Annotated in this window: 49 protein-coding genes and 2 pseudogenes (2 of these 51 only partly in view); 29 read left to right on the top strand and 22 right to left on the bottom strand. The window is 66.2% G+C overall.

Annotation, left to right across the window (positions count from 1 at the left end; translation table 11 throughout):
- From ilvC to ACYZGB_RS07770, 3 genes are all read right to left on the bottom strand, one after another.
- Window positions 1–505, bottom strand: the 5' end (the start) of a protein-coding gene (gene ilvC, locus ACYZGB_RS07780) for a ketol-acid reductoisomerase (RefSeq protein WP_056638514.1). It extends 512 nt beyond the left edge of the window; 505 of the gene's 1,017 nt are visible here — the first part of the coding sequence; the start codon lies at window positions 503–505; its stop codon lies off the left edge, out of view.
- A 61-nt stretch (window positions 506–566) separates the two neighbouring features.
- Window positions 567–1,058, bottom strand: coding sequence for an acetolactate synthase small subunit (gene ilvN / locus ACYZGB_RS07775; protein WP_015013659.1), 492 nt, complete (start codon window positions 1,056–1,058; stop codon window positions 567–569).
- A gap of 145 nt (window positions 1,059–1,203) precedes the next feature.
- A complete protein-coding gene (locus tag ACYZGB_RS07770) occupies window positions 1,204–2,997 on the bottom strand; it encodes an acetolactate synthase 3 catalytic subunit (protein ID WP_462387673.1) in 1,794 nt (597 codons plus the stop codon).
- A 291-nt stretch (window positions 2,998–3,288) separates the two neighbouring features.
- Here ACYZGB_RS07770 and ACYZGB_RS07765 point away from each other — a divergent pair, with 291 nt between their 5' ends.
- Genes ACYZGB_RS07765 through ACYZGB_RS07740 form a run of 6 tightly spaced genes read left to right on the top strand, consistent with a single transcriptional unit; the run spans window position 3,289 to window position 6,820 of the window.
- Window positions 3,289–3,858, top strand: a complete 570-nt coding sequence (locus ACYZGB_RS07765) for an RNA polymerase sigma factor (RefSeq protein ID WP_063459591.1) — start codon at window positions 3,289–3,291, stop codon at window positions 3,856–3,858.
- Window positions 3,855–4,310: a DUF3619 family protein gene (locus tag ACYZGB_RS07760; protein WP_462387672.1), complete on the top strand. Its 456-nt coding sequence runs from the start codon at window positions 3,855–3,857 to the stop codon at window positions 4,308–4,310. Before ACYZGB_RS07765 ends, ACYZGB_RS07760 begins: the two co-directional genes overlap by 4 nt.
- A 20-nt stretch (window positions 4,311–4,330) precedes the next feature.
- Window positions 4,331–5,230, top strand: a complete 900-nt coding sequence (locus ACYZGB_RS07755) for a DUF3106 domain-containing protein (RefSeq protein WP_462387671.1) — start codon at window positions 4,331–4,333, stop codon at window positions 5,228–5,230.
- A gap of 40 nt (window positions 5,231–5,270) precedes the next feature.
- Window positions 5,271–5,819, top strand: coding sequence for an RDD family protein (locus ACYZGB_RS07750; protein ID WP_462387670.1), 549 nt, complete (start codon window positions 5,271–5,273; stop codon window positions 5,817–5,819).
- Between the two features lie 4 nt (window positions 5,820–5,823).
- Window positions 5,824–6,234: a diacylglycerol kinase gene (locus ACYZGB_RS07745; protein ID WP_462387669.1), complete on the top strand. Its 411-nt coding sequence runs from the start codon at window positions 5,824–5,826 to the stop codon at window positions 6,232–6,234.
- Window positions 6,227–6,820: an LOG family protein gene (locus ACYZGB_RS07740; RefSeq protein ID WP_462387668.1), complete on the top strand. Its 594-nt coding sequence runs from the start codon at window positions 6,227–6,229 to the stop codon at window positions 6,818–6,820. The genes ACYZGB_RS07745 and ACYZGB_RS07740 overlap by 8 nt, the downstream gene beginning before the upstream one ends.
- A gap of 115 nt (window positions 6,821–6,935) precedes the next feature.
- On the opposite strand, the gene ACYZGB_RS07735 is transcribed toward ACYZGB_RS07740, so the two are convergent.
- Both ACYZGB_RS07735 and ACYZGB_RS07730 read right to left on the bottom strand, forming a co-directional pair.
- Window positions 6,936–7,274 (bottom strand): P-II family nitrogen regulator, encoded by a 339-nt coding sequence (locus tag ACYZGB_RS07735; RefSeq protein ID WP_007857855.1) that lies wholly within the window; start codon window positions 7,272–7,274, stop codon window positions 6,936–6,938.
- 74 nt (window positions 7,275–7,348) lie between these two features.
- Window positions 7,349–9,007, bottom strand: coding sequence for an NAD+ synthase (locus ACYZGB_RS07730; RefSeq protein WP_462387667.1), 1,659 nt, complete (start codon window positions 9,005–9,007; stop codon window positions 7,349–7,351).
- An 80-nt stretch (window positions 9,008–9,087) separates the two neighbouring features.
- On the opposite strand from ACYZGB_RS07730, the gene ACYZGB_RS07725 reads away from it, so the two are divergent.
- Window positions 9,088–10,389 carry a GNAT family N-acetyltransferase gene (locus tag ACYZGB_RS07725; protein ID WP_462387710.1) on the top strand — a complete coding sequence of 434 codons (1,302 nt, stop codon included), beginning with the start codon at window positions 9,088–9,090 and terminating at the stop codon, window positions 10,387–10,389.
- Between the two features lie 123 nt (window positions 10,390–10,512).
- Here ACYZGB_RS07725 and ACYZGB_RS07720 read toward each other — a convergent pair whose 3' ends face one another.
- The 3 genes from ACYZGB_RS07720 to ACYZGB_RS07710 all read right to left on the bottom strand — a co-directional run bounded on the left by ACYZGB_RS07720 (window position 10,513) and on the right by ACYZGB_RS07710 (window position 14,887).
- Window positions 10,513–12,066: a methyl-accepting chemotaxis protein gene (locus ACYZGB_RS07720; RefSeq protein WP_462387665.1), complete on the bottom strand. Its 1,554-nt coding sequence runs from the start codon at window positions 12,064–12,066 to the stop codon at window positions 10,513–10,515.
- A 370-nt stretch (window positions 12,067–12,436) separates the two neighbouring features.
- The gene (locus ACYZGB_RS07715; protein WP_462387664.1) at window positions 12,437–14,257 is read right to left on the bottom strand and encodes a methyl-accepting chemotaxis protein; all 1,821 of its coding nucleotides are present in this window, start codon (window positions 14,255–14,257) and stop codon (window positions 12,437–12,439) included.
- A gap of 69 nt (window positions 14,258–14,326) precedes the next feature.
- On the bottom strand, window positions 14,327–14,887 hold the full coding sequence (locus ACYZGB_RS07710; protein WP_462387663.1) for a chemotaxis protein CheW: 561 nt from the start codon (window positions 14,885–14,887) through the stop codon (window positions 14,327–14,329).
- Window positions 14,888–15,200: 313 nt separating this feature from the next.
- Between ACYZGB_RS07710 and ACYZGB_RS07705 the strand changes: the two genes are divergently transcribed.
- On the top strand, window positions 15,201–16,007 hold the full coding sequence (locus ACYZGB_RS07705; RefSeq protein ID WP_462387662.1) for an esterase/lipase family protein: 807 nt from the start codon (window positions 15,201–15,203) through the stop codon (window positions 16,005–16,007).
- Between the two features lie 203 nt (window positions 16,008–16,210).
- Here the strand turns inward: ACYZGB_RS07705 and ACYZGB_RS07700 are convergent, their stop codons facing one another.
- Both ACYZGB_RS07700 and ppa read right to left on the bottom strand, forming a co-directional pair.
- Entirely contained in the window at window positions 16,211–18,067 is a 1,857-nt protein-coding gene (locus tag ACYZGB_RS07700) for a methyl-accepting chemotaxis protein (RefSeq protein WP_462387661.1), read from the bottom strand.
- Between the two features lie 315 nt (window positions 18,068–18,382).
- Window positions 18,383–18,919 carry an inorganic diphosphatase gene (gene ppa / locus ACYZGB_RS07695; RefSeq protein ID WP_462387660.1) on the bottom strand — a complete coding sequence of 179 codons (537 nt, stop codon included), beginning with the start codon at window positions 18,917–18,919 and terminating at the stop codon, window positions 18,383–18,385.
- A 274-nt stretch (window positions 18,920–19,193) separates the two neighbouring features.
- On the opposite strand from ppa, the gene ACYZGB_RS07690 reads away from it, so the two are divergent.
- On the top strand, window positions 19,194–21,275 hold the full coding sequence (locus ACYZGB_RS07690; protein WP_462387659.1) for a sodium-translocating pyrophosphatase: 2,082 nt from the start codon (window positions 19,194–19,196) through the stop codon (window positions 21,273–21,275).
- A 99-nt stretch (window positions 21,276–21,374) separates the two neighbouring features.
- Window positions 21,375–23,762 carry a DUF1631 family protein gene (locus ACYZGB_RS07685; RefSeq protein WP_462387658.1) on the top strand — a complete coding sequence of 796 codons (2,388 nt, stop codon included), beginning with the start codon at window positions 21,375–21,377 and terminating at the stop codon, window positions 23,760–23,762.
- A gap of 117 nt (window positions 23,763–23,879) precedes the next feature.
- On the opposite strand, the gene ACYZGB_RS07680 is transcribed toward ACYZGB_RS07685, so the two are convergent.
- Genes ACYZGB_RS07680 through ACYZGB_RS07670 form a run of 3 tightly spaced genes read right to left on the bottom strand, consistent with a single transcriptional unit; the run spans window position 23,880 to window position 26,380 of the window.
- Window positions 23,880–25,319, bottom strand: a complete 1,440-nt coding sequence (locus tag ACYZGB_RS07680) for a sensor histidine kinase (protein ID WP_462387657.1) — start codon at window positions 25,317–25,319, stop codon at window positions 23,880–23,882.
- Window positions 25,316–25,975 carry a response regulator transcription factor gene (locus ACYZGB_RS07675; RefSeq protein WP_462387656.1) on the bottom strand — a complete coding sequence of 220 codons (660 nt, stop codon included), beginning with the start codon at window positions 25,973–25,975 and terminating at the stop codon, window positions 25,316–25,318. Before ACYZGB_RS07675 ends, ACYZGB_RS07680 begins: the two co-directional genes overlap by 4 nt.
- 33 nt (window positions 25,976–26,008) lie before the next feature.
- A complete protein-coding gene (locus tag ACYZGB_RS07670; protein ID WP_462387655.1) occupies window positions 26,009–26,380 on the bottom strand; it encodes a PepSY domain-containing protein in 372 nt (123 codons plus the stop codon).
- Between the two features lie 113 nt (window positions 26,381–26,493).
- Here ACYZGB_RS07670 and ACYZGB_RS07665 point away from each other — a divergent pair, with 113 nt between their 5' ends.
- The 5 genes and pseudogenes from ACYZGB_RS07665 to ACYZGB_RS07645 all read left to right on the top strand — a co-directional run bounded on the left by ACYZGB_RS07665 (window position 26,494) and on the right by ACYZGB_RS07645 (window position 31,266).
- Window positions 26,494–26,898, top strand: coding sequence for a DUF1924 domain-containing protein (locus ACYZGB_RS07665; protein WP_462387653.1), 405 nt, complete (start codon window positions 26,494–26,496; stop codon window positions 26,896–26,898).
- Window positions 26,899–26,911: 13 nt separating this feature from the next.
- Window positions 26,912–27,436, top strand: coding sequence for a diheme cytochrome c (locus ACYZGB_RS07660; protein ID WP_462387652.1), 525 nt, complete (start codon window positions 26,912–26,914; stop codon window positions 27,434–27,436).
- A 45-nt stretch (window positions 27,437–27,481) separates the two neighbouring features.
- On the top strand, window positions 27,482–28,249 hold the full coding sequence (locus tag ACYZGB_RS07655) for a cytochrome b/b6 domain-containing protein (RefSeq protein WP_462387651.1): 768 nt from the start codon (window positions 27,482–27,484) through the stop codon (window positions 28,247–28,249).
- A gap of 47 nt (window positions 28,250–28,296) precedes the next feature.
- A pseudogene (locus ACYZGB_RS07650) lies at window positions 28,297–28,446 on the top strand (rubredoxin); the annotation flags it as partial.
- A gap of 291 nt (window positions 28,447–28,737) precedes the next feature.
- A complete protein-coding gene (locus ACYZGB_RS07645; protein WP_462387650.1) occupies window positions 28,738–31,266 on the top strand; it encodes a cation-translocating P-type ATPase in 2,529 nt (842 codons plus the stop codon).
- Between the two features lie 18 nt (window positions 31,267–31,284).
- Here ACYZGB_RS07645 and ACYZGB_RS07640 read toward each other — a convergent pair whose 3' ends face one another.
- Window positions 31,285–31,890: a TetR/AcrR family transcriptional regulator gene (locus tag ACYZGB_RS07640; protein ID WP_462387649.1), complete on the bottom strand. Its 606-nt coding sequence runs from the start codon at window positions 31,888–31,890 to the stop codon at window positions 31,285–31,287.
- A gap of 124 nt (window positions 31,891–32,014) precedes the next feature.
- Here ACYZGB_RS07640 and ACYZGB_RS07635 point away from each other — a divergent pair, with 124 nt between their 5' ends.
- From ACYZGB_RS07635 to ACYZGB_RS07615, 5 genes are read left to right on the top strand one after another with little or no spacing between them, the layout of a single operon-like run.
- The gene (locus tag ACYZGB_RS07635) at window positions 32,015–32,836 is read left to right on the top strand and encodes a metal-dependent hydrolase (protein ID WP_462387648.1); all 822 of its coding nucleotides are present in this window, start codon (window positions 32,015–32,017) and stop codon (window positions 32,834–32,836) included.
- Window positions 32,837–32,853: 17 nt separating this feature from the next.
- Window positions 32,854–34,296, top strand: coding sequence for a TolC family protein (locus tag ACYZGB_RS07630; protein WP_462387647.1), 1,443 nt, complete (start codon window positions 32,854–32,856; stop codon window positions 34,294–34,296).
- A gap of 5 nt (window positions 34,297–34,301) precedes the next feature.
- Entirely contained in the window at window positions 34,302–35,288 is a 987-nt protein-coding gene (locus ACYZGB_RS07625; RefSeq protein ID WP_462387645.1) for an HlyD family secretion protein, read from the top strand.
- A 51-nt stretch (window positions 35,289–35,339) separates the two neighbouring features.
- Entirely contained in the window at window positions 35,340–36,524 is a 1,185-nt protein-coding gene (locus ACYZGB_RS07620) for an ABC transporter permease (RefSeq protein WP_462387644.1), read from the top strand.
- A gap of 1 nt (window position 36,525) precedes the next feature.
- Window positions 36,526–37,683 (top strand): ABC transporter permease, encoded by a 1,158-nt coding sequence (locus tag ACYZGB_RS07615; protein ID WP_462387643.1) that lies wholly within the window; start codon window positions 36,526–36,528, stop codon window positions 37,681–37,683.
- Between the two features lie 24 nt (window positions 37,684–37,707).
- On the opposite strand, the gene ACYZGB_RS07610 is transcribed toward ACYZGB_RS07615, so the two are convergent.
- The 3 genes from ACYZGB_RS07610 to ACYZGB_RS07600 form a co-directional block, all read right to left on the bottom strand.
- Complete coding sequence (locus ACYZGB_RS07610; protein ID WP_462387642.1) at window positions 37,708–38,727, bottom strand: MBL fold metallo-hydrolase; 1,020 nt, start codon at window positions 38,725–38,727, stop codon at window positions 37,708–37,710.
- The gene (locus ACYZGB_RS07605; protein ID WP_462387641.1) at window positions 38,727–39,605 is read right to left on the bottom strand and encodes a bile acid:sodium symporter family protein; all 879 of its coding nucleotides are present in this window, start codon (window positions 39,603–39,605) and stop codon (window positions 38,727–38,729) included. Before ACYZGB_RS07605 ends, ACYZGB_RS07610 begins: the two co-directional genes overlap by 1 nt.
- Before the next feature lie 164 nt (window positions 39,606–39,769).
- On the bottom strand, window positions 39,770–40,294 hold the full coding sequence (locus tag ACYZGB_RS07600; protein WP_462387640.1) for an Mpo1 family 2-hydroxy fatty acid dioxygenase: 525 nt from the start codon (window positions 40,292–40,294) through the stop codon (window positions 39,770–39,772).
- 155 nt (window positions 40,295–40,449) lie between these two features.
- Between ACYZGB_RS07600 and ACYZGB_RS07595 the strand changes: the two genes are divergently transcribed.
- The 4 genes from ACYZGB_RS07595 (at window position 40,450) to ACYZGB_RS07580 (ending at window position 44,274) form a co-directional block, all read left to right on the top strand.
- The gene (locus tag ACYZGB_RS07595) at window positions 40,450–41,154 is read left to right on the top strand and encodes a Crp/Fnr family transcriptional regulator (protein ID WP_462387639.1); all 705 of its coding nucleotides are present in this window, start codon (window positions 40,450–40,452) and stop codon (window positions 41,152–41,154) included.
- 105 nt (window positions 41,155–41,259) lie between these two features.
- Entirely contained in the window at window positions 41,260–42,693 is a 1,434-nt protein-coding gene (locus ACYZGB_RS07590) for an aldehyde dehydrogenase family protein (protein WP_094291929.1), read from the top strand.
- A 155-nt stretch (window positions 42,694–42,848) separates the two neighbouring features.
- Window positions 42,849–43,460: a DUF2889 domain-containing protein gene (locus ACYZGB_RS07585; RefSeq protein WP_462387638.1), complete on the top strand. Its 612-nt coding sequence runs from the start codon at window positions 42,849–42,851 to the stop codon at window positions 43,458–43,460.
- A 52-nt stretch (window positions 43,461–43,512) separates the two neighbouring features.
- On the top strand, window positions 43,513–44,274 hold the full coding sequence (locus tag ACYZGB_RS07580; RefSeq protein WP_462387637.1) for an SDR family oxidoreductase: 762 nt from the start codon (window positions 43,513–43,515) through the stop codon (window positions 44,272–44,274).
- A gap of 5 nt (window positions 44,275–44,279) precedes the next feature.
- Here the strand turns inward: ACYZGB_RS07580 and ACYZGB_RS07575 are convergent, their stop codons facing one another.
- Window positions 44,280–45,131, bottom strand: a complete 852-nt coding sequence (locus tag ACYZGB_RS07575) for a type IV pili methyl-accepting chemotaxis transducer N-terminal domain-containing protein (protein WP_462387636.1) — start codon at window positions 45,129–45,131, stop codon at window positions 44,280–44,282.
- 171 nt (window positions 45,132–45,302) lie between these two features.
- Between ACYZGB_RS07575 and moaA the strand changes: the two genes are divergently transcribed.
- From moaA to ACYZGB_RS07550, 5 genes and pseudogenes are all read left to right on the top strand, one after another.
- Window positions 45,303–46,439, top strand: coding sequence for a GTP 3',8-cyclase MoaA (gene moaA, locus ACYZGB_RS07570; RefSeq protein ID WP_462387635.1), 1,137 nt, complete (start codon window positions 45,303–45,305; stop codon window positions 46,437–46,439).
- A gap of 11 nt (window positions 46,440–46,450) precedes the next feature.
- On the top strand, window positions 46,451–47,089 hold the full coding sequence (gene mobA, locus ACYZGB_RS07565) for a molybdenum cofactor guanylyltransferase MobA (RefSeq protein ID WP_462387634.1): 639 nt from the start codon (window positions 46,451–46,453) through the stop codon (window positions 47,087–47,089).
- Window positions 47,090–47,119: 30 nt separating this feature from the next.
- A complete protein-coding gene (locus ACYZGB_RS07560) occupies window positions 47,120–47,719 on the top strand; it encodes a GNAT family N-acetyltransferase (protein WP_462387633.1) in 600 nt (199 codons plus the stop codon).
- Between the two features lie 42 nt (window positions 47,720–47,761).
- Window positions 47,762–49,120 (top strand): molybdopterin molybdotransferase MoeA, encoded by a 1,359-nt coding sequence (moeA, locus tag ACYZGB_RS07555; protein ID WP_462387632.1) that lies wholly within the window; start codon window positions 47,762–47,764, stop codon window positions 49,118–49,120.
- A gap of 164 nt (window positions 49,121–49,284) precedes the next feature.
- A pseudogene (locus ACYZGB_RS07550) lies at window positions 49,285–49,619 on the top strand (thioredoxin family protein).
- 76 nt (window positions 49,620–49,695) lie between these two features.
- Here ACYZGB_RS07550 and ACYZGB_RS07545 read toward each other — a convergent pair.
- The 4 genes from ACYZGB_RS07545 to ACYZGB_RS07530 all read right to left on the bottom strand — a co-directional run.
- Entirely contained in the window at window positions 49,696–52,860 is a 3,165-nt protein-coding gene (locus tag ACYZGB_RS07545; protein WP_462387630.1) for an efflux RND transporter permease subunit, read from the bottom strand.
- Window positions 52,861–52,910: 50 nt separating this feature from the next.
- On the bottom strand, window positions 52,911–54,341 hold the full coding sequence (locus ACYZGB_RS07540) for an efflux RND transporter periplasmic adaptor subunit (RefSeq protein ID WP_462387629.1): 1,431 nt from the start codon (window positions 54,339–54,341) through the stop codon (window positions 52,911–52,913).
- Between the two features lie 214 nt (window positions 54,342–54,555).
- Window positions 54,556–55,005 carry a ribonuclease HI gene (gene rnhA / locus ACYZGB_RS07535; protein WP_063459555.1) on the bottom strand — a complete coding sequence of 150 codons (450 nt, stop codon included), beginning with the start codon at window positions 55,003–55,005 and terminating at the stop codon, window positions 54,556–54,558.
- 83 nt (window positions 55,006–55,088) lie between these two features.
- Window positions 55,089–55,891 carry the 3' portion of a class I SAM-dependent methyltransferase gene (locus ACYZGB_RS07530; RefSeq protein WP_462387628.1) on the bottom strand. Its footprint extends 55 nt past the window's final position, so 803 of the gene's 858 nt are visible here — the last part of the coding sequence; the start codon falls outside the window, past its right edge; its stop codon occupies window positions 55,089–55,091.

The following is a 55,891-nucleotide window of genomic DNA, read 5'->3' as shown; positions in this document are numbered from 1 at the left end:
CTGCGTAGCTCAGGGCCAGGTCACGGGCCTTGCCAGACTTGTCCTGGTGCACGGCTACCAGGTGGGGCACGCCGCCGCCCTGGGTGTAGGTGTTGCGCACGGTGTGGCCTGGGGCCTTGGGGGCCACCATCCACACGTCCAGGTCAGCACGGGGCACGACCTGGTTGTAGTGCACGTTGAAACCATGGGCGAAGGCCAGCGATGCGCCTTGCTTGATGTTGGGTTCGACGTTGTTCTTGTACACGGCTGCGATGTCTTCGTCGGGCAGCAGGATCATGACCACGTCAGCGGCCTTCACGGCGTCGTTGACTTCCAGCACGTTCAGGCCAGCCTTGCCGACCTTGTCCCACGATGCACCGCCCTTGCGCAGGCCGACCACCACCTTCACGCCGCTGTCGTTCAGGTTTTGTGCGTGGGCATGGCCCTGCGAGCCGTAGCCAATGATGGCCACGGTCTTGCCCTTGATCAGGCTCAGGTCGGTATCTTTGTCGTAGAAAACTTTCATGGGTCGCTCCGGTTGAAATGCGTTGTTGGGGGTTGAAATGGGAAAAACGGGGTGAATTGTCTTACACGCGCAAAATGCGCTCGCCCCGGCCGATGCCGCTGGCGCCCGTGCGCACGGTTTCCAGGATGGCCGTGCGGTCGATGGCTTGCAGGAAGGCGTCGTTCTTGGACTGATCGCCCGTCAGCTCGATGGTGTAGCTCTTTTCGGTCACGTCGATGATGCGGCCACGGAAGATGTCGGCCATGCGCTTCATCTCCTCACGTTCCTTGCCGACGGCGCGCACCTTCACCATCATCAGCTCGCGCTCGGTGTAGGCACCTTCGGTGAGGTCCACCACCTTCACAACTTCAATGAGGCGGTTCAGGTGCTTGGTGATCTGCTCGATCACGTCGTCGGAGCCCGTGGTCTGGATGGTCATGCGCGAGAGCGATGCATCCTCGGTGGGCGCCACGGTGAGCGATTCGATGTTGTAACCACGGGCCGAAAACAGGCCCACGACGCGGGAAAGAGCACCGGGCTCGTTTTCCAGCAAGACAGCAATGATGTGTTTCATAAGATGAGATTCCTCTTTTCGCTGCCCTCCCCCGCGCACGGTAATGCGCAGACTCGGCAGGCAATAGATTCGTCAAAAAACAATAGCTATTAAATTAATAGCTATCAGCGCTTGATGGACAGGCGCAGAAGGCCGATTTCGCTTCTTAAAGGTCTTCCGACCCCAGCAGCATCTCGGTAATGCCCTTGCCAGCCTGCACCATCGGGAACACGTTCTCGGTGGGGTCGGTCCGGAAGTCCAGGAACACGGTGCGGTCCTTGAGCTTGCGGGCTTCGCGCAGGGCGGGCTCGACATCCTTGGGGTGCTCGATCAACAGGCCCACGTGGCCATAGGCCTCGGCCAGCTTCACGAAGTTGGGCAGCGCATCCATGTAGCTGTGGCTGTAGCGGCCGGAGTATTCGATCTCTTGCCACTGGCGCACCATGCCCAGGTAGCGGTTGTTCAGCGAGCAAATCTTGATCGGCGTGTTGTACTGCAGGCAGGTGGACAGCTCCTGGATGTTCATCTGCACCGAGCCTTCGCCAGTGATGCAGAACACCTCGGATTGCGGCTTGGCCAGCTTGATGCCCATGGCGTAGGGGATGCCCACGCCCATGGTGCCCAGGCCGCCGGAATTGATCCAGCGGCGCGGCTCGTCAAAGCGATAGTACTGCGCGGCCCACATCTGGTGCTGCCCCACGTCGGACGTGATGTAGGTGTCAGCGTCCTTGGTCATGTTCCACAGCGTCTCGACCACGTACTGGGGCTTGATGACATCGGGGCCACCCATGTCGTACTTGAGGCAATCGCGCTTGCGCCAGCCTTCGATGGTGTCCCACCAGGCGGCCAGCGCGCCCGTGTCGGGACGGGTGCTGCTCTCGCGGATCATGGAGATCAACTCGGTGAGCACATCCTTCACGTCGCCGACGATCGGGATATCGACCTTCACACGCTTCGAGATACTCGACGGGTCGATATCGACGTGGATGATCTTGCGGTCGTTCTGTGCAAAGTGCTTGGGGTTGCCGATCACGCGGTCATCAAAGCGCGCGCCCACGGCCAGCAGCACGTCGCAGTTCTGCATCGCGTTGTTGGCTTCGATGGTGCCATGCATGCCCAGCATGCCCAGGAACTTGCGGTCCGACGCGGGGTAGGCACCCAGGCCCATCAGCGTGTTGGTGACCGGGTAGCCCAGCATGTCCACCAGCGTGCGCAGCTCGTTGGTGGCGTTGCCCAGCAGCACGCCGCCGCCGGTGTAGATGTAGGGGCGCTTGGCCGCCAGCAGCAGTTGCAGCGCCTTGCGGATCTGGCCGCCGTGGCCCTTGCGCACGGGGTTGTAAGAGCGCATCTCCACACTTGTGGGATAGCCGCTGTAGGGCACCTTCTTGAAGGAGACGTCCTTGGGCACGTCCACCACCACGGGGCCAGGGCGGCCGGTGCGGGCGATGTGGAAGGCCTTCTTCATCGTGGCGGCCAGATCGCGGGCGTCCTTGACGAGGAAGTTGTGCTTGACGATGGGGCGCGTGATGCCGACGGTGTCGCACTCCTGGAAGGCATCCAGCCCGATGGCGGGCGTCGGCACCTGGCCGGAGATGATCACCATGGGGATCGAATCCATGTACGCCGTGGCGATGCCAGTCACCGCGTTGGTAAGGCCCGGGCCGGACGTGACCAGCGCCACACCCACTTCACCCGTGGCGCGGGCATAGCCGTCGGCGGCATGCACGGCAGCCTGCTCGTGGCGCACCAGCACGTGCTGGATGGTGTCTTGCTTGTAGAGCGCGTCGTAGATGTAAAGGACTGCACCACCGGGGTAGCCCCAGATGTACTGGACGTTCTCGGCCTGAAGCGACTTGATGAGGATCTCGGACCCCATGAGGTCCTGTGAGCCGGAAGCGGGGGAGGTGTTGCCCTGCGAAGCAGCGGCAGCTGAAGAGATTTCAGCCTTGGAGATTTCCATGATCGATCAACCTTTGTGAATTTCTCTGACGAAAAACCTTGGGTGCTCCTCGCACGCGCTCTTGTGAAGCCAGCTTAGAACTTGAGGCCAAGGACATGAGCGGGATGATTGCCCGCCGGACCGTGACCCGTTTGCCTTTTGAATTGCAACACGAATTATCGCACTGCAACACACTCAAAACCTACCCCGGCCGAAAAAAACCCCTGCGGATGCGATAATCACAGGCTTTACGGTGCCTGACAGCCACAATTCGCAGCGTTTTGTGCACCGCCCACCCCGGACCGCCCCGTCTTGGCCACCGAACAAGAACTCTCCGATTTCCTCAAAAGTGTAGAAAAGCGCGCATTCAAGCGCTCGCTCTACCACGTTCGCAATGAGGAAGCGGCGCTGGACATCGTGCAGGACAGCATGCTCAAGCTGGCCGAACACTACGGGGACAAGCCTGCAGCAGAGCTGCCCATGCTGTACCAGCGCATACTGTCCAACTGCACGCTGGACTGGTTCCGGCGCCAAAAGACACGCAATGCACTGTTTTCGAGCATGAGCGACTTCGAAGGCCCCGGCGAAGATGGCATGGATTTTGATCTGCTGGAAGCCTACTCCGGCCCGGACGATGGCGACAAGGCCGAAAGTGCGGAAGACCTCACCCGCAGGGCCCAGATCTTTCGCGGCATCGAAGCCGAAATCGCCGAACTGCCACCACGTCAACGGGAAGCCTTCCTCATGCGTTACTGGGAAGAAATGGATGTAGCAGAGACGGCAGCCGCCATGGGCTGCTCGGAAGGCAGCGTCAAAACACACTGCTTTCGCGCCATACAAACCCTCAGCAAGGCACTGAAGGCCAAAGGAATCGAGCCATGAAGAACACTACACAGCACCCAACGACCTCCGCCGAAGCGGCTGCCGAGCGTTTTGCGCTGCGCGTGACGGCCCGCCTGTCCAGCGGCACGGCTGAACTGCCTTATGACATTTCCGAACGCCTGCGCGCCTCGCGCATGCAGGCACTGGCCAAACGCAAGGTGACCGCCCCTGTACGGCGCACGGCGCCAGCCACTGTGGTGGTAGGTGTTGGCTCTGCGGCCACCCTGGGCCGGGGCAGCGAGGGCGGCGGCTGGTGGAATGCCTTGGTGTCGGCTGTTCCGCTGCTGGCCTTGGTGGTGGGCCTGGTGGTTATCAATGCCGCCCAGGACGAGCACAGCGCCAGCGATGTGGCCGAGGTGGATGCGGCCTTGTTGACCGACGACCTGCCACCGGCGGCCTACGCCGATCCAGGCTTCGTACAATTCCTCAAGACCTCTGCGCAGGCCAACTGAACTGCCTGAACCAGGACTGCATGCCCCCACGCCCCCCCGACGCTCCCACCCCCTTGCCAGCCTTTGTGCTGGCTTTGGCGCTTCTGGGCGCGTTCGTGGCCATCGGTGGCCAGGTGTGGATGCAGATGCGCATGGCCCCCGGGACGCTGTTGCCCGCCGGTGCAGAAGCCGCCGTGGCAAGCCCCAACAATGCGCGCACGCCAGTCACTTCGGGCACGGCCCTGCAGCCCCAGGCTGAATCGGGCCCGGGCTGGGAAACCCTGAACACGCCCCAAAAGCTGGCCTTGTACCCGCTGGCCGAACGTTGGGCCCTCATCAGCGAAGCACAAAAACGCCGCTGGCTGACCCTGGCATCCAACTACTCCACCCTGTCGGAAGACGAGCAAAAGAAGTTTCACGACCGCATCACCGACTGGGCCAGCCTGAGCGCCCAGCAGCGCAACCAGGCGCGGCTCAACTACGCCGTCACCAACCGGCTGGCACGGGATGACAAGCGCGCGCAGTGGGAGGCTTACCTAGCTCTGTCCGAGGAAGAGCGCCATGCGCTGGCAGCCCGGGCCGTGCCCAAGCCTGCGGGTGCAGCCACGGCCTTGCGCCCCGTCTCGCCCAAGAAGCTGGCGCAGGTGCCTGCAGCGACCGAAGCCAACCCCAGCCGCCCGAACGCGCCCAAGATTCCCCCTGTGACCGATCACAGCCCCCGGGTGGCCGCCCCCGTAATACCCATGCCTTCTTCGGCGGGCACCCCACCTCTGCCCGCCAGCACTGCATCCACCGCCACCGGCGTGGAAACCGCGCCCGTGGCCGTTCCGGTGGCCGTGCCTGCCCCGCTGCCGCCCCTGGGCACGGGCCCGGCCGAGTCACCCGCCCACGCGGCACCGCAACCCGTCACGCCCGACACCTCAGGCCTGTATCCTCAGTAGGTTTGCAACCTGCCCGGCCCCGATAGGCCTGACAACTGGAATGCCCGCATCGCCCTCCCCCCACTCCCCGCAGGCTGACGCCCGCACTGCACTAGCCCCCCTGCCAGAAGCCACCGTGCCCAACCTGTGGCGGCGCATGGCCTGCTGGCTGTATGAAGGCATGCTGATGTTCGGCGTGGTGTTCATAGCGGGCTACCTGTTTGGCACGCTCAGCCAGACCCGCAATGCCATGGACAACCGCCATGCGCTGCAGGCGTTTCTGTTTGTGGTGTTCGGTATCTACTTCACCTGGTTCTGGGCCAAGGGCCAGACCCTGGCCCAGAAAACCTGGCACATCCGGGTAGTAGGCCTCGACGGCCGACCCATCACCCAGGCGCGTGCGCTGTTGCGCTACGTACTGAGCTGGCTGTGGTTCCTGCCCCCCCTGGCCGCCTACCTGTTTGGCGTGCCCGCACTGGAAGTGCTGGTGCTGCTGGGCGGCTGGGTCGCCATCTGGGCCATCCTGAGCCGCTTTCACCCCACCCGGCAGTTCTGGCACGACGCACTGGCGGGCACCCGGCTGATGCACTACGAAATCCCGAAAAAATAAGCCCATGCCCGCATCCCCCTCTCCGTCGGCAGCTCCTGCCAACCCCCAGAAGACCCGCACAGGCCTGAACCGCATCTGGCACGCCGCAGGCTATTCCATCGAAGGGCTGCGCGCCGGCTGGAACGAAAAAGCCTTCCGCCAGGAGGCCATCGCCGCCATGGTGCTGCTGCCGCTGTCGCTCTGGCTGGGACGCAGCTGGGTCGAGGTGGCGCTGCTCGCCGGTTCGGTCGTGATCGTGATGATTGTGGAACTGCTCAACACCGGCATCGAGACCGCCATCGACCGCATCGGCCCCGAGTGGCACGACCTCTCCAAGCGCGCCAAGGACATGGGCAGCGCGGCCGTGCTGCTGGCGCTGCTGCTGTGTATCGGCATCTGGGCTGCAGCTCTTTTCCAGAGGTTTTTCCATGGCTGAACCGGCTTTTTCCGTCTGTGTGTACTGCGGCTCGCGCCCCGGCGAGAACCCTGCTTTTGCCGATGCTGCGAAGGCCGTTGGCACCTGGATCGGCCGCCATGGCGGCCAGCTGGTCTATGGCGGAGGCCGCAGCGGGCTCATGGGCACCGTGGCCGAGGCCACGCGCCAGGCCGGTGGCCGTGTGGTGGGCGTGATCCCCCAGGCGCTGGTGGACAAGGAACTGGCCAACCGGGCATGCGACGAGCTGCACATCGTGCAGACCATGCACGAACGCAAGGCCATGATGGCCGAACGCAGCGACGCCTTCATCGCCCTGCCCGGAGGCATCGGCACCTTTGAAGAACTGTTTGAAGTGTGGACCTGGCGCCAGCTGGGCTACCACGACAAGCCCCTGGGCCTACTCAATGTGGCGGGCTACTACGACGCCCTGATGGGCTTCCTGAACCACAGCGTGGCCAGCGGGTTCATGGGCGAGTGGCAGATGGGCCTGCTGCACGCGTCTGCCGATGCCGAGGCGCTGCTGCGCACCCTGGTGCAGTCAGCCGGGCCCGACCACGCCCCCGTGCCACTGCGCGATGTGATCTGACCCCAGCAAGGCGGCCACCCATAAAAAAGGGCGGATGAGGAATCCGCCCTTTTTTTGCTTTCTCGATGGGTCTACGGCCATGGCCTCATCAGGCCAAAGCCGGAACCCATCAGCGTCAGACCGCCGCGTCGTCCAGATCCCCAGTGCGGATGCGCACCACACGCTCCACGGCGGTCACAAAAATCTTGCCATCGCCGATCTTGCCCGTGCGCGCCACGTTCACGATGGCGTCCACGCAGCGGTCCACATCTTCAGTCTTCACCACGACCTCGACCTTTACCTTGGGCAGGAAGTCCACCACGTACTCGGCGCCACGGTACAGCTCGGTGTGGCCCTTCTGGCGGCCAAAACCCTTCACCTCGGTCACGGTGAGGCCGGTCACGCCACATTCGGCCAGGGCTTCGCGGACTTCTTCGAGCTTGAAGGGCTTGATGACGGCGGTGATCATTTTCATGGCGGGTCTCCTGAAGGATGTGAAAGATAGAGGAAAGCAGGGGGCGCGGCGGCGGAGCGGTCAAAAAACCACCGTCAGGCGCGGAATTTATTGGTGATAGGGTAACGCCAGTCCTTGCCGAAGCTGCGGCGTGTCACTCTAATCCCTACGGGCGCCTGGCGGCGCTTGTACTCGTTGAGCTTGATGAGCCGTGTGACCCGCTCCACATCGGCGTGCGCAAAGCCGCTGGCAATGATGGATTCGATGGGCTCATCGTTCTCCATGTAGCGCGCCACGATGGCGTCCAGCACCTCATAGGGCGGCAGGCTGTCCTGGTCCTTCTGGTCGGGCCGCAACTCGGCGCTGGGCGGGCGGGTGATGATGCGCTCGGGGATCGGGTTGGCGCCCGTGCCATACGGGTCGTTGGCATTGCGCCAGCGCGCCAGATCAAACACCCGCGTCTTGGCCACGTCCTTGATCACCGCAAAGCCACCCGCCATGTCGCCGTACAGCGTGCAGTAGCCGGTGGACATTTCGCTCTTGTTGCCCGTGGTGAGCACGATGGCGCCAAACTTGTTGGACAGCGCCATGAGCAGCGTTCCGCGGATGCGCGCCTGCAGGTTCTCTTCGGTCGTGTCTTCAGCCAGCCCCGCAAAATCGCTGGCCAGCGCGGCCTTGAAGGCCTCGAACTGGGGCTTGATGGAGATCTCGTCATAACGCACGCCCAGGCGCTCTGCCATGTCGCGTGCATCGATCCAGCTGATGTCGGCCGTGTAAGGCGACGGCATCATCACCGTGCGCACCTTGTCGGCCCCCAGCGCATCCACGGCAATCGCCAGCACCAGGGCCGAGTCGATGCCGCCCGACAGGCCCAGCAGCGCACCGGGGAAGCCGTTTTTGCCCACGTAGTCGCGCACGCCCAGTACCAGCGCGTCCCACAGGTCGGCCTCCAGGCTTTTCTCGGGCGCAATGTTCGCTTCAATTTTGATAGCTGCTTGCGCTTGATGGACGCTCGCAAACACCAGTTTTTCTTCAAAACCTGGCGCCCGCCCCGCCACCGAGCCATCGGCGTTCAGCGCAAACGAACGGCCTTCGAACACCACCTCGTCCTGCCCACCCACCAGATGGGCGTAGACCAGCGGCAAGCCCGTCTCGACCACACGCTCGCGCATGGTGGCCTCGCGCTCGGCGCTTTTGCCCAGATGGAAAGGCGAGGCGTTGATGACCGCCAGCAGCTGCGCGCCCGCCGCCGCCGCGCTGCGCGCAGGTTCGGCAAACCACGCGTCTTCGCAAATCAGCACGCCCACGCGCACGCCCTCCACCTCAAACACGCAGGGCTCTGTGCCCGCCACGAAATAGCGGCGCTCGTCAAACACTTGGTAATTGGGCAGCTCGCGCTTGGCGTAGGTCTGCTCGATGTGGCCGTCACGCAGCACGCTGGCCGCGTTGTGGCAAGCGCTGAACGCGGGCGCATCCGGCGCCAGGGCCTGCGGATGGCCCAGCACGATGGCCAGGCCCTTCAACCCCGCAGTCTCGCGGGCCACGGTTTTCACGGCATCATCACAGGCCGCAATGAAGGCGGGCCGCAGGAACAGGTCTTCGGCCGCATAACCGCAAATGGCCAGCTCGGGGGTCAGCAACAGCCGAGCGCCCTGGGCGTGGGCCTCGCGGGCGGCGGCAATGATCTTCTGCGCATTTCCGGGCATGTCGCCCACGACAAAGTTGAGCTGCGCAGTGCAAATGGAGAGCGTCATGGAACTGGAGTCGGCACTTTTGGCCGGGTTGGATACCGCCCATGCAGCCCCGGGCTGCGGTGGGCAACACGGGGGAACGCATGGCTGAGGAAGCTGCCATTATCGCCCGCGTACTCGCGTCCCCGCTGGACGTGGATGCTGCGGCCTGGAACGCCCTGCTGGCACAACAAAGCCACCCCACGCCCTTCCTGCGGCACGAGTACCTGGCCGCCCTGCACGAGAGCGGCAGCGCCACGCCCCGCACGGGCTGGGTGCCGCGCTTCATGACCCTGTGGGAGGGCGACACCCTGGTGGCGGCCTGCCCTCTGTACCTCAAAAACCACTCGTACGGCGAATACGTTTTCGACTGGGCCTGGGCCAGCGCCTACGAGCAGCACGGCGTGCCCTACTACCCCAAGGCCGTGGTCGCCGTGCCCTTCACGCCCGTACCCGGCGCACGACTGCTGGCGCGCGACGGGGCCACGCAGGCGCTGCTGCTGCAGGCGGTGCGCCAGTGGTGCAAGCAGGAAGGCGTCTCGTCGGTGCACATGCTGTTTGCGAGTGGCGAGGATGTGCAGACCAGCGCTGAGCAGGGCCTGATGCTGCGGCACACCGTGCAATTTCACTGGAAAAATGTGGCCCCAACGCTCGGCACTGGCGTCTCCTCGCTGCCCCAGGCTGGGGAAGGGCCCCCGGCTTCGCCGGGTCGTGGGGCGCTCGCCGCCTTGGGGCGGCCCGGCGGCAGCTCGAACCACTTCACCGACTTCGACCACTTCCTCGCCAGCCTGTCCCAGGACAAGCGCAAGAAGATCCGCCAGGAGCGCCGCCGCGTGGCAGAGGCCGGGGTCCGCTTCCGCTGGTCGCGGGGTGCCGACATCAGCGCGGCCGACTGGGATTTTTTTTATCGCTGTTACGAGCGCACCTACCTCGAACACGGCAACCCGCCCTACCTCACACGGGACTTCTTTGCCCGCATGGCGGCCCACATGCCCGAGGCCTGGCTGCTGTTTGTGGCCGAGCGTGATGGGCGCCCTATTGCTACCAGTTTGATAGCTATTGGGGCAAGCCCATCAGGCGGTAACGGCCAAAAAGACCAAAACCTGGTGGCCTATGGCCGCTACTGGGGCGCTTTGGAACGTGTGGACTGCCTGCACTTCGAGGCCTGCTACTACCAGCCGCTGCAGTGGTGCATAGACCACGGCGTACAGCGGTTTGAAGGTGGCGCCCAGGGCGAACACAAGATGGCCCGCGCCCTGCTGCCCGTGCAGGCCACCAGCGCACACTGGCTGGCCCACCCGGCTTTTGCCGATGCGGTGGAGCGTTTCCTGGAGCGCGAGGGCGCGGGGGTTGAAGGCTATCTGCAGGAGCTGCAGGCGCGCAGTCCGTTTAAAGCGATGGCCTGAGAACCTGTTTAAAACAAAAACTTTTCTGGGATCGCGTTCGAGGCCGTGCGGCCCCCCGCCCCAGGCGCCGCGCTGGCGGGTGCCGCAGCGGGGGGCAGGATGTGCAGCCTAGGTAGCACCCTGCTAGGCCCGCGCTTGATCCGCCGACAGTTTGAACACCGCCACAGCCCCCACCAAGGCCTGGGCCTGGTGGCTCAGGCCGCTGGCAGCCGCTGCCATTTCTTCCACCAGGGCCGCGTTTTGCTGGGTGGCCTGGTCCATCTGTGTGACGGCTTCGCCCACCTGGCCCACGCCTGCGCTTTGTTCGCTGCTGGCGGCGCTGATCTCGCCCATGATGTCGGTCACGCGCCGGATGGAGGCGACCACTTCGGTCATGGTGGCGCCTGCCTTATCGACCAGCGCTGTGCCTTGTTCCACGCGTTCAACGCTGGCGGTGATGAGACTCTTGATTTCCTTGGCGGCTTCTGCGCTGCGCCCTGCCAGGCTGCGTACTTCTCCGGCCACCACCGCAAAGCCCCGGCCTTGTTCTCCGGCCCGGGCGGCTTCCACGGCAGCGTTCAGCGCCAGGATGTTGGTCTGGAACGCAATGCCGTCGATGACGCTGATGATGTCGGCTATCTTGTTGCTGCTGGCGTTGATGCCTTTCATCGTCTCGACCACTTCGGCCACCACGTCTCCGCCTTGCACGGCCACGGTGCTGGCGCTCATCGCCAGTTGGTTGGCCTGGCGCGCGTTGTCTGCGTTCTGGCGCACGGTGGAGCCCAGTTCTTCCATCGAGGCGGCTGTTTCCTCCAGCGCCGATGCCTGCTGTTCGGTGCGCGCGCTCAGGTCGTTGTTGCCTGAGGCGATCTGCGAGCTCGCTGACGCAACGCCTTCGGCGTTGCTGCGAACCCCGGTGACCACATGCGCCAGGTTGTCGCGCATGGTGGCTAGGCCTCCCAACAGCTGAGCGATCTCATCACTGCCCCGCCCGTGAATAGGCACTGTAAGGTCGCCTTGCGCCACCGAATCGGTGATCTGCACCGCGTTGTTCAGGGAGCGCGATATCCGCCGGATTGTCGCCCCACCCACCAGCACCGCCAAAAAGGTGCCCAGCACAATGCCCGAAAGCACCATCGTCCGGATGGTCCGAAAACTCGAATCGGCGCCGTCATACTCGGTCTTGGCGTAGTCCAGCTGCACCTGCATCAGCTGGCTCAGCACGTCCTGCAGCGGGTCGATGGCAGGGTACATCTCCTTGGCCGCGTAGCTGGTCAGCGCAGGCACGTCGCCTGACTTGAAGAACCCGAGCAGGGTGTCGGTGGCAGCGTCTGCCTTGGCCTGCAGCGGCTTGAAGCGCGCGACCAGCTGGGTTTCCTCAGGTACCAGGTGGGTGGCCAAATACGCGTTCCAGTTGGTGTCAATGGCCTTGCGCGCTTCGACCACCGACTGCACACCCTGTGCCGGGGTCATGGCGCCGTCGCGCACCTTGTGGGCCGTATCCACCACGTTGACGGCATACATGTCCGCCACTACCTTGATCTGCTTGAGCGGCACCACCCGGTCGTCATACACCGTCTTGAGCCCGGCGTTGGACTGCCCCATACCAAACAGTCCGGCTCCACCGACCAGCAGCACCAACAGGCTCAGGGCAGCGAGCAATCCAGCAAGGCGGGTCGAGATCTTGAACTGGCTCATGGCAATTCTCCTGGTAAGGATGCCGGTCTACCCTGCCAACCCATCGATGGAGTTGCGGGCCCAGCATAGCGCATTGAGTTACGCCTGGATACAACCCGAAAAACCTGGTAACAAAACGAACGACGCTGTGCAACGCAGCGGCAGGCAAGCACCATCCCGAGACCGAACGGGGCTATTGCTTGATATGCACACAAAAAAAGCACCCTGAGGAGCCTCCTGTGCGTGCTTTTGGGATGTTGTGTTGCTTTGCCCCGCCTTGCCTTGGTTTTGCTCTATTTTTGATAGCTAATGAGGCAATCCAGCCGCGCGGTAACGGCCATTTTGGTTGAGATTCTCATCTCCTCCATGGCCCCCTCCACCGCCCCTCCGCTCAGAAGCTCTCCCAGTCGTCGTCACCGACCCCCGCATTCTTGGCGGGTGCCGGGGCCGGGCTGTGGGCCTTGGCTGCCGGTGCCGCTGCGGTGCTGCTGGCTGCGGCCGCCTTGGGCACTGCCAGGCTGGCAGCGGGCTTGGCGGTGGGTTTGCGTGCGCCCAGGCTGGCTGTCTTGGCCGGGGTGCTGCGCGGGGCGCTGTAGCTGGGCGCCGGGATGGGGGGCCGGGCTGTTGTCGCTGTGCTGTGGCTGCTGCTCCGTTGGGCGGCGCTGGTGGCGTGGGTGTCCAGCTTGAACACGGCCACGGCGTTGACGAGTTCGCCTGCCTGGGCGTTCAAGGCACTGGCGGCGGCGGCCATTTCTTCCACCAGGGCCGCGTTTTGCTGGGTGGCCTGATCCATCTGCGTGACGGCTTCGCCCACCTGGCCCACGCCTGCGCTTTGTTCGCTGCTGGCGGCGCTGATCTCGCCCATGATGTCGGTCACGCGCCGGATGGAGGCGACCACTTCGGTCATGGTGGCGCCTGCCTTATCGACCAGCGCTGTGCCTTGTTCCACCCGTTCGACGCTGGCGGTGATGAGGCTCTTGATTTCCTTGGCGGCTTCTGCGCTGCGCCCTGCCAGGCTGCGCACTTCTCCGGCCACCACCGCAAAGCCCCGGCCTTGTTCTCCGGCCCGGGCCGCTTCCACTGCTGCATTGAGCGCCAGGATGTTGGTCTGGAACGCAATGCCGTCGATGACGCTGATGATGTCGGCTATCTTGTTGCTGCTGGCGTTGATGCCTTTCATCGTCTCGACCACTTCGGCCACCACGTCTCCGCCTTGCACGGCCACGGTGCTGGCGCTCATCGCCAGTTGGTTGGCCTGGCGCGCGTTGTCTGCGTTCTGGCGCACGGTGGAGCCCAGCTCTTCCATCGAGGCGGCTGTTTCCTCCAGCGCCGATGCCTGCTGTTCGGTGCGCGCACTCAGGTCGTTGTTGCCCGACGCTATCTGCGAGCTCGCCGACGCAACGCCTTCGGCGTTGCTGCGAACCAAGGCCACCGTGTTGACCAGGCTTTGTTGCATGCGCTGCAGGGCGGCCAGCAGCTGGCCGGTTTCATCCTTGGACTGCACCACGATCTGGCCACTGAGGTCCCCAGCGGCCACGCGGTCGGCAGTCTCCACAGCCTGGGCCAGCGGCGCAGTGATCGACCGAATCAGCCAAATGGAAGCACCCAGGGCCAAAACCAGGGTCAACGCTGCAAACGCGATCAAAAAAATCCGCGCTGTTGAATATGTATCCGAAGCGAACTTAGAAGCGGCAGCACCGCCATCGACGTTCAACTTGACTAGCTTTTCCAGAATTTCCTTGATGGCAAGGTACTGGGGCAGCGACAAACTACTCAATAAATCGGCGGCTGCAACGTTGTCACTGTTGCGGGACAACTCCAAGACACGGTTGTTGGTCTCTACATACTTGGCCCATGCAGCGCTGAACTCATCGTAGAGTTTCTTCTCCTCAGGGCTGGTGATCAACGGATGGTACTGATTGCGAATTTCTGCGAGCTTGAGGCGCTCCTTCTCAATGACCTTGTCCAATGACGCCTTGACCGATGGATCCATAGTGAGCAGATGCGCCATGATCGTTAACCGCAGGGTGGCCACCTCGCCATCCAAAGCGCCCACTGCCCGCACGCTAGGAAGCCAACTGTCAGAAATATCAGCTGCAGCGCCGCGCATGTCTTTGAGTTGCAACAGCGCAATGCCCGCCATCGCCATCACCAATGCGATCAACAAGCCAAAAGCGCTACTCAAGCGGGTTGAGATTTTCATCTGATTCATGATTGATCTCCTGAATGTCTGAATCGAGAGCCTAGCGCACGCGCGCACAGTGAAGCCACCGCGTTAACGCTAGCTGACAGAGCTCACCAACCCTGTTTCGTCCGCGCTGAGCAGGGCCTCAATGTCCATCACGATCAGCATGCGTTCGCCCAGGCTGGCGATGCCGGTGACAAAGGCCGGGTCCACGTGGCCCTGGCGCTCGAACTGCGGCGTGGGCTTGATGGCATCGGGCGTGAGGGTGACCACGTCGGCCACCGCATCGACCACGGCACCAATCACCGTGGCGCCGATGTCCAGGATAATGACCACCGTGACGTCGGTGTAGCTCGCCTCAGGGCATTGCAGCTTCACGCGCAAGTCCAGAATGGGCACGATGCGGCCGCGCAGGTTGATCACGCCCCGAATGAAATCGGGCGAGTGCGCCAGGCGCGTGGGCGGCTCGTACGAGCGGATTTCCTGCACACGCAAGATGTCGATGCCGTATTCCTCGGCCCCCAGGCGGAAGGTCAGGTATTCGCGGCCTGCTGCTGCTGCTGCTGCTGCTGCTGCTGCTGCTGCTGCTGCTGCAACGACCTCAGTGCGTTGGGGGGCGGATGCAGGGGAGGACGCTGGAGCGGATACGACGGTCATGGACGCGGTCTTTCTGGGTGGAGGAGTTGCTCGGCAAGGCACGCGGTCTACCAAAAACCTCAGCCCGCGCAGGCTTGAAGAAAGCATAGCAGCGAACGAACAGTTGCAATATAAAAATCCGCCCAAACGCCCTCTTTGCCAGCCATTCTTCAGGTGCGCTTTGCTGGCCTTACCGCCCCGTTTTCAACGCCCCGCCCCAGGCAGGAATTGGAGAGCTAGCTCCATTTCCACCCCCGGACATCTGCCGAAAAAATGCTACCGTCGCCGCAAGCCACACGCCCTGTGTGCCGCCCCGCTTTGAAACGATGAATTGATGGCCCTGTTCAACAAGAAAGAATCCGACCCCACCGACCTGCCGCCCCCCGGTCTGCCCCTGCTGGCGCTGGAGCTGCGCGCCCCCTGGGAGTTTGGTGCCGTGCTGCCTGCCTGGCCCGTGCTGCAACGCGCCCCGCTGGGCGACGGGCACACCGTGATCGTGTTTCCCGGGCTCACGGCGGGCGATGCCACCACCATGCCGCTGCGCCGTTATCTCGAATCGCGCAACTACGACACCCTGGGCTGGGGCCAGGGCCTGAACCTGGGCCCGCGCGATGGCGTGCTGGAAACCGCCAAGCGCCAGCTGCAGGCAGCAGCCGATGCCAGCGGCAACAAGGTCAGCCTGGTGGGCTGGAGCCTGGGCGGCATCTACGCCCGCGAGCTGGCCAAGGAGATGCCCGACCTGGTGCGCTGCGTGATCACGCTGGGCACACCCTTTGCCGGGCACCACCGCTCCACCAACGCCTGGCGCATCTACCAGTTTGCGAGCGGCCGCAGCATCGAGCGCGAAACCGAGAGCTACAACCTGCCCGAAGCACCGCCCGTGCCCACCACCAGCATTTTTTCGCGCACCGACGGTGTGGTGGCCTGGCGTGGCAGCATCCAGGCGCCAGCCGACCACAACCCGCACACCGAGAACATCGAGGTGGTGGCCAGCCACTTCGGCATTGGCCTGAACCCCAGCGCCTGGTGGGCCGTGGCCGACCGGCTGGGCCAGCCCCAGGGGCCGGGCGTGGTGTGGCAACCCTTCCAGCGCCCCCAGCTGCCAGGGCTGCAGCTGCTGTACCCCGACCCACACCGCTGACACCGGGGGGATGTACCCCAGATACAAAAAAGCACGCAGAAGGAACATCCCTCTGCGTGCTCTTTTGTTGTGCTGTGCTGCGCGCGTTGTGCTGCCCCGCCTTGCCTTGGTTTCGCTCTATTTTTGATAGCAAATGAGGCAATCCAGCCGCACGGTAACGGCCATTTTTGTTGAGATCCCCCGCTCCTCCACGGCCCCTCCGCTCAGAAGCTCTCCCAATCGTCGTCACCGCCCCCCGCATTCTTGGCGGGTGCCGGGGCCGGGCTGTGGGTCTTGGCTGCCGGTGCTGCTGCGGTGCTGCTGGCTGCGGCCGCCTTGGGCGCTGCCAGGCTGGCAGCGGGCTTGGCGGTGGGTTTGCGTGCGCCCAGGCTGGCTGTCTTGGCCGGGGTGCTGCGCGGGGCGCTGTAGCTGGGCGCCGGGATGGGGGGCCGGGCTGTTGTCGCTGTGCTGTGGTTGCTGCTCCGTTGTGCAGCGCTGCTGGCGTGGGTGTCCAGCTTGAACACGGCCACGGCGTTGACGAGTTCGCCTGCCTGCGCGTTCAAGGCACTGGCGGCCGCTGCCATTTCTTCCACCAGGGCCGCGTTTTGCTGGGTGGCCTGGTCCATCTGCGTGACGGCTTCGCCCACCTGGCCCACGCCTGCGCTTTGTTCGCTGCTGGCGGCGCTGATCTCGCCCATGATGTCGGTCACGCGCCGGATGGAGGCGACCACTTCGGTCATGGTGGCGCCTGCCTTATCGACCAGCGCTGTGCCTTGTTCCACCCGTTCAACGCTGGCGGTGATGAGACTCTTGATTTCCTTGGCGGCTTCTGCGCTGCGCCCTGCCAGGCTGCGCACTTCTCCGGCCACCACCGCAAAGCCCCGGCCTTGTTCTCCGGCTCGGGCGGCTTCCACGGCAGCGTTCAGCGCCAGGATGTTGGTCTGGAACGCAATGCCGTCGATGACGCTGATGATGTCGGCTATCTTGTTGCTGCTGGCGTTGATGCCTTTCATCGTCTCGACCACTTCGGCCACCACGTCTCCGCCTTGCACGGCCACGGTGCTGGCGCTCATCGCCAGTTGGTTGGCCTGGCGCGCGTTGTCTGCGTTCTGGCGCACGGTGGAGCCCAGTTCTTCCATCGAGGCGGCTGTTTCCTCCAGCGCCGATGCCTGCTGTTCGGTGCGCGCACTCAGGTCGTTGTTGCCTGAGGCGATCTGCGAGCTCGCCGACGCAACGCCTTCGGCGTTGCTGCGCACGCCCGTGACCACGCGGGCCAGGTTGTCGCGCATGTCGGCCAGGGCGGTGAGCAGCTGGCCCATTTCGTCCTTGCCGCCAGCGGGTACTTCGATGGTAAGGTCCCCTTCGGCAATCGCGCGGGCTGCGCGCACCGCATGGTGCGCGGGGACGGTAACGGCACGGGTGATGCCCACCCCCAGCAGCGCAGCCAGCACCACGCACACTGCCAGCGTCATCAACAGCGAGATGCGGGCCACGCTGAACACCTGCAGAGCCTCTTCGCTGGCCTGGGTGGCGTTGTCGGCGTTGAGCTTTTGCAGCTGGCCCAGCGTTTCGGCCACGGCCACAAATGCGCCTTCGGACTCACCGGCATAGACCATGGCCAAGGCGTCGCTGGTCAGCTCCAGCGTCTCAGCGGTGGTGAAGTCCATTCCGTTGGCAATCTCCACCAGCTTGGCCTGCGTCGCTGAGTACTCCGCCTTGCGCTTTTTGTAGGCATCAAAAATCTCGCGCTCTTTGGGGCTGTTGATCAAGGGATCGTAAGTTTTCTCGACCCGTTCGATGTCTTTGGCGCGCAGGCCCACCTGCTCAGAAAACGCCTTGACTTCCACCAGGCTACGCGCGGTGACCATGCCCGCCTCAGAGCGGCGCATGCGGTTGTAGAGCACCCGCATTTCTCCGGTCTGCGCGACGCTGGGCAGCAGGTTGTTGGCGATCTCCTCGGCATTGCCATGGATGCGCGACATCTGCACCAGCGCAATCAGGCCCAGCACTGTGGTCAGCAGCACCACCGCCAGAAACCCCGCACCCAGTTTAACGCCGATGCGCAAATCGGAAACTTTCATATATCACCCCTCCAAAAAACCCGGAGTCACAGCACCGCAGCCCTAAGACGCACGGCCCAGGCCTGCGTTCCAGCACCGGGCGATTTGTAACAAGTTGAAGGATCAGTCTAGCAGCGCAGCGGGCCTCTGCGCCTCAGGCGGGACCCGGATGCGCCCCCTGCTCTGCAGGGCCGCAGCCAGAAAAAAAGCATGCAGGCCGCCGGGCTTGCATGCTTCATTTTTGATAGCTATCTGCGCTTGATGGACGCGCGCAGAAGGCTTTTTTTGCATCCAACCCGGACTCCACACCCGGGCAACACTCCTGGGTAGAGTGCCTCAGGCCTGCGACTTCTTGTAGCTCTCGATGCCGTCCACGACCTCCTTCTTGGCGGACTCGATGCCTTCCCAGCCCAGCACCTTGACCCACTTGCCCTTTTCCAGGTCCTTGTAGTGCTCGAAGAAGTGGGCGATGGCGTTGCGGCGCATGGCATTCACGTCCTCGATGTCCTTCCAGTGGTCGTACATGGGCAGGATCTTGGAGGTGGGCACGGCGATGACCTTGCCGTCCACCCCCGCTTCGTCTTCCATCATCAGGATGCCCAGGGGGCGGCAGGGCACCACCACGCCGGGGTGCAGCGGGTAGGGAGTGATCACCAGCACGTCCACCGGGTCGCCGTCGCCCGACAGGGTCTGCGGCACATAGCCGTAGTTGGTGGGGTAGTGCATGGCCGTGGTCATGAAACGGTCCACGAAGATCGCGCCCGATTCCTTGTCCACTTCGTACTTGATCGGGTCCGCGTTCATCGGGATCTCGATGACCACGTTGAAGGCTTCGGGAATGTTCTTGCCAGGGGTGACGTTGTTGAGGGACATGTCTTTGAATAGTGGTTTGGAAACGGCAACCCGCGATGCACAGAGCGCTGATGCAGCACAAAGAAGCGTCGGGATTAACCCTGATTTTAGGCGCAGGTCCCTTTCTACCCGCTTGCAAACCATGGTTTGGCTGTAAATTGGGCCCGTTGGCCAATCGACTCCCAGCCCTTTTCAAGCGGTGCAGGAGCACGAGGAAGCAACGCAGCGGAAGCACCACCGACCTGCGTTGTGATGTTTCCTTCCGTGCAACTGCAAAGATTGAAAGGAGTGACGAATGGCTGGAACTACAGCGCTGACTGCCCCCCTGATACTGGCTCTGGTTTGCGGATTGATTGCGGTGGCCTACGGGATCTGGGCGCGGGGATGGATCCTCGCCAAAGACCCGGGCAATGCCCGCATGCAGGAAATCGCCGCGGCCATTCAGGCCGGTGCCGCTGCCTACCTCGCCCGCCAATACAAGACCATCGCCCTCGTCGGCATGGTGCTGGCGGTCCTCATCGGTATTTTTCTGGACGGCACCACGGCGGTGGGCTTTGTGGTGGGCGCGGTGCTCTCGGGCGCCTGTGGCTTCATCGGCATGAACGTGTCGGTGCGCGCCAATGTGCGCACGGCCCAGGCCGCCACACAGGGCATTGGCCCGGCGCTGGATGTGGCGTTCCGGGGCGGTGCCATCACCGGCATGCTGGTGGTGGGCCTGGGGCTTTTGGGCGTCACGGGCTTTTACTGGTTCCTGGCGGGCAACGGCAACCTCACGCCCAACGCCAATCTGGCCACGCTGCTCAACCCGCTGATCGGGTTTGCGTTTGGCTCGTCGCTGATCTCCATCTTTGCGCGCCTGGGCGGCGGCATCTTCACCAAGGGCGCCGACGTGGGCGCCGACCTGGTGGGCAAGGTCGAGGCGGGCATCCCTGAGGACGACCCGCGCAACCCCGCCGTGATCGCTGACAACGTGGGCGACAACGTGGGCGACTGCGCGGGCATGGCGGCCGACCTGTTCGAGACCTACGCCGTGACGCTGATCGCCACCATGGTGCTGGGCGCGCTGCTGGTGGCCACCGCCCCGGTCAACGCCGTGGTCTACCCGCTGGCACTGGGGGCCGTGTCCATCATTGCATCCATCATTGGCTGCTTCTTCGTGAAGGCCTCGCCCGGCATGAAGAACGTGATGCCCGCGCTGTACAAGGGCCTGGCCATTGCGGGTGTGCTCTCGCTCATCGCGTTCTACTTCGTCACCGTCTGGATCATGCCGGACAACGCCATCACCGCCACCGGCAGCCAGATAAAGCTGTTCGGTGCATGCGCCACCGGGCTGGTGCTGACGGCCGCGCTGGTGTGGATCACCGAGTTCTACACCGGCACGCAGTACTCGCCCGTGCAGCACATCGCCCAGGCATCAACCACAGGTCATGGCACCAACATCATCGCGGGCCTGGGGGTGTCGATGCGGTCCACCGCCTGGCCGGTGATTTTTGTGTGCCTGGCCATCCTGGCGGCCTACCAGCTGGCGGGGCTGTATGGCATTGCCGTAGCGGCCATGTCCATGCTGAGCATGGCGGGCATCGTGGTGGCGCTGGATGCGTATGGTCCCATCACCGACAACGCCGGCGGCATTGCCGAGATGGCTGAGCTGCCCAGCAGCGTGCGCGACATCACCGACCCACTGGACGCCGTGGGCAACACCACCAAGGCCGTGACCAAGGGCTATGCCATTGGCTCGGCGGGCCTGGCCGCGCTGGTGCTGTTTGCCGACTACACACACAAGCTGGAGAGCTACGGCAAGGCCATCACGTTTGATCTTTCTGACCCGCTGGTCATCATCGGCCTGTTCATCGGCGGGCTGATCCCCTACCTGTTCGGCGCCATGGCGATGGAGGCTGTGGGCCGCGCGGCCGGGGCCGTGGTGGTGGAGGTGCGCCGCCAGTTCAGCACCATCCCCGGCATCATGGACGGCACCGGCAAGCCGGAATACGGCAAGGCCGTGGACATGCTGACCACCGCCGCCATCAAGGAGATGGTGATCCCGAGCCTGCTGCCTGTGGTGGTGCCCATCGTGGTGGGCCTGCTGCTGGGGCCCAAGGCGCTGGGCGGTTTGCTCATGGGCACCATCGTCACCGGGCTGTTTGTGGCCATCAGCATGTGCACCGGCGGCGGCGCCTGGGACAACGCCAAGAAGTACATCGAGGACGGCCACCACGGCGGCAAAGGCAGCGAGGCGCACAAGGCCGCCGTGACCGGCGACACCGTGGGCGACCCCTACAAGGACACAGCGGGCCCCGCCATCAACCCGCTGATCAAGATCATCAACATCGTGGCGTTGCTCATCGTGCCGTTGGTGGTGAAGTTCCACGGCGGGTAAACCCTTGGAACGTGTTTACGTGCTTACCACCGTCAAAAAGGGGCTTCGGCCCCTTTTTTGCGGCTTACCATCCGGGACAACGGTTTTTCTCCAGAGAAGATGGCCTTGAATCACACCACACCGTCTGCCGCCCCCGCACCCTCCGGGCCCCACAGCCCGCTGTACCAGCGCATCGTCGAGGACGTGGTCGCCGGGGCCCGCCCGCTGATGGAGCGCATTGCCGAGGCCACGCGCATGTCCCTGCAGCAGCGCCTGGACCAGGCCCGCACCCCGGGGGAGCACCACGCCATGCTCGAAGCGCGCCAGCAGCTCATGCGGCTGAACGGGGTGATGAGCGAGCGCTACCCCGAGGCGCTGCGCAAGGCCCTGGACCAGCAGTCCGGACACAAGGAAGAAAAGGCCACACGCTCGCTGTTCAGCGTGCATTTCGACGAGCTGGAGCTGATGGACGAAACCCAGATCAGCGACAGCGTGGAACGCGCCCGCGCCCGCCAGGTGCTGGCCTCGGCCGTCGAGGGGCCGCTGGCCGACCTCGACGCCCTGGTATGCGCGGCACTGGGGCAGCCGCAGGTGCGGCCCGAACACAATCCGCTGCGCCCCGACGCTTTTCTGCAGGCACTGCAGGCCGTGGTGTCACAGATGCAGGTCACAGAGCAGGTCCGGCACGACTGGATGGGGCAGATGGCGCAGGCGCTGGGCAAGGAGCTGCGTGCGCTGTATGTCGCGCAGACCGAGCGGCTCAAGCAAAGCGGTGTGCAGCCTGTGGGCTACGCCATGCGCCAGGCCAACGGCCAGTATGTGTATGTGGCGCCCACCGAGGGCGGCGCATCGCCCGGCTTTGGCTTTGAGTCAGGCCCCGCCCACGATGTGGGCCCCATCGACCCTATCGACCGCATAGACCACCCCGCGCCCGCCACCGCCGACCCGCTGCTCACGCTGGGCCGCCTGCGCCGCCTGCTGCTGGGCGAGCTGGACGAGCCCGCCGCCCCCGAGCCAGCCCCGGCGGCCCCCGAGACCTTTGCCGAACGTTTCTCCCGCGAATTCGAGCACCCGGCCCCACTCCCTCACATTGACCCGCCCGCCACCGACTTCGCCATGACCGTGCCCGCCGCGTTTGAGGCGCTGCAGGAGATGAACCAGGTCGGCCAGATGATGGAGCGCCTGGGCAGCCATCGCGCACAGGCCGCAGGCAATGCCAACAACACCGAAGGCGCCCCCGCCACACCGCCGCGCCAGCACACCGGCGGGCTGGCCCAGGCCCTGAGCACCGAGGTGGTGGCGCTGATGGTGGACAACATCGCGCGCGACAACCGGCTGCTGTGGCCCGTGCAGCAGTTCATCCGCGCCCTGGAGCCTGCCCTGATGCAGCTGGCGCTGACCGACACCCGCTTCTTCAGCCACAAGGAACACGCGGCGCGCCGCCTGCTGCAGGACATCACCGACCGCAGCCTGGCCTTTGACAGCACCGAGGCGCCAGGCTTCCAGAGCTTCATGCGCTCGCTCATGAACATCGCCGGGCCGCTGTCCACCGCCACCGTCGAGGGGCCGGAGGATTTCGAGCAGGTGCTGCAGCAGCTGCACGCCAAGTGGGCGCAAAAGGAGCAGGCACGCAAGCAGGAGCGCCAGCGCGCCATCGAGGCACTCGAACATGCCGAGCGGCGCCACCTGCTGGCCGCGCAGATCTCGCGCGAGATCTGGCTGCTGCCCGACATCGGCAAGGTGCCCGACGCCGTTTCGCGCTTTTTGCTCGGCCCCTGGGCCCAGGTCATGGCCGAGGCACGCCTGGCCGACACCAGCCACAGCACCGACCCCAGCCGCTACCACGAGCTGGTGGAGGCCCTGATCTGGAGCACCCAGCCCGAGCTGACCCGCAAGAACACCGGCCAGCTCGCGCGCCTGCTGCCCAAGCTGCTGACCAAGCTGCGCGAGGGCCTGGCCTCTATCGACTACCCTGCAGAGCGGACCGAAGCCATCTTCGAGTTGCTGATGCAGCTGCACCAGCAGGCCTTCAAGCCCGGCCCGCGCGCGCCCACCCGCGCCCCCGCACCCCGCGCCGAGCCCCCGGCCCGCGCCCTGCCCCAGCCCGCGCCGCTGGACGACGACGACCCCTGGGTCGCGCCCTCCGAGGCCAAGGAGTCCGGGTTCATGGAGTCCTCCCAGGCCCCCGAATCCGAGAGCCCCGAGCCCGCGTCCACCCCCACCAGCGGCGCCACACCGGCCCTGCCGCCGCTGGCCGTTGGCAGCTGGGTCAACCTGCTGGTGGCGGGCCGGTGGGAGCGCACCCAGCTGTCCTGGGTCGGCTCGCACGGCAATTTCTTCCTGTTCACCAGCGCATCGGGCCATACGCAGTCGATGACACTGCGGCTGGTGGACCGACTCATCCAGCAAGGCGCCATGCATGTGATTACCCAGCAGACCGTGGTGGACGGCGCCCTGGACGCTGTGGCAGAGGCCGCCATGCGCAACAGCGTGGACAGCCGGATGTAAATTGCTATTTTATTTATAGCAAACAATCAAATACAGTCGCGCGCAGACGGCCAATTTTTTGCTTCATATGCCTGCCCGCATGCGGAATCTGCACCGCAAGGCAGGCAGGTCTCACCGTCATTGCGGCGAGGCTTGCCGGGCGGCAGGCAAGGTAAGCGCAGCCCGCAACCCACCCAGTTCGGAAGACTGGAGATCCAGGCGCCCTGCGTACAGGGCCGCCAGGTCCTGCACGATGGCCAAGCCCAGCCCTGTGCCTGGTACCGTTTCGTCCAGCCGCACGCCGCGCTCCAGAGCCAGCGCACGTTGCGTGGCGCCAATGCCAGGGCCGTCGTCCTCGACGCTGACCACGATCTGCAGCGGCTGCTGCCCACCATCGGTGAACGCTTGCACCCGCACGCTGGACCGCGCCCATTTGCAGGCGTTGTCCAGCAGGTTGCCCAGCATTTCCTGCAGATCCTGCGCCTCGCCCGCAAAGAACAGGGGGGCTTCGGGCAGCCCAAGGGTGATGTCCACGCCCCGCCCGGCATGCACCTTGTTCATGACCCGCACCAGCCCTGCCACCACCGGCTCCAGTGCTGTGCGCTGGCCCGGCAGGTGCACCGATGCGGCCACGCGCGAGCGCGCCAGGTGCCAGTCGATGTGGCGCTGCGCCACCTGCACCTGCTCATGCACCAGCGCAGCCATCGCGGTGCCATCCGTGGCTGCAGGCGCGCGGGCCGCGTTCTCCAGCACCGAAAGCGGTGTTTTCAATGCGTGCGCCAGATTGCCCGCCTGGGTGCGCGCACGCTCCACCACCTCGGCATTGCGGGCCAGCACGGCGTTGAAGTCATTCACCAGCGGTTGCACCTCCGCAGGGAATGCTCCCTGCAACTGGGTGGTGCGAGCCTGCTGCACATCCTGCAAGCCCCGCTGCAGCGCCTGCAAGGGTTTCAGCCCCACCGCCACCTGGGCCCAGGCGGCCGCTGCCAGCAGCGCCAGCAGCACCAGCAGCGACAAACCCAGCACGCGCGTGAACTGCGCAGTGGCCGCCTGTGTGGCCTGCAGATCGGCCGCCACGATCAGACGCCAGCGCGCAGCATCCACGCCCCCGGCACGCACCGTGCGCTCCAGCACCAGCAAGGGCGCGCCCTGCGGGCCAACCACTTCATGCACATGCACGGCCCCATCGGTCAATGCATCCGCCTGCAAAGCCAGGCTGGTATCCCATAAGGAGCGCGAGCGCAACACCCCGACCCGGCTGCGCCCGTCGGGCGCCATGGCATCCACCTGCCAGTACAGGCCCGAGTACGGCTTGAGCCAGCGCGGGTCCGACAGCGCCTGGGCTGCCACCACCGGCTGGCCCTGAACATCGAACTCCAGCCGCGCCGTGACCTGGTCCAGCTGCTGCAAGAGGGTAGCCTCGAACTGCCGCTGCACATGCTCGCGAAACAGCCCGCTGAGTACCAGCCCCGCCAGCAACACAGCCACAGCCACACCCACCACCGTGACCGCCAGCAGACGGAACCGCAGCGACCGCGACCAGTGCCAGGCCGCAGCAGGAAACCCGCCCCAGCTCATGGCGGCACCAACCGGTAGCCCATGCCGCGCACCGTTTCGATACAGGTGCCGGGCAACTTCTTGCGCAGCCGCCCCACAAACACTTCGATGGTGTTGGAGTCGCGGTCAAAGTCCTGCGCATAGATGTGTTCCACCAGCTCTGCGCGCGGCACCAGCACACCGGGGCGGTGCATGAAATAGTTCAGCACTTTGTATTCGTGCGCCGTGAGCACCACAGGCTGGCCAGCATGGGTCACGCGGCCGCTGCGGGTGTCCAGCTGCAAGTCGCCGCACTCCAGAACGGCAGACGCCTGCCCGCTGGCGCGGCGGATCAGGGCCCGCAGGCGCGCCAGCAGTTCTTCCATGTGAAAGGGCTTGGTCAGGTAGTCGTCGGCCCCCGCATCAATGCCTGCGACCTTCTCGTGCCAGTTGTCGCGCGCCGTGAGGATCAGCACCGGCATGTTGCGCCCCTGGGCACGCCAGCGCTTGAGCACCGAGATCCCATCCACGACCGGCAGGCCCAGGTCCAGCACCACGGCGTCCACCGCTTCGGTCTCGCCCAGAAACTGCGCGTCGCGCCCGTTGTCGGCCTCGTCCACGGTGTAGCCCGCATCGTGCAGCGCGGTGCGCAGCTGGGCGCGTAGCAAGGTGTCGTCTTCTACCAGGAGGATGCGCATGGGCAGTGAACCACGGGGTCGGTGCTGGCCGTGTTATCGGCCGTTGCGCTGATCGTCGCGCGATTTGACGCGCAGCACCTCGGCCGTGCGTGCATCGAGCTTGACCTTGGTCAACTGCCCCACAGGTGTGAGCAGCTTGATCTCGTAAATCCAGCGCTCGCTCTCCTGCTCCAGCTCCACTTCGAGCACCTGGCCGGGCACCTCGCGCTGCAGGCGTTCCAGCACCGTGGGCAGCGGCAGCACCTGGCCCGCCTGCACGGCCTGCCGAGCGCGGTCGTGGTCGTCCTTACCGCTGGCCCCAGCGGGTGGCGCGGCCAGCGCAGAAGCGAACAGCACGCAGGCCGCCAGGCGCCAGCGCTTGCCGTGGTGGCCCGCAGCAACAGGGAGGAAGGAGAAAAGAAACATGGGCGCATTGTCCCGCGCGGTATCTGAACGGCCGATGAACAGCCCTTTCACGCGCCGTTAAGCCAGGGATTTCAACAATGGCCACACACGATGAAACCCACAAGGACCACGGCATGAAATCCCTTCGCACACTGACTCTGGCAGCGCTCTGCACACTTGCCGCCAGCAGCATCAGCCACGCCGCAGACACCACAGCCACCCAGCAGCTCGCCCACTGGAGCGCCCAGGCCGGCAGCCCGGGCAATGCCGACAAGGGCAAGGTGTTCTTCGACACACGCCATGGCGGCGAGTGGTCTTGCGCATCCTGCCACGGCACACCGCCCACCGCACAGGGCAAACATGCCAGCACCGGCAAGCCGATTGCGCCCCTGGCCCCGGCCTTCAACCCCAAAGCCTTTACCGACACCACCAAGGTGGACAAGTGGTTGCGCCGCAACTGCAACGACGTGCTGAGCCGTGAATGCACAGCCATCGAGAAGGCGGATGTACTGGCCTACCTCAACGCCCTCAAGCCTTGAAAGCCATCACGCCATGAAAAAACTTGCCCCCATTCGCCCTTCCGCCAAAGCCGCAGCCCTGTGCATGCTGGCCCTACAGACATTCTCCAGCGCCCATGCCGATAGCGGGCGCGCCATGCCCCGCAACGTGCCCAGCGCCTACACGCAGGAATGCGCCGCCTGCCACACCGCCTACCCGCCCGGCCTGCTGCCCGCAGCGTCGTGGAACCGCGTGATGACGGGCCTGGACAAGCACTACGGCACCGACGCATCGCTGGACGCCCCCACCGTGCGGCAGCTCAACCAGTGGCTGCAGGCCCACGCAGGCACCTACAAGCGCGTGAACGAGGAGCCGCCCGCAGACCGCATCACCCGTTCGGCCTGGTTTGAACGCAAGCACCGAAAGATCGAACCCGCCACCTGGAAGCTCGCCAGCGTGAAAAGCGCCGCCAACTGCGCGGCCTGCCACACGGGCGCGGACCAGGGGCAGTTTGACGACCACGACCTGCGCATGCCCGCAGGGCTGGATGCCCGTTCGCGCCGCGCCTGGAACGACTGACCGCCACGCACGGCCCTCCTCCGGAGCCCCTACAAAAAGAACACGATGAACAACACACCCACCCTCCATCCCGCCGACGCAACGGCGCAACCCGCTCCGGCCAAAGCGCCCAGCCGCCGGGTCATCGACGCACCCACACGCATGTTCCACTGGCTGTTTGCACTGTGCTTTGCGGGGGCCTACGCCACGGCCGACGGCGAGCACTGGCGGCTGCTGCACGTGACGCTGGGCTACACCATGGCGGGGCTGCTGGGCTTTCGCCTGCTGTACGGCATCTTCGGGCCGCGCGCCTCGGGCCTGGGCCTGCTGTGGCGCAAGCTGGCGGGGGCGCCCGCATGGCTGCGCGCTCTGCCCCAGGCCCCATCGGTCACGCAGATCAACTGGCGCCAGGGCCAGAACCTGCTGATGGCGCTGGCCATCGTGTTGCTGCTGGCGCTGGTGCTGCCCCTCACGCTCAGTGGCTACGCCACGTACAACGACTGGGGCGCCGCGCTGGGTGGCCACTGGATGGGAGAAGCGATGGAAGAAGTGCATGAGTTCTTCGGCAACGCCCTTCTTTTTGTGGTGTTGGCCCACATCGCGCTGATTGCAGGCTTGAGCGTGCTGCGCCGCAAGAACCATGCACTGCCGATGCTCACCGGCCGGGTGGAGGGCAAAGGGCCTGACCTGGTCCCGAAGAACCGCACCTGGCTCGCCGCCCTGCTGCTGATCGCGACACTGGCCTTCGGTGCCTGGCAGTGGCAGCAATCACCCAGCGGCTGGGTTGCCAGCGGCACATCAGCCGAACGCCAACGGCACCACGATGACGACTGAGTCAGAGCCACGGACCACGAAGGAAACACCCCATGAAAATCTACATGTGTGCCGTTTGCGGCTGGATCTATGACGAGGCTGCGGGCCTGCCCGACCACGGGATCGCGCCCGGCACCCTCTGGGCGAACGTGCCCGCCGACTGGCGCTGCCCGGAGTGCAATGTCGGCAAGGCAGACTTTGTGATGTGCGAGGTGTAAGAACCTGTTCAACGACTTTTTGGAGTTGCACAAGTACCTTGCCGTGATGGGATGCTAGGCGCGGTGCGCAGCCAATAGCTCGGCTATTGGCAAGCGCCGCAACGCCGCAGACCGCCCGGCAAGGCACTTGCCCGAAGGGTTGGAGTGCAATCTCCAAAAAGACATTGAACAGGTTCTAAGGAAAGGACACCGGGCGCAGCGCACTGCGCTGCATCAGGGCTGCAGACACCAGCGCGCGGTATAACGGTTGCACCGTTGCGACCCTCCTTGCAACGCAGCTTCACGGTCCACATGCCCACTACCGACTCCACTACCGGCCTCGACCCAACCGTTGCCGCCCAGCGCCTGCGCGAGGACGGCCCCAACGAACTGGGCATCAGCCAGCGCCGCACGCTGCGCGACATGGCCTGGGACGTGGTCACGGAGCCCATGTTCCTGCTGTTGCTGGGCGCAGGCGCCATCTACCTCGCCATGGGCGATGCGCACGAGGCGCTGATCCTGCTGGGCTTTGTGGTCATCATCATGGCGATCACGGTGCTGCAGGAGCGCCGCACCGACAACGCGCTGAATGCCCTGCGCGACCTCTCCAGCCCCCGCGCGCTGGCGTTGCGCGGCGGCACCCTGGTGCGCATTGCGGGCCGCGACGTGGTGCGCGAAGACCTGCTGATGATTGCCGAGGGCGACCGCATACCGGCCGACGGCACGCTGCTGCAGGCCCACGAGCTGGCCGCCAACGAGTCGATGCTGACCGGCGAATCCGAGCCTGTAGCCAAACAACCAGCCGACAAGGTGTTTGCAGGCACGCTGGTGGTCAGTGGCCAGGGCCTGCTGCGGGTGACTGGCGTGGGACGCCACACCGAACTGGGCCGCATTGGCCAGTCGCTCGACACCATTGCGCTGCAGGCCTCGCCCTTGCGCGACGAAATGACCCGGCTGACCCGCAAGCTGGTGGTCATCGGCCTGTCGCTCTGCGCACTGCTGGTGTGCCTGTTCTGGGCGCTGCGGGGTGATGCACTGCAGGCCGTGCTGGCAGGCATCACGCTGGCCATGGGCATCCTGCCGCAAGAGCTGCCAGTCATCATGATCGTCTTCCTGGCCCTGGCCGCGCGGCGGCTGGCGGCACAGCAGGTGCTCACGCGGCGGCTCAACGCCATCGAGACACTGGGGCAGACCACCGTGCTGTGCGTGGACAAGACCGGCACCCTCACCCAAAACCGCATGGCGGTGGCGGCGCTCTGCATTGCGGGCCAGGAGCTGGATGTGCAACACCTGCCTGCCGCAGCCGACGGCAGCGCACTGCCCGATGCCTTCCACGAGCTGCTCGAATACGCCGTGCTGGCCAGCGAGATCGAACCGCACGACCCCATGGAACAGGCCTTTCACCGCATGGCGGCGGACCACCTGGTGGACACCGAGCACCTGCACCCCGCATGGTCGCTGGCACGCGAATATGAGCTGTCGCCCCAATTGCTGGCCATGAGCCACCTGTGGCGCGATGGCACCTCGACGCACGACACCGTGGCCACCAAGGGCGCGCCCGAAGCCGTGGCCGACCTCTGCCACCTGCCCGACGCCGAGCGCGCCGCCGTCAGCGCCCAGGCCGCGCGCCTGGCCGACCGGGGCCTGCGGGTGCTGGGCGTGGCCAAGGCACGGCACCACACACAAGACACCTGGCCCGACGCCCAGCACGACTTTGACTTTGAATGGCTGGGTCTGGTGGCCCTGGCCGACCCACTGCGCCCCGAGGTGCCCCAGGCCGTTGCGCAGTGCCGCCAGGCGGGCATCCGCGTGGTGATGATCACTGGCGACCACCCCCGCACCGCGCGCGCCATTGCAGCCCCGGCGGGCATCGCCAACGACCGCGTGATCACCGGCGACGAGCTGGCCCACATGCCACCGCAGGTGCTGGCCGAGCAAGTACGGCAGGTCAGCGTGTTTGCGCGCATCAAGCCGCACCAGAAGCTGGCGCTGGTGGAAGCCCTCAAGGCCCAGGGCGAGGTGGTGGCCATGACAGGCGATGGCGTGAACGACGCCCCCGCCCTCAAGGCGGCACACATCGGCATCGCCATGGGCCAGCGCGGCACCGATGTGGCGCGCGAGGCCGCAGCCCTGGTGCTGCTGCACGACGACTTCGCGGCCATCGTGCTGGCGATTCACCGGGGGCGGCAGACCTTTGCCAACCTGCGCCAGGCCATGGTCTACACACTGGCGGTGCACGTCCCCATCATTGGGCTGGCGCTGCTACCGGTGCTGTTCGGGCTGCCGCTGGTGCTGGCACCGCTGCACATCGCGTTTCTGGAGCTGGCCATCGACCCGGCCTGCTCTATCGTGTTCGAGGCCGAAGAAGGCGCTGCCGACCTCATGCAGCAGCCGCCGCGCGGGGCTGGCGAGCCTCTGCTCTCGACCCGCCACATCCTGCTGAGCCTGGTGCAGGGCAGCGTGGTAACCGCTGCCGTGGTGGGCCTGTATGCCTGGTTGCTGGGCCAGGCCGCGCACGCCGCCACCGCCAGCACGGCCGCGTTTGTGGTGCTGGTGGCGGCCAACGCCGCACTCATCCTGCCCAGCCGCAGCAGCCAGACCGGCTGGCGCAGCCTGTGGGCGGGCCTGACGCCCGTGGGCCTGTGGGTGCTGGGTGGCACGCTTGCCGCGCTGGCGGTGGTGACCACAGTGCCCTGGTTGGCGGGCGCATTCAAGTTCGCTCCGCTGTCATGGGTGCAATGGCTCTGCGCCGCAGGCGCGGGGTTGGCCCTGGTGGCGGTCTTTGCCGCCAACCGCCGGTGGCTGCTACCGGTCGCTCGGCCACGGCACAACGCTTTTTAGCCCCCACTGCGGGCTGAATCAGAACTCTGCAGTGATAGCGGCCCGCAGCAGGGTGCTGGCGGGCTCCACCAGCGTTTGCAATTCGCCCGCGCGCTCCTGCTCGATGGCCTGCAGCACCATCTCGTTGATGCCGCCCACCACCGCCATCGCCATCGTCGGCTGCAGCGGGGTCTTGCGCAGGCGCTCGCCGGGGCGGTTGTTGACGACATCCAGCATCAGGTCGGCCAGCTGCTGGTTGGCGCGGCGCCGCGCCGCCAGGCCCGGTGCGCCCAGGCCCAGGATGTCGATGAACAAGGTGCGCAGCAGCACCGGGTTGCGCGCCAGCACGCCAAAGTAGGCCCCCATGGCCTGCTCCACCTGGGCCTGCCAGTCGCTGTGCGGATCGATGGCGCCGCGCAGCACGGCAATGGCGTTGCCGCTGGCTACCTCGTACAGCGCAATCAGGCACTCTGCCTTGTCGGCGAAGTTTTCATAAAAGGTGCGGCGCGACACGCTGGCCTCGCGCACGATGTCGGCAATCGTGGTGTCGGCATAGCCCTTGGCGGCCACGGCGCGGGCCATGCCTTCGAGCAGGCGGGCGCGGTGTTCGTTGCCCGGGGCGGGGGTTTCGGCGGCGGCGGTCATGGCAAAAAAGTCCCTCAAAATCGGGTTAGGTACTTGACAGTACCACAGTTGACCTGCATCATACAAACCACTCGGTACTGCAACGTACCAATCTTTCCCCTCCTGCCCCTGACGGAGATCGCCCATGACCGAACTTGTTGTCCGCCGTCTGCTGATTGACCTGGAAACGCCGTTTGCGCGCCACTGGTGCGGCGGCGATGCGTTTCGCACGGCATTCTTCAATGCGCTGTCGATGAGTTTCCCCGTGGGCGAGCAGTTCTTCATCGACGCCGTGCGTGATGGCCACAAGCGCCTGCCGCCCGACCTGCAGGCGCAGTTTGCCGACGAGGTGCGCGGCTTCATCGGGCAAGAGGCCACACACCGCCGCATCCACGCGCTGTTCAACGGCCACCTTGAAAAACAGGGCCTCATCAACGACTGGGCCCCACGCGCCGCAGAGCGCATGAAGCTGTTTGCCAACGCCGACCCGCGCCACCCGCTGGCCGTCACGGCCGCCAACGAGCACTTCACCGCCCTGCTGGCCGAATGGCTGCTGGCCCACCCCGAGGTGCTGAAAGGCGCCGAGCCCCGCCTGGCCACGATGTGGCAGTGGCACTGCGCCGAAGAGGCCGAGCACAAGAACACCGCGTTCGACCTGTACCAGGCGCTGGGTGGCAACCACGACTGGCGCATTACCTGGTTCCGCCGCATCACCCTGGTTTTTGTGGGCGATGTGCTGCGCCAGACGGTGAGCAACCTGCGCCAGAGCGGCACGCTATGGAAGTGGAGCACCTGGGCCAGCGCCGCGCGCACGCTGTTTGGCCAAGGTGGCCTGGTGCGCGAAAGCTGGAAGCCCTGGCGCCAGTACCTGAAGCGCGACTTTCACCCCAGCCAGCATGGCAGCGACCTCTCGGAGCGCTGGCTGGCCGAACACAGCAACGCCTACACGCCCGTAGGCGCGCGCTGACAACGACGACTTAAAACATGACGACGAACCCCACGCCCCGGCGCACCGGCCGGGCAGGCGGAGCTTTGCTGTGCCTGATTGCCTCTGCCACCCTGGCACTCTCCGCCCTCTACACCTTGCCCGCCCAGGCCGAACCTCTGGCCTTTGACGCCGCACAGCAGCAGTTGTTGCAGCGATCAGACCACCTGGCCGCCTCGCGCCACTCGGTGGAAAGCGCCCGGCTGCGCCGCGAAGCGCTGCAGCGCCTGGGCGGCCCGGTGGTCCACCTGAGTGGCGCGGCCTATGCCTACAACGCCAACCTGGATGTGGACCTGAACCCACTGAACCGCGCGCTGCCCGGCGTGCTGTCGCAGCTGCCGCCGCAGCTGGCAGCGCCCCTGGCGCAGCTGCCGCACCTGCCATCGAGCTACACGCTCAACCGCAGCAAAAGCGACACCACGGCATCGGTCTCGGCCGTCTGGCCCATCTACATGGGCGGCGCCAGCAACGCCGCGCGGGGCCTGCTGGACGCACAGACCCAAGAGACCCAGGCCGACGCCACCAAGACCGGCCACGAAGCCACCACCCTGCTAGTGCAGCGCTACTTTGGCGCCCAGTTGGCCGAGCGCGCCGCCGTGCTGCGCGAGGCGGCCCTGGCCACCATCGAGCAGCACGATGCCGCCGCGCAGAAGATGCTGGACGCCGGTGTGATCGCCCGTGTGGAGCGCCTGCAGGCCCGCTCGGCCCTGGAGGAAGCGCGCCGCAACGCCCGCAAGGCACGCGACGACGCCGAGCTGGCCACCACCGCGCTCACCCGCACGCTCAAGGCCACCGAGTTGGTCACACCCACCAGCCCGCTGTTTGTGCTGGGTGGGCCGGTGGAACCCCTGCCCCACTTCATCGACACCGCACTGGCCCGCCACCCCGGGCTGGACAAGGTGGCCGCCAAAAAGGAACAGGCCACCCAGCTGCACGCCGCACAGGAGGCGCTGCGCAAGCCCCAGGTGTTCGCCTTTGGCCAGCGCCAGCTCAAGACCGGCAAGGAGGCCGACTGGGTGGCCGGAGTGGGCGTGCGCTGGACGCTGCTGGACTCCATCGACCGCAACACCCTCGCCGAGTCGTCCCAGCGCCAGATCGCGCAGGCCGAGCGCACCGGCGCCCAGGCGCAGAACGACATCGCCCTGCTGGTGGAAAAGCGCTGGCTGGCGCTGGAGCAGGCACGCCGCGCCTACCTGGCGCTGCAGCCCGGCCTGGAGCTGGCCGACGAAGTGCTGCGCCTGCGCACGGCGGGCCTGAAGGCGGGCACCAGCACCACGCTCGACTTGATCGACGCGCAGGTGAACCAGGCAAAGGCCCAGACCGAACGCGCCCAGGCTGCGCACGACTACGTGAAGGCACTGGCCGATCTGCTGGAGAGCTGCGGCCTGTCGGAAGACTTTGGCAAATACATGGCGCGTGCTGACGCAATGAAAGTGGAGTGAACACGATGAGCAAGAACAACAGCAAAAAGGCGGCCGTGATAGGCACGGTGGCCGTCGTGGCCGTGGCAGGCTTAGTGGGCTTTGGCCTGTGGAAGGCATCCCAACCCGCACCCGAGGTCTTCCAGGGCCAGATGGAGGCGCAAGAAGCGGACATCGCCCCCAAGGTCACGGCCCGCATCGCGCAGATCCTGGTGAAGGAAGGCGACCAGATCGCCGTCGGCGCGCCCCTGATCCGCATGGACAGCCCCGAGGTCCAGGCCAAGCTGGCCCAGGCCACCGCCGCCCAGGAGGCCGCGCAGGCCGTGGCCGACAAGGCCCAGCACGGCACCCGCCCGCAAGAGGTGGAGATGGCCCGCCTGAACTGGCAGCGCGCCGTGGCCGCCGCAGACCTGGCGGAAAGCTCCTTCAAGCGCGTCGATGGACTGGCGCGCGAGGGCCTGGTGGCCGCACAGAAACGCGACGAGGCCGAGGCCAACTTCAAGGCGTCGCGCGACCAGGCGCTGGCCGCCAAGGCGCAGTACGACCTGGCCCGCGCTGGCGCGCGCACCGAAGACCGCTCGGCCGCCAGCGCCCAGGCGCGCCAGGTGGCCGGTGTGGTGGCCGAGGTGCAGGCCGCGCAGGCCGAAACCGAACTCAAGAGCCCCGTGGCGGGCGAAGTGGCCAAGGTGCTGGCGCGCACGGGCGAGCTCTCGCCGCAGGGCGTGGCCGTGGTCACGGTGGTGGACCTGAAAGACCAATGGGTGGTGCTGAACGTGCGCGAAGACCGCCTGCAGCGTTTTGCCATCGGCAACGAATTCGAAGCCACCCTGCCAGCGTTGGGCCACCAGACCGTGAAGTTCAAGGTCTACCACACCGGTGCCCTGCCCGACTTCGCCACCTGGCGTGCCACGCGCGCAGGCCAGGGCTTTGATGCCCGCACGTTTGAAGTGCGTGCCCGGCCGGCAGCCCCCATCGAGGGCGCCCGCCCCGGCATGACGGTGCTGGTGCGCTGAAATTTTGAATAAAAAGTGCCTTCTGCGCGCGACCATCAAGCGCAAGTAGCTATGAATTCAATAGTAAACAGCTTCCGCCGCGAAGCCCGGCGCCTAGCGGCCGACCCCTGGGACCTGGCCATGGTCACCTGGGTGCCGCTGCTGGGCGTGGCGCTTTTGTGGTGGATCTTCTCGGCCGGGCTGCCGCGCCACCTGGCCGTGGGGGTGGTCGATGAAGACCACTCCAGCCTGTCGCGCCAGCTGGTGCGCATGCTCGACGCCACCCCCGGCGTGCAGATCACGCAGCAATTTGCCCACACGGGCGAGGCAGAACGCGCCCTGCGCAACATCGAGGTCTATGCCGTCGTCACCATCCCGCGCGACTTTGCGCGCACCGTGAAGGAGGGCCGCGCCGCCCAGGTCACCCTGCTGCACAACGCGCAGATGGGCACCCATTCGGGCCTGCTGCAGCGCGACGTGCGCGCCGCCGTCGGCACGCTGTCGGCGGGTATCGAGATGGCCGCACGCAACAAGCGTGGTGAGGCGGCGCGAGCCGTGCGCGTGAGCATGGAGCCCATCCACACGCAGATGGTGGCGCTGTTCAATGTGTCGAGCAATTACGAGCAGTTTCTGGGCGCAGCGCTCATCCCCGCGTTGCTGCACATCCTGGCCATGACGGCGGGCGCCTGGACGGTGGGCCGCGAGCTGCGCGACCGCAGCCTGGGCCAGTGGCTGGGAGACGCGCTGGGCACAGGCGGCCTGCTCCAAACGGCGGGTTCGCTCATCGGCAAGCTCGCGCTGCCCTGGGCCACGCTCACCCTGGTGGGCCTGCTGGCGCTGGTGGGCATCACCTGGGGCCGGGGCTGGCACCCGCCGGGCAATCTGGCCTGGGTGGCGGGCGCGCTGGCGCTGCTGATGGCGGTCTCGCTGGCAGCCGGTGCCGCGCTGGCCGCCCATACGCGCTCCTTGCGCACGGCGCTGTCGGGCGCAGGCTTTTTTGCGGCCCCAGCGTTTGCGTTCAGCGGCGTCGCGTTTCCGCTGGCGGGCATGCCCGCCAGCGCCCGCGCCTGGGCCGAGGCCATGCCCTTCACCCACTACATCCGCCTGCAGATCGAGCAGTTGCAGATGGGCGCGCCGCTCAGCACCAGCGTTTCGACCATGGTGGCGCTGCTGGTGGCCACCGGCGTGCTCTGGCTGATCGGCACCGTGGGCCTGCACCTGGCCGCCCAACGCCCTGAAACGTGGGGAGGCCGCTGACATGGATGCCCAGATGAACACCGCCCCGCGCAACCTGCTCCATGCCTGGCTGCTGGCCCTGGCCACCATCGCCCGCGACAAGGGCGTGCTGCTGCTGTTGATCGGTGCCCCCGTGCTCTACGGCTTTTTCTACCCCTGGTTCTACGCCGACGAGGTGCTTACCCGCGTGGCCGTGGCCGTGGTGGACATGGACCGCACCAGCCTCTCGCGCCAGATCACGCGTTTTGCCGACGCCGACCCGCGCATCGAAGTGCGCCTGGTCACCGGCAGCGAGCACGAGGCGCAGCAGGCCTTGTGGCGTGGCGAGATCGAAGGCTATGCCGTGATCCCGCCCCACCTCAAACGCAACGTGGTGCGCGGCGAAAACGCCGTGGTCAGCATCGAGGCCAACGGCGCCTATGCGCTGCTCAACAAGGCCGTGCAGTTCGGTTTTGCCGAGGCCGTGGGCACCGTGTCCGCCGGGGTCGAGATCAAGAAGCTGCAAGCCAGCGGCCAGAGCGCCCAGCAGGCCACCGCCAGCCGCGCCCCGGTGCAGCTGCAAACGGTGGCGCTGTTCAACCCCATCGAAGGCTATGGCAGCTTTGTGGTGCCCGCCGTGGCGCTGCTCATCCTGCAGCAGACCCTGCTCATGGGCGCGGCGCTGCTCGCTGGCACCTGGGTGGAGGCAGGGCAACACCGCGCCAGCACCACCACCTGGCTCGGCCGTCTGCTGGCGCTGAGCACGTTGGGCTGGGCCAGTGGGCTGTTCTACTTTGGCTGGATTTTTGTGCTGAACGACTACCCACGCGGCGGCAACCCGCTGGGCGCCCTGGCCCTGCTGGCCTGCTACGTGCCCGCCATCGCGGCGCTGGGCTCACTGCTGGGCCTGTGGTTCGGCAACCGCGAGCGCGCGCTGCAGGTGCTGCTGTTCACCACGCTGCCCATCGCCTTTGTGGCCGGTTTCTCATGGCCTGTGGAGGCCCTGCCCGAACCGCTGCAGTGGCTGCGCTGGCTGCTGCCGAGCACCTCGGGCGTGCAGGCCTCGCTGCGACTCAACCAGCTGGGTGCGCCGCTGCAGGCTGCGCTGCCGTACCTGTGTGGGCTGGTGGCTTTGGGCGGGGTGTGCACGGCGGCGGTGTTGTACAAGGCACGGCCACAGGCCCACACGCAGACGTCCTGAGAATCCAGCGCCGCCCGGCCCCCGTCAGCGGCGCGCAGACAGCCCGGCCCACACATCCATGGCCTGCCATTCCAGCGGCAGGCGCACGTCCACGCCTTCGCGTGCACCACGGTCGCGCAGGTAGGTCATCGAGGCGTCAAAGTCGTCAAGCGGTGGTGGCATGGGCACCATGGGCTGGCCCGGGGGCTGCCAGAAGTCGTCCCAGTGGATGGGGATGACACGCCGGGCGCCCACGGCGGCGACCACTTCGGTCCACAGCGCATCGCGGTAGCTTTCGGGCCGGGGGCCGAGGGCGCCGATGCCCTGCAGCACCACCTCGGCCTGCACGCCGCGCAGGGCGCCGGGCTCGAAGCCCGCGCTGCCCACAATGAGCAGCGTGCGGCCGCCATGCGCCACATGCAGCGCGTAGCTCTGGCCTTCCTTGTACTCACTGGCGCGCACGGGTGGGCGCAGCGGCGCGGTGATCTCGCCGCCCGTAAAGCCCGTGGGCGCATGGCGGCTGGGGTACAGCGTGACCGTGAATCGACCGAAGCGCTGCGGCTCGCCGAGCTTTGCCACCCGGATCTGCGACTCGGCCAGGCCCGCGCCGCGCCCCACGTTGGCGGTGGATTCGGAGCCCAGCAGCAGCGCCCCCGTGCGGCGCACCACCTCGGGCGCATCCATGGCGTGGTCGTAGTGCGAATGCACGGGGATCACGGCCGCCAGTTTCCCCGTCTCGCTGGGCAAGCCAGCACGCCGCAGGCCTTGTGTGATGGCCTCCATGTCGGGCTCTACCTTGCCCAGGAAAGTCTGCAGCTTGCCGGGGCGTGAGAAGAAGCCGTCGGTCATCAGCGCCGTCTCGCCATCGTCCAGCAGCACCGTAGAAACACCCAGAAACATCACCTTGGGCCGTGGCAGCGCGTCGCCACTGGCAGGTGCATTCCAGCGCAGGTCGGCATACGGCCGCAGCGAAGGGTGCTGCTGCAAGGCCCACACCAGCGCGCCCAGCGCCAGGAGCACCAACAGCCCGAGGGACAGCAGAGCCTTCTTCCACCACTGCCGCATCACACCGCCTCGGCCGCAGCCGTGCCCTTGCGGCGCAGCACCAGCGTGCCAAACAACGTGGCCATGAGGTATATGCTGACCGAATAGATGGCCGCCGGCAGCGCAAGCTGGAAGTTGTCCAGCACCGACAGCGCGATGAAGATCGCCAGCGTGGAGTTGTGGATGCCGATCTCGAAGCTGATCGCCGTGGCCATGGATTTGTCCAGCCCCGCCGCACGCGCGAGGTAGTAGCCCGATGCCAGGCTGACCGCGTTGAACAGCAGCACCGCCGGGCCGATGCCCGCGAAGGACTCGACCAGCGCCGACCATTCCTTGGCAATCGCGATCAGCGCAAAGGCGGCCAGCACCACGGCGCTGAAGATCTTCATGGGCTTTTCCATGCGCGCGCTGAACGACGGCGCGCGGCGGTGCACCGCCATGCCCAGCACCACCGGCACCAGCACGATGACGATCACCTCCACCACCTTGCCAAACTGCAGGGGCACCACCTGGCCGGTGTGCGCAAAGGTGTTGATGGCCCAGTTGGTGATGAGCGGCAAACTGATGATCGACAGCACCGTGTTGATGGCCGTGAGCGAGATGTTCATGGCCACGTTGCCGCCGAACAAATGGCTGAACAGGTTGGCCGACACCCCGCCGGGCGAGGCGGCCAGCAGCATCAGCCCCACGGCATAGATCGGTGCCACGCCCAGCAGCACGATGAGGGCGTAGCACGCCGCTGGCAGCACCAGCACCTGCAGCACCAGAGCCAGCACCACGGCGCGCGGATGCTGCAAGAGGCGCGTGAAGTCGCCCACCGTGAGCGACAGGCCCAGGCCAAACATGACCAGGCCCAGGGCAATGAACAGCAGCGTGGGCAGGATGGAGACAAAACTCATGGAAATATGCACGCGGCCACAGCGGCCGCGCTCCATTCAATACCGGCAGAAACGGCAGAGCCCACGGCAACGCAAAGGCGCCATGGGCCTGGCAGGACAGGTCCGCCCGGACAACAAGGGGAGGATGAAGAGAGGGTGAGAGGAGGAAGGCAGGCAGCGTGCGCTTATGCAGCCGCCTGGCCGGTGCGCAGACGCACCGGGCCGCTGCGCTGCTCCACGGCGGCCTGCACTTCCTTGCGCAGGCCCAGGGCAAAGGCCCATTCGGCCACCACGAACAACGGCCCCACCAGCAGGCCCATGAGATCGTCCACAAACGCAGGCTTGCGGCCTTCGTAGTAGTGGCCCACAAACTGGATCACCCAGCCCACCACAAACAGGCCAATGCCCGCAGCCAGCCACACGGCCATGTTTTGCACGGCCAGCCACTGCGCCACGGCCAGCATGGCGGCCAGCAGCGCGGCCATGGCCAGGCCAAAACGCGCATCCAGGCGGAAGTAGAAAATGCTGCTGGCAAGTGCGCAAAACAGTGCTGGCGTCACCGGCAGATCGCCCACCATCCACGCGGGGCGCGACAGCAGCACCACCACCGCAAACATGATCATCGGCACGCCCACAAAATGGGTGTGGATGTTGCGGGGGTCGCGGTGGTAGTCGGCGTACTGGGAGAGATGGTCGATCAGGGTTTTCATGGGTGTCTCCGGCTGTTGTTTTGAGCAGCATCAATACTCGCCCCGGGGCCTTGCCAGCGTCTGTCGTGCACACGACAAAAAGGCACACTCCCACCACCCGTTCCCCCAGCCCGCCCGACCATCCCCACCCCGCCGCCACGCCCGCTCCAGACTGCATGACCGACCCCGCCGCCTATCTACCCGTCCTCCAGTCCGGCCGCTGGTTTGCCCACCTGCCGTCCGACTTTGCCCAGCCGCTGATCGCCATGGCGCATGTGCGCCAGTTGCAGGCGGGCGAGGTGCTTTTTTTGCGCGGCGATGCGCCCTGCGGGCTGTATGCCGTAGTGCGTGGCGCGATCAGCATCTCAGGCACAGGCGGGCGGGCGCACGAGGCGCGCTCGGCACTGCTCACAAGGCTGGAGCCGCCCCACTGGTTTGGCGAGATCTCGGTGTTCGACGGCTCGGCCCGCACGCACGATGCCCATGCCGCCGAAGCCAGCACGCTGGTGCAGGTGCCGCACGAGCGGCTGCAGGCCTGGCTGCAGGCCCACCCCGGGCACTGGCATGCGCTGGCGTTGCTGCTCACCGACAAGCTGCGCACGGCCTTTGTGGCCATCGAAGAACTGGCCCTGCTGCCCGCTCCGCAGCGCCTGGCGCGCCGACTGGTGATGATGGCCGAGGGCTACGGCCAGTGGAACGCCGAGGGCCAGTCGCGCCGGGTGATCGGCATCTCGCAGGAGCAGCTGTCGCTGATGCTGGCCATCTCGCGCCAGACCACCAACCAGATCCTCAAAGACCTGGAAGCGCGCCACCTGGTGCGTGTGCAGCGTGGCGAGGTGGAAATCTTGGACCTGGCGGCCCTGCGCGCGGCATGTTACTGACATCACTATTAAAACAATAGCTGCATTCGCTTGATGGTCGGGCGGTAGCGGCACTTTTTACCCAAATACTAAGCACACATTCCATTTCCGGGCACAATCACGGTCATGCAACTGAACTACATCGCCAACGCCTCGGTGCCGTCCGCTTCGGGCCGCACGATCCCCGTGATCGACCCGTCGGATGGCCAGCCCTTCGACGAGATCCAGCGCAGCAACGCCGACGACATCGACGCGGCGGTGCATGCAGCCCGCCAGTGCTACAACGCGGTGTGGCAGAAGCTGGCGCCGGTGGAGCGCGGCCGTCTGCTGCAAAAGCTCTCGGCCAAGATCCTGGAGCATGCGGACGAGCTGACGGCACTGGAGCAGCGCGACTGCGGCAAGCCCACCAAGCAGGCGCGGGCCGATGCCATTGCACTGGCGCGCTACTTCGAGTTCTATGCCGGTGCCTGCGACAAGTTCCACGGCGAGACCATTCCCTACCCCGACGGCTACAGCGTGCTGACCTGGCGCGAGCCGCATGGCGTCACAGGCCATGTGATCCCCTGGAACTACCCCATGCAGATCTTCGGCCGCAGCGTGGGCGGCGCGCTGGCGGCGGGGAATGTGTGTGTGGTCAAGCCGGCGGAAGACGCCTGCCTGTCGCTGATCCGCGTGGCGCAGCTCGCGGCCGAGGTGGGTTTCCCATCGGGGGCGCTCAACATCGTCACCGGCTACGGCCACGAGGTGGGCGACGCACTCGCGCGCCACCCGGGTATCGACCACATCAGCTTCACCGGCAGCCCCAAGATCGGCACGCTGATCCAGCAGGTGGCCGCCGAGCGCCACTGCCCCGTGACGCTGGAGCTGGGCGGCAAGAGCCCGCAGATCATCTTTGCCGACGCTGACCTCGATGCCGCGATCCCCGTGGTCATCAACGCCATCGTGCAGAACGCGGGGCAGACCTGCTCGGCCGGTTCGCGTGTGCTGATCGACTCACTGATTTACGAGCCCCTGCTGGAGCGCCTGGGCAAGGCCTTCGAGGCCCTGCGCGTGGGCCCCGCCGCCATGGACCTGGATGTGGGCCCGCTGATCCGCCAGACGCAGCAACAGCGTGTGTGGGATTTTCTGTCGGACGCGCAGGTGGCGGGCATCCCCATGGTGGCCCAGGGCGTGGTGGTGGACGAAGCCCCCGAGACCGGCTACTACCAGGCCCCCACCCTGCTGCGCGACGTACCGGTGCAGCACCGACTGGCGCAGGAAGAGGTCTTCGGCCCCGTGCTGTCGGCCATGGCTTTTCAGGACGAGGACCATGCGGTGGAGCTGGCCAACGCCACGCAGTTCGGCCTGGTCGCCGGCATCTGGACGCGCGACGGCGCGCGCCAGTTTCGCATGGCCAAGCGTGTGCACAGTGGGCAGGTGTTCATCAACAACTATGGCGCCGCAGGCGGTGTGGAGCTGCCGTTTGGCGGTGTGAAATCCAGCGGCTACGGGCGCGAGAAGGGCTTCGAAGCGCTGTACGGCTTCACCACCTTGAAGACGGTGGCCATCAAATATGGGTAACCCCCTGAGCCGCTTCGCGTCTTCCCCCTGCAGGGGGACGCCGCCAGCGCACGCAAGCCAAGCGCCGCATACGCGGCTTGGCGGCCCTTGCGCGGCGGCACTCGCTTAGTGCCACGCCAGTTTCAGTCACTCGCTACCAGCTACGATAGAAGCGCATGCCCCTGAGCTCCCCCGCCCCCCGCACCCTCAAGCATGTCCGCCGGGTGAACTACCAGGGCTTTGAACGCGACGATGGCCTGTGGGACATCGAGGGTGAGCTGCACGACAGCAAGGCCTATGACGCCACCTCGTTTCGCGATCCCACCAAACAGCGCCTCGCGGGCGAGGCCATCCACCACATGTGGCTGCGTGTCACGGTCAACCGCCAGCTGGTGGTGCAGGCCGTCGATGTGGCCATGGATTCGCACCCGCTCCAGGGTTGCACTGAGGCCCAGGCCGCGCTGCAGCAGATGGTGGGCTGCAGCATGGCGCGCGGCTGGCGCCAGGCCATCCAGAAACACCTGGGCGGCGTGGCCAGTTGCACACACCTGCGCGAGCTGCTGTTCAACCTGGCCACCGCCGCCTTCCAGTCGGTGCCGGCCGTGTTTTCGTCCAGCCACCCCGACGAGCCCCCCCGCCACCTGGGCCAGTGCACAGGGTGGGACTTCAATGGCAACGGCGTGAAGGAATACTTCCCGCAGTTTTATGGCCGCGTGCCTGCGCCGCCCCTGGCCGCCAGCCCCGCCCCAGCCCCTGAAGCTTCAACCAAATTAGCCCCTCCCGCCTGACAGGCAAGCCTCAGCAGCTATCTTTTTTGAGTATCCCAAGGAGACCTTTTCCATGCGCGTGTTGAACAAATCCATCATCGTCACCGGCGCCGGCAACGGCATTGGCGAAGGCATTGCCAAGCGCCTGGCCGCTGAAGGTGGCAAGGTCATCGTGAACGACATCAACGAGGCGGGCGGCCAGCGCGTGGTGGCCGAGATCACCGCCGCAGGCGGCACCGCCGCCTTCTTCAAAGCCGACGTGACGAACTCTGCCCAGGTCAAGGCCATGGTCGATGAGGCCGTGCGCCTGTACGGCCGCCTGGACGTGGTGGTGAACAACGCGGGCTGGACGCACCGCAACCGCCCCATGCTCGAAGTGAGCGAGGAGGAGTTCGACAAGGTCTATGCCATCAACATGAAGAGCATCTACCTGAGCGCCATCCACGCCGTGCCCGCGCTGCGCCAGGCCGGTGGCGGCAGCATCATCAACATCGCCTCCACCGCCGGACTGCGCCCACGCCCGGGCCTGACCTGGTACAACGGCTCCAAGGGCGCCGTCATCATCACCAGCAAGTCCATGGCGGCCGAGCTGGGCCCCGACAACATCCGCGTGAACTGCATCAACCCCGTGTTCAACCCCGACACGGGCTTGGCCGCCGAGTTTGCGGGCGGCCCGGTGGACGATGCGCGCCGCGCCAAGTTCCTGGCCACCATCCCGCTGGGCCGCTTCTCCACCGCGCTGGACGTGGCGAACGCCGCGCTGTACCTGGCGAGCGAAGAGGCTTCGTTCATCAGCGGCGTGTGCATCGAGGTGGATGGCGGGCGCTGCGTGTAGACCTCTCAGCCCAGCACTTCCCGCAAGGCGACTTCGTACAGGTTGGTGAGCTTGTCCATCACACCCAGCAGGCGTTCGCTGGTGGTCGCAACCGTGTGGAGCCCCGCATCATCGGCCGCGCGGCGCAGGGCCGATTCAAAAAACAGCCACTGCGAGTCGGCCAGCTCCAGCTCGTTGCGGATGGCGGGCGTGGACACCGGCGCGGCCTTGAGCGCCTGCAGCGCCAGGCGGAAGTCGGCGGCGTCTGACACGAGCTGCGCCTGAACCACCTTGGATTCCACCTTGGCCGCGTTCAAGAAGTAGTTCTTGGCCAGGCGCTGCGACAGCATGCGCTGGCGGCCGGCCAGGTTCACCAGCCGTGCACTGGGCGCATGTGCCAGCTTCTCGATGGATTCGGTCACCGTCTGGGCAATCAGCAGCGTGCGGTCGGCCTGGTCGGAGGCGGCCACCACCAGCGCAGTCTGGGTGGGCTGCGTGGCGGTGAGCTGGTTCAGCAGCGCAAACTGCTTTTGCACCTCTTCGAGCTGGCGCCCGACATCGGCGGGCCAGCGCCCGGTCTGCATACCCCGGGCCAGCTCACCGCTGCCCGACTGCACCATCTTGCGCGCCAGCCCCAGCACATCCACAGCCGCACCGGGCAGCACCTGCAGGTACTGCTGGCAATAGGCCTTGGCCATGCGCTGCGACAGCGCGCGGAACCAGCCCGCGTAGTTGATGGCGCCCGACAATCCCATCTGCGCCTGGGCCCCTGTCGCCCATGTGGCCCAGGTGGGCAGCAACAAGCCCGCCGCTACCCACTGGACAGCCGCCCGGCGCTGGCAAGGCATGGCATCGGCTACACATTCGCGCGTCAACATGGAAATCCCCTTGAAATCGGATAGATGGATTGTTGCAACGCAACATCTCGTGCGCCCTGCGCCATGTCAAAGGCACGCAACGCCGCCGCCCCGGGGCAAAACTTGACCGCGATCAACTCCGCGTTCAGGGGCTTGGCCCCTTTGGCGGGGCCCATGCGGCAAAATCACGCCATGGCCGAACGTGTGATTCCTCTGGTGGACCAACGCATCGCCGCTCTGGCGGCGCGGGTGCCCACGCACCCCGTGGCCCCCACCGGCCAACTCACCGACACGCTGGGCCGCCCGCTGCGCGACTTGCGCATCAGCGTCACAGACCGCTGCAACTTCCGCTGCAACTACTGCATGCCCAAGGAAGTCTTCGACAAGGACTACCCCTACCTGCCCCATGGCGCGTTGCTGAGCTTTGAAGAAATCACGCGGCTGGCAAAGCTCTTCCTGGCCCATGGCGTGCGCAAGATCCGCCTTACGGGCGGTGAGCCGCTGCTGCGCAAGAACCTCGAAGCGCTGGTGGCCCAACTGGCCCAATTGCGCACAGTGGACGGCCTGCCCCCCGACCTGACCCTGACCACCAACGGATCGCTGCTGGCCCGTAAGGCCCGGGCGCTCAAGGACGCGGGCCTGAACCGTGTGACCGTGAGCCTGGACGGCCTGGATGACGCGGTCTTCCGCCGCATGAACGACGTGGACTTTCCGGTGGCCGACGTGCTGGCGGGTATCGAGGCAGCGCACGCGGCAGGCCTGTCGCAGATCAAGGTGAACATGGTGGTCAAGCGTGGCACCAACGACCACGAAATCTTGCCCATGGCGCGGCACTTTCGCGGCACGGGCACCACGCTGCGTTTCATCGAATACATGGACGTGGGCGCCACCAACGGCTGGCGCATGGACGAGGTGCTGCCCTCGGCCGAACTCATCGAGCGCCTGCGCGCGGAGCTGCCCCTGGTGCAGCTCGACCCGAGCAGCCCCGGCGAGACCGCCGAGCGCTGGGGTTATGCCAATGCTCAAGACCAGTACGACCCCACTCTGGGCGAAGTGGGCGTGATCAGCAGCGTGACCCAGGCCTTCTGCCACGACTGCAACCGCGCCCGCCTCTCCACCGAGGGCAAGCTGTACCTCTGCCTGTTTGCCACCCAGGGCTATGACCTGCGCACCCTGCTGCGCGGCGGTGCCAGCGACGAAGCCATTGCCTCGGCCATCGCGCCCATCTGGCAGCAACGCAGCGACCGCTACTCCGAATTGCGCAGCAGCCTGCCGGCGGACACTGGACAGGGCGCTCGGCGGGTGGAGATGAGCTATATCGGCGGATAACGATTGAAAGAATGATTGAAACCCAAGACATCACCGGCCTGGTCCTCGCCGGTGGCCGCGGCTCCCGCATGGGCGGGGTCGACAAAGGCCTGCAGAACTTTCGCGGCCTGCCGCTGGCGCTGCATACGCTGATGCGGCTGCAGATGCAGACCGGCAACGTGATGGTCAATGCCAACCGCAACCTGGCCGCCTACGAGGCGTTTGGTGCGCCCGTGTGGCCCGATGTGCTGGCCGACTATGCGGGCCCGCTGGCCGGTTTTCTGACCGGGCTGGAACGTTGCGAAACCCAGTGGCTGCTGACGGTGCCCTGCGACACCCCCCTCTTCCCGCTGGACCTGGCCCAGCGCCTGGCCGCAGCGGCTGAAGCGCAAGGCGCCGAGATCGCCATGGCCGCTGCCCCTGAGGGCGACGGCCAGGGCCACATCCAGGTGCGCCCCCAGCCCGTGTTTTGCCTGCTGCGTGTGGAGCTGCTAGAAAGCCTGGTCGCATTCACCCAGGCCGGTGGCCGCAAGATTGACGCCTGGACGGGCCAGCACCGCTGCGCCATCGTGCCGTTTGAGCAGCCGGGCGATGATCCACAGGCGTTCTTCAACGCCAACACCCTGGCCGAGCTGCATGCGCTGGAAAGCGCCAGCCCATCATCGACCTGAGCGGCCCCGACCCGAGACGACCACCCCACCATGACCGCGCCCCTGCCGCCCGCCACCGCCTTTGCTGCCGCTGCGGCTGCCGCCTACGCCGTCCACATCCGACCCCTGGTCGCCGCCGATGCCGTGGCCTACAAGGCCCTGCGCGACGAGGCGCTGCGCACCGCACCGGATGCGTTCACCTCGGACTACGCCGCGTCGGTAGGCCGCCCGGCCAAGGAATATGCGGTGCGTTTTGGCCCGCTGGAGTCGGGCGTGTTCTTTCTGGGGGCGTTCAATGCTGCAGGCCAGTTGCTGGGCTGCGTGGGCTGCGAGCGCGAGCAGCGCGCCAAGCAACGCCACTGCGCCACCGTGGTGGGCATGATGGTGGCGCCCACCGCACAGCGCCGGGGCATCGGCCAGCAACTGGTGGCCGCCTGCGTGCAGGCCGCGCGCAACGTACCGGGCCTCACGCAGCTGGTGCTGACCGTCACGGCATCCAACACCCATGTGGTGCGGCTGTATGAGCAGGCAGGCTTCAGCGCCTGGGGCCTGCTGCCGCGTGCCGTGGTGGTGGACAACGTTGCCTATGACAAGCTGCACATGCTGCTTGTGCTCACCCCCGACCCTTTTCCTGCCTGCCGCTCCAAGTAACGCCACACTTGCTGCGCGACATATCTGACTGTTGTTGACCCCATGAAGACCATTGCCCAGATCGCCGCTGAACTGCAGGGCTACGACCCCCAGGCCCTGAAAGCCGCCGACGTCAACGCGTTCCTGGATCGCCTGGTCGAGCCCGTCACCGCCACCGAGGAACTGCCTCTTTTCAGCGCCCTGGGCCGCGTGCTGGCCCGCGACGTGGTCTCGCCCATCAGCGTGCCTCCACACGACAACTCGGCCATGGACGGTTATGCCTTTGCGGGCACCCAACTGGCCAAGGGCCAGCCCCTCACGCTGCGCGTGGTGGGCACGGCGCTGGCCGGCAAGGCCTGGGCGGGCACCGTGGCGGCGGGCGAGTGCGTGAAGATCATGACCGGTGCCATCATGCCCACGGGTCTCGACACCGTGGTGCCGCAAGAGTTCACCACCTCGGACGGCGCCGAACACATCACCATCGCCGCCGATGTGCTGCAGTTGGGCGACAACCGCCGCTTCAAGGGCGAAGACCTGATGGAGGGCGGCGTGGCCCTGGCGCGTGGCGAACTGCTGACGCCCGCCGCGCTGGGCCTGGTGGCCAGCCTGGGCCTGCCCACGGTGACGGTGGTGCGCCGCCTGCGCGTGGCGTATTTCTCGACCGGCGACGAAATCCTGAGCCTGGGCGAGACGCCCCGCGAGGGCGCCGTGTACGACAGCAACCGCTACACCGTGTTCGGCCTGCTCACGCGCCTGGGCGTGGAGGTGATCGACCTGGGCGTGGTGCGCGACGAGCCCGCGCTGCTCGAAGCCGCCTTCCGCCAGGCGGCGCAGCAGGCCGACGCCATCATCACCAGCGGCGGCGTGAGTGTGGGCGAGGCCGACCACACCCGCACCATGATGAAGAAGCTGGGCGACGTGGCCTTCTGGCGCATCGCCATGCGCCCGGGCCGCCCCATGGCCGTGGGGCGCATCGCCGCCGCTGGATTTGAAGAAAAAAAAGTCTCCACCGCGCAACCATCAAGCCCCGATAGCCATCAAAACAATAGCAATCCACACTCCAGTGCTGGCGCCGTGCTTTTTGGCCTGCCCGGCAACCCGGTGGCGGTGATGGTGACCTTTCTGGCCTTTGTACGCCCCGCCCTGCTGCGCATGATGGGCAGCACCCGCACGGCCCCGCCGCTGCTGCGCGCCGTCAGCACCGAAGCGATGCGCAAGAAGCCTGGGCGCACCGAATACCAGCGCGGTACCGTGACCACCGCACAGGACGGCACGCTGCAGGTTTGCACTACCGGCAACCAGGGCTCGGGCGTGCTCAGCTCCATGGTGCAGGCCAATGGGCTCATCGTGTTGCACCATGGACAGGGCAATGTGGCGGTGGGTGATATGGTGGATGTGATGGTGTTTGACGGAGTCATTTAACCCCCCCTGCGTCGCTTCGCGCCTTCCCCCAGAGGGGGGCGACGCCCTCGCTGCGGGGCGGCCCTTGCTCGGCGCCCCTGGCTGGGGACGCGCCAGTTGCATGCCGAGCGGGTGAAGCGCCGCACAATGGCCATCTACGCATTTCTGCAGAAATCTACGCACCTATGCCCTACGCCGCTCAGCACCTTGCACAACCCCCTACCCGCGACGACGTGGACCCCGCCTGGCCGGTGCCACCGTGGTCGAGTTTGGCACCCCTTGGTGCGGCCACTGCCAGCGTGCGCAGCCCCTGATCGAGCAGGCCCTGCAGGACCAAACAGCCCTCTCGCACATCAAGGTGGAAGATGGCCCGGGCCAGAGACTGGGCCGCACGTTTGGCGTGAAGCTCTGGCCCACGCTGGTGTTCCTCAAGGACGGTAAGGAAGTGGCTCGGCTTGTGCGGCCACAGGCGCTGCAGGACATATCAGACGCCGTGCAATCCACTGTGGCGCAGCCCTGAAGCACCAATAAAAAGAAGCCCCGGCGGGGCTTCTTTTTATTCGCCGTGCACAGAAGCCTGTGCACCAGGCCCGGGGCTACTTGGCCACATAGTCGTGCGGGTGCAGTGGATGCTCAGGCTCCTCGGCCGCCACCGCCGTGCTGGCGCCCGGCACGGCCTTGCGCGCAAATAGGGTGTACATGGTGGGCACCACAAAAATCGTGAGCAGAGTGCCCAGCGACATGCCGCCCACAATCACCCAGCCAATCTGCATGCGCGTCTCGGCGCCTGCGCCCTTCGCCAGGGCCAGCGGGATCGCGCCCAGCACCATGGCGCCTGTGGTCATCAGAATGGGGCGCAGGCGCTGGGCCGAGGCCTTGACCAGCGCGTCCACCATCTCCATGCCCTCTTCGCGCAGCTGGTTGGTGAACTCCACGATCAGAATGCCGTGTTTGGTGATCAGCCCCACCAGGGTGATCAGGCCGATCTGCGAATACACGTTGAGCGAGCCGCCGCTCCACTTGAGCGCCAGCAGCGCGCCGATCATCGACAGTGGCACCGACACCATGATCACCAGCGGGTCGATGAAGCTTTCGAACTGCGCGGCCAGCACCAGGAAGATGAACACCAGCGCCAGCACAAACACCACGCCCAGAGCGCCCTGCGAGTTCTTGAACTCGCGCGAGGTGTCATTCAGGTCGGTGGTGTAGCCTGGCTTGAGCACCTTGGAGGCCGTCTCGTTCATGAAGGTGATGGCCTGGCCCAGCGAGTAGTCGGACGACAGGTTGGCCGTGATGGTGGCCGAGCGGCGCTGGCCGAAGTGGTTCAGCTCGCGCGGGCTCACGCTCTCGCGCACGTTGACCAGGCTGGACAGCGGGATCATCGCCTCGTTGCGGCCACGCACATAGATGGTGTCGATGTTCTCGGGGGTGGTACGGCCCCGCGCCTCAGTCTGCACGATCACGTCGTACTGCTCGGCGTCGCGCTTGTAGCGCGTCACGGTGCGGCCGCCCAGCATGGTCTCGATGGCCTTGGCCACCACTTCCACGCTCACGCCCAGGTCGGCGGCGCGCTCGCGGTTGACCTCAATGCGAAGTTCGGGCTTGTTCAGGCGCAGGTCCACGTCGGGGCCCACGATGCCGGGGTTTTGCGCAATCTCGGCCATGAAGGCGGCCACCACCTTGCTGAGGTTCTCGTAGCTGTCCGAGGTCTGGATCACGTAGGTGAGCGGCCGCGAGCGAAAGCCTTGGCCGAGGGATGGAGGCGTGATGAGGAAGGCGTTCACGCCCGGCAGGCCGGCCACCTTGGGCTGCAGTTCCTTGGCCAGGTCAAGCGTGGTGCGGTTGCGGCTTTCCCAGTCCACCGTGCGGTAGATCACGCTGCCCTGCGCCACCGTGGGGTTGCCGATGTTGGCAAACACGCGGTCGAACTCGGGGTAGGTGGTGCCGATCTTTTCCAGCTCCAGGGCGTAGCGGTTGGTGTAGTCCAGCGTGGCGCCGTCGGGTGCGGTGACGCTGGCCAAGATGGTGCCCCGGTCCTCCAGCGGCGACAGCTCCTGCCGCATGGTGGGGAACACCAGCGCCAGCGCCAGCCCGCTCAGGGCCATGACGCCCACCACAATCCAGCGGGCCTGGAAGATGGCACCACGCACGCCCCGCACGCCACCACCCGTCGCCGCCTTGCCGCCCCAGCGCGCCGTGACGATCCAGCGCAGCAGGCGGCCATAGGCGTCCGACAGCGCGGTGAGCCAGCGCTCCATCGAGCGGTCGAACCAGTTGGGCTTGGGGTTGTGCTTGAGCAGCAGCGAACACATCATGGGCGAGAGCGTGAGCGCCACAAAACCCGACACCACCACCGCCCCGGCCAGCGCCAGAGCAAACTCCACAAACAAACGCCCCGTGCGGCCCGGCGTGAAGGCCAGCGGTGCGTACACGGCCACCAGCGTGAGCGTCATCGCCACGATGGCAAAGCCGATCTCGCGTGCGCCCTTGATGGCGGCGGAGAACGGGTCAAGCCCTTCTTCGATGTGGCGGTAGATGTTCTCCAGCATCACGATGGCGTCGTCCACCACCAGGCCGATCGCCAGCACCAGCGCCAGCAGCGTCAGCGTGTTGATCGAGAACCCCGCCAGCGACATCAGCGCAAAGCTGCCCACCAGACTCACCGGGATGGTGACGATGGGAATGATGGACGCGCGGAAGGTGCGCAGGAACACAAAGATCACCAGGGCCACCAGCACCACAGCCTCGGCGATGGTGGTGTAGACGCTTTTGATGGAGCGGTCGATGAACAGGGAGTTGTCGTTGGCGACATCGATGCCGATGTCCGCAGGCAGGTCGGCCTTGAGCAGGGGCAGCATGGCGCGCACGCCTTGCGACAGCTCCAGCGGGTTGGCCGTGGCCTGGCGGATCACACCCACCGAGATGGCATCGCGGCCGTTCAGGCGCACGCGGCTGCGGTCGCTGGCCGCGCCCTCTTCCACCCGTGCCACGTCCTGGATACGCACAGGAAAACCGTTGACCGTGCGGATCACGATGCTGGAGAACTGCGCAGGCGTTTTGAGGTCGGTCTGGGAGGTGACGCTGAACTCACGCTGCTGGGATTCGATGCGGCCTGCCGGCAGCTCCAGGTTGTTGCGGCGGATGGCGTCTTCCACATCCTGCGTGGTCAGGCGGTAGCCGGCCAGACGCTCCGGGTCCAGCCACACGCGCATGGCGTACTTGCGCTCGCCATAGATGGGCACGTCGGCCACGCCAGTCACGGTTTGCAGGCGCGGCTTGACGATGCGGTTGATGAGGTCGTTGATCTCCAGCGGGCTGCGCGTGTCACTGCTGAAGGCCAGCCACATCACGGGCGAGGCATCGGCCTCGACCTTGGCGATCACCGGTTCGTCCACAGCCGTCGGCAAGCGATTGCGCACACGTGCCGTGCGGTCGCGCACCTCGGCGGCAGCGTTGTCGGCGTCCTTCTCCAGGCGAAAGCGCACGCTGATCTGGCTTTGTTCGGCGCGGCTGATGGAGGTGATCACATCCACCGCATCGATGCCGGCAATCGAGTCTTCGAGCGGCTTGGTGACCTGCGATTCGATCACCTCGGCGGAGGCTCCCGCATAGCGCACGCTGACGGTGACCACGGGTTCGTCGATCTTGGGGTATTCGCGCACCGACAGGCGCGTGAAGCTCACCGCACCAATCAGCAGCACCAGCAGCGACAGCACGGTGGCAAACACCGGCCGACGGATGGAGATTTCAGCGAGTTGCATGGCAGTCCAGGGGCGTCAGAAAAGAGCGGTGACCAGGCAGCAACCGGCCCTCAGGCGGGAGACCGCTTGCTGGCTGGGGTTGGCTGGCTGGGGTTGGCCGCCACCTGGCACGGATTGGGCCCCGGCAGCGGGGCCACGAGCGCACTGGCAGGGGCTGCAGCGGGCGCCGCAGGTACCGCAGGTACCGCAGGGGCTGCTGGCGCCATGGCCACAGCAGCCGCACCCGATGCGCCAGGCGCTGGCGCATCGGCCACGCCCGCCGCATTTCCCCCACGTGAGCCGGAGGCCGGGCGCGCAGCGGAGGGTGCAGCCCCAGAGCCCTGCTTGCCCAGTTCCACCACGCGCACCTCGGTGCCGTCCTTGCGGATGCGCTGCTGACCGGCGGTGACCACCAGGTCTCCGGCGTTCAACCCCTCCACCACCTCCACCAGGCCCGGGGCGCGGGCGCCCAGTTGCACGGGGGTGCGGCGGGTCACGCGGGTGCCGGGCTCCTTGCCCTCCACAATCTTCAGCACATAGGGGCTGTTGCCTTCGGGCACGATGGCTTCTTCAGGCACCACATGCGCATCGCTGCGCTCAGCAAACACGGCCGTCACGCGGGCAAACATGCCCGGGCGCAGCTGCAGCCGGCGGTTGTCGATGCAGCCGCGCACCGCAATGGCCCGGCCGTCGGCGTCGATCTGCGGGCTGATGGCCTGCACCACGGCGGCGTAGCGCACGCCGGGCAGCGCATCAAACGCCACCTGGGCGGTCTGGCCGGTGCGCGCCTTGCTCTGCAGGCGCTCGGGCAGGCGGAAGTCCACGTACACCGCGTCCAGGTCTTCGATGTTGACGATGTCGGCGCCGTCCTTGAGGTAATCGCCCACGTTCACACCCCGGATGCCCGCAATGCCATCGAAGGGGGCCACGATCTTGAGGCGCTGGGCAGTGGCCTGCGCCAGGGCCAGCTTGGCCTGCGCCACCTCCATGTTGGCCGCACTTTCATCTACCGACCGCTGGCTGATGAAGCCCTGGGCCACCAGTTCCTGGTTGCGCTTGTGGTTGGCCTGGGCGATGGACAGCTCGGCCTGGCTTTGCTGGATCTGCGCCCGGGGCAGCTGGTCGTCAAACTGCACCAGCACCTGCCCGCGCCGTACACGCTGGCCGTCGCGGAAGTTGAGCTGCGTGATGCGCCCGCCCACCTCGGGCCGCAGCATCACGCTCTGGCGCGACCGCAGGCTGCCCACGGCCTCGGCATCGTCGCGCAGGGCCATCTGCCGCACGGCCACGGCCTCTACCGCCACGGGGCGGCCCGCACCACCGGCGCCACCTGCGGCGCTGGCACCCCGCGCAGCACCACCCGCAGGCGCCCCCCCACCGCCTGCAGCCGCAGACGCATCAGTGCGTGCAGACTGGGCAGGTTTCTGGAGCCACCAGACGGCACCCGAGGCGGCGGCAATGCCGATGACAGCGAAAACGATGTATTTGTTCTTGGACGCCATGGGTCAGTGAAACCAGGTGGTGTGGGGAATGCAATCAAACAATGTATCAGTGCGTGTCTTGTGCTGCAGCAAACTTTGGCAAGACCCCAAGGTCAATTGCGGCGGTTTTACGCAGGCTTTACACGCCCAAAAACAAAAAAGCCCCCGAAGGGGCTGGTGGCTGCGCCTGTGCACTCATCCGAGGCACGGACCCCGCGCCGAGGTCATCCGCAGGTCATCCGCGCCCCAGGGCCTTGTCCACGCCCCGGTTGGCCAGCGCATCGGCGCGCTCGTTACCCGGATCACCGGAATGCCCCTTCACCCAGCGCCACTCGATGCGGTGGCCGCCGGTGCTCACCAATGCATCCAGCCGCTGCCACAGCTCGACGTTCTTGACCGGCTGTTTGGACGCGGTGCGCCAGCCCTTGGCCTTCCAGCCATGGATCCACTCGGTGATGCCCTTGCGCACATATTCGCTGTCCAGGAACAGCGTCACCGCGCAGGGGCGCTTGAGGGCCGACAGCGCCTCGATCACGGCCAGCAGCTCCATGCGGTTGTTGGTGGTGCCCAGCTCGCCGCCGAACAACTCCTTCTCGACCTGCCCGGCGCGCAGCAACACGCCCCATCCGCCGGGGCCCGGGTTGCCTTTGCAGGCGCCATCTGTGTATATCTCTACCTGGTTCAAACTGTGTTCCTGCTCTCGTAGTTCAGTCATGGCCGCCAGGGCCCGGTCAAGGGGCCCCGTGGCGGCCGGTGGGGATTGTCTATCTATGTTTGGTCGCGCCGGAGCGGGGACGCATGGGCGGCGGGCACCCGGCCGCCCGCCCGGTTGGCCACAGGCACCGTGGCGGCAGACCGCTGGCGCTGGTTGCGCCAGGCGGGCTCCAGGAGGCGCATGCCATGCACCCGCTTGACCGCCACCAGGAAATAGGCCGCGCCCAGGATGGGCCACCAGCGCTCCCCCAGGGGGTCCATCCAGCCAAAGCGCTCCAGCCACTGGGCACTGCGCACTGCGGGACGATAACAGCCAAAACGGGCCGATTCGACCTCGAAGCTCAAAAGCCTGAGCCAGTCCCGCAGGCGCCGGTAGCCAATGAATTCGCCCACATCGGGCAGATACAAGGTGCCGCGCCCCATGCGCTGGTACAGCCGCGCCCGCCGCTGGCGCAGGCCCCACAGACTCGTGGGGTTGAGCCCGCTGATGACCACGCGCCCCTCGGGCATCAGCACCCGCTCCACTTCGCGCAGCGTGGCATGGGGGTCGATACTCAGCTCCAGGGTGTGGGGCAACACGATGAGGTCCAGGCTCGCATCGGCAAACGGCAGGGCCACAGACTCGGCGAGCAGGTCCACGGTGTGCTGCCGCAAAGGGGCTGCGCCCTCGTCACCCGCTGGCGCAGAGGCGATAGGCTGAGGCACTCCCACTCCCTCCTGCCCCAGTGCCAGCCACTGGTAGGGCATGCGGTTGGCGCGCAGGCCGTCCAGCAGTGGCATACCCAGCTGCAGGCTGTGGTAACCAAAAATGTCCACCACGGCCTCGTCAAAGCGCGCCTGCTCCCACGCCAGCAGGT

It is taken from the genome of Acidovorax sp. Q11 (assembly GCF_054950075.1).
This window is presented reverse-complemented; position numbering and strand designations above follow the sequence as displayed.

Bases quoted from the DNA above. Each gene is read 5' to 3' on its own strand.
- ACYZGB_RS07690 (WP_462387659.1), top strand. From the start codon at position 19,194: ATGGCTGGAACTACAGCGCTGACTGCCCCCCTGATACTGGCTCTGGTT.
- ACYZGB_RS07635 (WP_462387648.1), top strand. From the start codon at position 32,015: ATGACCGAACTTGTTGTCCGCCGTCTGCTGATTGACCTGGAAACGCCG.
- ACYZGB_RS07665 (WP_462387653.1), top strand. From the start codon at position 26,494: ATGAAATCCCTTCGCACACTGACTCTGGCAGCGCTCTGCACACTTGCC.
- ACYZGB_RS07705 (WP_462387662.1), top strand. From the start codon at position 15,201: ATGGCCCTGTTCAACAAGAAAGAATCCGACCCCACCGACCTGCCGCCC.
- ACYZGB_RS07645 (WP_462387650.1), top strand. From the start codon at position 28,738: ATGCCCACTACCGACTCCACTACCGGCCTCGACCCAACCGTTGCCGCC.
- ACYZGB_RS07760 (WP_462387672.1), top strand. From the start codon at position 3,855: ATGAAGAACACTACACAGCACCCAACGACCTCCGCCGAAGCGGCTGCC.
- mobA (WP_462387634.1), top strand. From the start codon at position 46,451: ATGATTGAAACCCAAGACATCACCGGCCTGGTCCTCGCCGGTGGCCGC.
- moeA (WP_462387632.1), top strand. From the start codon at position 47,762: ATGAAGACCATTGCCCAGATCGCCGCTGAACTGCAGGGCTACGACCCC.
- ACYZGB_RS07600 (WP_462387640.1), bottom strand. From the start codon at position 40,294: ATGAAAACCCTGATCGACCATCTCTCCCAGTACGCCGACTACCACCGC.
- ACYZGB_RS07590 (WP_094291929.1), top strand. From the start codon at position 41,260: ATGCAACTGAACTACATCGCCAACGCCTCGGTGCCGTCCGCTTCGGGC.
- ACYZGB_RS07750 (WP_462387670.1), top strand. From the start codon at position 5,271: ATGCCCGCATCGCCCTCCCCCCACTCCCCGCAGGCTGACGCCCGCACT.
- ACYZGB_RS07640 (WP_462387649.1), bottom strand. From the start codon at position 31,890: ATGACCGCCGCCGCCGAAACCCCCGCCCCGGGCAACGAACACCGCGCC.
- ACYZGB_RS07710 (WP_462387663.1), bottom strand. From the start codon at position 14,887: ATGACCGTCGTATCCGCTCCAGCGTCCTCCCCTGCATCCGCCCCCCAA.
- ACYZGB_RS07560 (WP_462387633.1), top strand. From the start codon at position 47,120: ATGACCGCGCCCCTGCCGCCCGCCACCGCCTTTGCTGCCGCTGCGGCT.
- ACYZGB_RS07740 (WP_462387668.1), top strand. From the start codon at position 6,227: ATGGCTGAACCGGCTTTTTCCGTCTGTGTGTACTGCGGCTCGCGCCCC.
- ACYZGB_RS07745 (WP_462387669.1), top strand. From the start codon at position 5,824: ATGCCCGCATCCCCCTCTCCGTCGGCAGCTCCTGCCAACCCCCAGAAG.
- ACYZGB_RS07715 (WP_462387664.1), bottom strand. From the start codon at position 14,257: ATGAATCAGATGAAAATCTCAACCCGCTTGAGTAGCGCTTTTGGCTTG.
- ppa (WP_462387660.1), bottom strand. From the start codon at position 18,919: ATGTCCCTCAACAACGTCACCCCTGGCAAGAACATTCCCGAAGCCTTC.
- ACYZGB_RS07655 (WP_462387651.1), top strand. From the start codon at position 27,482: ATGAACAACACACCCACCCTCCATCCCGCCGACGCAACGGCGCAACCC.
- ACYZGB_RS07625 (WP_462387645.1), top strand. From the start codon at position 34,302: ATGAGCAAGAACAACAGCAAAAAGGCGGCCGTGATAGGCACGGTGGCC.
- ACYZGB_RS07610 (WP_462387642.1), bottom strand. From the start codon at position 38,727: ATGCGGCAGTGGTGGAAGAAGGCTCTGCTGTCCCTCGGGCTGTTGGTG.
- ACYZGB_RS07605 (WP_462387641.1), bottom strand. From the start codon at position 39,605: ATGAGTTTTGTCTCCATCCTGCCCACGCTGCTGTTCATTGCCCTGGGC.
- ACYZGB_RS07595 (WP_462387639.1), top strand. From the start codon at position 40,450: ATGACCGACCCCGCCGCCTATCTACCCGTCCTCCAGTCCGGCCGCTGG.
- ilvN (WP_015013659.1), bottom strand. From the start codon at position 1,058: ATGAAACACATCATTGCTGTCTTGCTGGAAAACGAGCCCGGTGCTCTT.
- ACYZGB_RS07580 (WP_462387637.1), top strand. From the start codon at position 43,513: ATGCGCGTGTTGAACAAATCCATCATCGTCACCGGCGCCGGCAACGGC.
- ACYZGB_RS07620 (WP_462387644.1), top strand. From the start codon at position 35,340: ATGAATTCAATAGTAAACAGCTTCCGCCGCGAAGCCCGGCGCCTAGCG.
- ACYZGB_RS07575 (WP_462387636.1), bottom strand. From the start codon at position 45,131: ATGTTGACGCGCGAATGTGTAGCCGATGCCATGCCTTGCCAGCGCCGG.
- ACYZGB_RS07675 (WP_462387656.1), bottom strand. From the start codon at position 25,975: ATGCGCATCCTCCTGGTAGAAGACGACACCTTGCTACGCGCCCAGCTG.
- ACYZGB_RS07730 (WP_462387667.1), bottom strand. From the start codon at position 9,007: ATGACGCTCTCCATTTGCACTGCGCAGCTCAACTTTGTCGTGGGCGAC.
- ACYZGB_RS07545 (WP_462387630.1), bottom strand. From the start codon at position 52,860: ATGCAACTCGCTGAAATCTCCATCCGTCGGCCGGTGTTTGCCACCGTG.
- ACYZGB_RS07670 (WP_462387655.1), bottom strand. From the start codon at position 26,380: ATGTTTCTTTTCTCCTTCCTCCCTGTTGCTGCGGGCCACCACGGCAAG.
- ACYZGB_RS07615 (WP_462387643.1), top strand. From the start codon at position 36,526: ATGGATGCCCAGATGAACACCGCCCCGCGCAACCTGCTCCATGCCTGG.
- ACYZGB_RS07725 (WP_462387710.1), top strand. From the start codon at position 9,088: ATGGCTGAGGAAGCTGCCATTATCGCCCGCGTACTCGCGTCCCCGCTG.
- ACYZGB_RS07720 (WP_462387665.1), bottom strand. From the start codon at position 12,066: ATGAGCCAGTTCAAGATCTCGACCCGCCTTGCTGGATTGCTCGCTGCC.
- ACYZGB_RS07770 (WP_462387673.1), bottom strand. From the start codon at position 2,997: ATGGAAATCTCCAAGGCTGAAATCTCTTCAGCTGCCGCTGCTTCGCAG.
- ACYZGB_RS07630 (WP_462387647.1), top strand. From the start codon at position 32,854: ATGACGACGAACCCCACGCCCCGGCGCACCGGCCGGGCAGGCGGAGCT.
- ACYZGB_RS07700 (WP_462387661.1), bottom strand. From the start codon at position 18,067: ATGAAAGTTTCCGATTTGCGCATCGGCGTTAAACTGGGTGCGGGGTTT.
- ACYZGB_RS07755 (WP_462387671.1), top strand. From the start codon at position 4,331: ATGCCCCCACGCCCCCCCGACGCTCCCACCCCCTTGCCAGCCTTTGTG.
- ACYZGB_RS07585 (WP_462387638.1), top strand. From the start codon at position 42,849: ATGCCCCTGAGCTCCCCCGCCCCCCGCACCCTCAAGCATGTCCGCCGG.
- ACYZGB_RS07680 (WP_462387657.1), bottom strand. From the start codon at position 25,319: ATGAGCTGGGGCGGGTTTCCTGCTGCGGCCTGGCACTGGTCGCGGTCG.
- moaA (WP_462387635.1), top strand. From the start codon at position 45,303: ATGGCCGAACGTGTGATTCCTCTGGTGGACCAACGCATCGCCGCTCTG.
- ACYZGB_RS07660 (WP_462387652.1), top strand. From the start codon at position 26,912: ATGAAAAAACTTGCCCCCATTCGCCCTTCCGCCAAAGCCGCAGCCCTG.
- ACYZGB_RS07540 (WP_462387629.1), bottom strand. From the start codon at position 54,341: ATGGCGTCCAAGAACAAATACATCGTTTTCGCTGTCATCGGCATTGCC.
- ACYZGB_RS07685 (WP_462387658.1), top strand. From the start codon at position 21,375: ATGGCCTTGAATCACACCACACCGTCTGCCGCCCCCGCACCCTCCGGG.
- ACYZGB_RS07735 (WP_007857855.1), bottom strand. From the start codon at position 7,274: ATGAAAATGATCACCGCCGTCATCAAGCCCTTCAAGCTCGAAGAAGTC.